This window comes from Streptomyces sp. NPDC005811 (assembly GCF_040630405.1).
Taxonomy (GTDB): domain Bacteria; phylum Actinomycetota; class Actinomycetes; order Streptomycetales; family Streptomycetaceae; genus Streptomyces.
The window spans coordinates 1-55,886 of sequence record NZ_JBEXXK010000062.1 but is presented as its reverse complement, the minus strand read 5'-3'; the positions used below and the strand labels follow the sequence as shown (position 1 = coordinate 55,886).

General features: G+C 70.9%; 51 protein-coding genes, 2 tRNA genes, 1 pseudogene and 1 riboswitch (1 of these 55 running past the window's edge). Of the genes and pseudogenes, 29 read left to right on the top strand and 25 right to left on the bottom strand.

Translation table 11 applies throughout. The features are described 5' to 3' along the window. The 3 genes from ABZ490_RS43575 to ABZ490_RS43565 all read left to right on the top strand — a co-directional run. Positions 1–121, top strand: partial view of a molybdenum cofactor biosynthesis protein MoaE gene (locus ABZ490_RS43575; RefSeq protein ID WP_359003455.1) — the 3' end only. Its footprint begins 341 nt before the window's first position; only the last 121 of its 462 coding nucleotides appear in the window; its start codon lies beyond the left edge, outside the window; the stop codon is at positions 119–121. A 111-nt stretch (positions 122–232) separates the two neighbouring features. Next, positions 233–415 carry a hypothetical protein gene (locus tag ABZ490_RS43570; RefSeq protein ID WP_055631568.1) on the top strand — a complete coding sequence of 61 codons (183 nt, stop codon included), beginning with the start codon at positions 233–235 and terminating at the stop codon, positions 413–415. Positions 416–490: 75 nt separating this feature from the next. Beyond that, positions 491–1,582, top strand: coding sequence for a PDZ domain-containing protein (locus ABZ490_RS43565; RefSeq protein ID WP_359003452.1), 1,092 nt, complete (start codon positions 491–493; stop codon positions 1,580–1,582). 12 nt (positions 1,583–1,594) lie between these two features. Here the strand turns inward: ABZ490_RS43565 and ABZ490_RS43560 are convergent, their stop codons facing one another. Further along, positions 1,595–2,137, bottom strand: coding sequence for a PPA1309 family protein (locus ABZ490_RS43560; RefSeq protein ID WP_359003450.1), 543 nt, complete (start codon positions 2,135–2,137; stop codon positions 1,595–1,597). Positions 2,138–2,301: 164 nt separating this feature from the next. Here ABZ490_RS43560 and ABZ490_RS43555 point away from each other — a divergent pair, with 164 nt between their 5' ends. The 4 genes from ABZ490_RS43555 to ABZ490_RS43540 all read left to right on the top strand — a co-directional run bounded on the left by ABZ490_RS43555 (position 2,302) and on the right by ABZ490_RS43540 (position 7,711). After that, the gene (locus ABZ490_RS43555) at positions 2,302–5,274 is read left to right on the top strand and encodes a UPF0182 family protein (RefSeq protein ID WP_359003499.1); all 2,973 of its coding nucleotides are present in this window, start codon (positions 2,302–2,304) and stop codon (positions 5,272–5,274) included. Between the two features lie 40 nt (positions 5,275–5,314). Next, positions 5,315–5,388 (top strand) — tRNA-Met (locus ABZ490_RS43550). 208 nt (positions 5,389–5,596) lie between these two features. Continuing rightward, positions 5,597–7,540 (top strand): sel1 repeat family protein, encoded by a 1,944-nt coding sequence (locus tag ABZ490_RS43545; protein ID WP_359003448.1) that lies wholly within the window; start codon positions 5,597–5,599, stop codon positions 7,538–7,540. A 97-nt stretch (positions 7,541–7,637) separates the two neighbouring features. Then, positions 7,638–7,711: transfer RNA gene (locus tag ABZ490_RS43540), tRNA-Met, on the top strand. 39 nt (positions 7,712–7,750) lie between these two features. Here ABZ490_RS43540 and ABZ490_RS43535 read toward each other — a convergent pair. The 6 genes from ABZ490_RS43535 to hisN form a co-directional block, all read right to left on the bottom strand. Further along, entirely contained in the window at positions 7,751–8,884 is a 1,134-nt protein-coding gene (locus ABZ490_RS43535) for an ABC transporter substrate-binding protein (RefSeq protein ID WP_359003446.1), read from the bottom strand. Further along, entirely contained in the window at positions 8,881–9,756 is an 876-nt protein-coding gene (locus ABZ490_RS43530) for an ABC transporter permease (protein WP_359003444.1), read from the bottom strand. The genes ABZ490_RS43535 and ABZ490_RS43530 overlap by 4 nt, the downstream gene beginning before the upstream one ends. After that, a complete protein-coding gene (locus tag ABZ490_RS43525; protein WP_359003442.1) occupies positions 9,753–10,520 on the bottom strand; it encodes an ABC transporter ATP-binding protein in 768 nt (255 codons plus the stop codon). Before ABZ490_RS43525 ends, ABZ490_RS43530 begins: the two co-directional genes overlap by 4 nt. A 111-nt stretch (positions 10,521–10,631) precedes the next feature. After that, positions 10,632–11,048 (bottom strand): Fur family transcriptional regulator, encoded by a 417-nt coding sequence (locus tag ABZ490_RS43520; protein ID WP_359003440.1) that lies wholly within the window; start codon positions 11,046–11,048, stop codon positions 10,632–10,634. A gap of 135 nt (positions 11,049–11,183) precedes the next feature. Beyond that, positions 11,184–11,573 carry a CBS domain-containing protein gene (locus ABZ490_RS43515; protein WP_359003438.1) on the bottom strand — a complete coding sequence of 130 codons (390 nt, stop codon included), beginning with the start codon at positions 11,571–11,573 and terminating at the stop codon, positions 11,184–11,186. 184 nt (positions 11,574–11,757) lie between these two features. Beyond that, on the bottom strand, positions 11,758–12,558 hold the full coding sequence (gene hisN / locus ABZ490_RS43510) for a histidinol-phosphatase (protein ID WP_359003435.1): 801 nt from the start codon (positions 12,556–12,558) through the stop codon (positions 11,758–11,760). A 192-nt stretch (positions 12,559–12,750) separates the two neighbouring features. On the opposite strand from hisN, the gene ABZ490_RS43505 reads away from it, so the two are divergent. Then, positions 12,751–13,353 carry a TetR/AcrR family transcriptional regulator gene (locus ABZ490_RS43505; RefSeq protein ID WP_359003496.1) on the top strand — a complete coding sequence of 201 codons (603 nt, stop codon included), beginning with the start codon at positions 12,751–12,753 and terminating at the stop codon, positions 13,351–13,353. Positions 13,354–13,385: 32 nt separating this feature from the next. Here the strand turns inward: ABZ490_RS43505 and ABZ490_RS43500 are convergent, their stop codons facing one another. From ABZ490_RS43500 to ABZ490_RS43485, 4 genes are all read right to left on the bottom strand, one after another. Next, entirely contained in the window at positions 13,386–13,709 is a 324-nt protein-coding gene (locus tag ABZ490_RS43500) for a multidrug efflux SMR transporter (RefSeq protein ID WP_359003433.1), read from the bottom strand. A 97-nt stretch (positions 13,710–13,806) separates the two neighbouring features. Next, the gene (rsgA, locus tag ABZ490_RS43495) at positions 13,807–14,817 is read right to left on the bottom strand and encodes a ribosome small subunit-dependent GTPase A (RefSeq protein WP_359003431.1); all 1,011 of its coding nucleotides are present in this window, start codon (positions 14,815–14,817) and stop codon (positions 13,807–13,809) included. 17 nt (positions 14,818–14,834) lie between these two features. After that, positions 14,835–16,142 (bottom strand): 3-phosphoshikimate 1-carboxyvinyltransferase, encoded by a 1,308-nt coding sequence (gene aroA / locus ABZ490_RS43490; RefSeq protein WP_359003429.1) that lies wholly within the window; start codon positions 16,140–16,142, stop codon positions 14,835–14,837. Between the two features lie 149 nt (positions 16,143–16,291). After that, on the bottom strand, positions 16,292–17,014 hold the full coding sequence (locus tag ABZ490_RS43485) for a M50 family metallopeptidase (RefSeq protein WP_359003427.1): 723 nt from the start codon (positions 17,012–17,014) through the stop codon (positions 16,292–16,294). Between the two features lie 50 nt (positions 17,015–17,064). Between ABZ490_RS43485 and ABZ490_RS43480 the strand changes: the two genes are divergently transcribed. The 10 genes from ABZ490_RS43480 to ABZ490_RS43435 all read left to right on the top strand — a co-directional run bounded on the left by ABZ490_RS43480 (position 17,065) and on the right by ABZ490_RS43435 (position 27,081). Continuing rightward, positions 17,065–17,880 (top strand): SOS response-associated peptidase, encoded by an 816-nt coding sequence (locus ABZ490_RS43480; protein ID WP_359003424.1) that lies wholly within the window; start codon positions 17,065–17,067, stop codon positions 17,878–17,880. A gap of 1 nt (position 17,881) precedes the next feature. After that, positions 17,882–18,529, top strand: coding sequence for an alpha/beta family hydrolase (locus tag ABZ490_RS43475; RefSeq protein ID WP_359003422.1), 648 nt, complete (start codon positions 17,882–17,884; stop codon positions 18,527–18,529). Between the two features lie 257 nt (positions 18,530–18,786). Next, complete coding sequence (gene sigR / locus ABZ490_RS43470; RefSeq protein ID WP_359003420.1) at positions 18,787–19,470, top strand: RNA polymerase sigma factor SigR; 684 nt, start codon at positions 18,787–18,789, stop codon at positions 19,468–19,470. Then, positions 19,467–19,805 (top strand): mycothiol system anti-sigma-R factor, encoded by a 339-nt coding sequence (rsrA, locus tag ABZ490_RS43465; RefSeq protein ID WP_359003418.1) that lies wholly within the window; start codon positions 19,467–19,469, stop codon positions 19,803–19,805. The genes sigR and rsrA overlap by 4 nt, the downstream gene beginning before the upstream one ends. Positions 19,806–19,932: 127 nt before the next feature. Beyond that, positions 19,933–21,261 (top strand): HD-GYP domain-containing protein, encoded by a 1,329-nt coding sequence (locus tag ABZ490_RS43460; RefSeq protein ID WP_359003416.1) that lies wholly within the window; start codon positions 19,933–19,935, stop codon positions 21,259–21,261. Continuing rightward, on the top strand, positions 21,258–22,481 hold the full coding sequence (locus ABZ490_RS43455) for an HD domain-containing protein (protein WP_359003414.1): 1,224 nt from the start codon (positions 21,258–21,260) through the stop codon (positions 22,479–22,481). Before ABZ490_RS43460 ends, ABZ490_RS43455 begins: the two co-directional genes overlap by 4 nt. A 105-nt stretch (positions 22,482–22,586) precedes the next feature. Continuing rightward, positions 22,587–23,567, top strand: a complete 981-nt coding sequence (locus tag ABZ490_RS43450) for a hypothetical protein (RefSeq protein ID WP_359003412.1) — start codon at positions 22,587–22,589, stop codon at positions 23,565–23,567. Positions 23,568–23,690: 123 nt separating this feature from the next. Next, positions 23,691–24,341 (top strand): peptide deformylase, encoded by a 651-nt coding sequence (gene def / locus ABZ490_RS43445; protein ID WP_359003409.1) that lies wholly within the window; start codon positions 23,691–23,693, stop codon positions 24,339–24,341. 311 nt (positions 24,342–24,652) lie between these two features. After that, positions 24,653–25,714 (top strand): epi-isozizaene synthase, encoded by a 1,062-nt coding sequence (cyc1, locus tag ABZ490_RS43440; protein WP_359003493.1) that lies wholly within the window; start codon positions 24,653–24,655, stop codon positions 25,712–25,714. Continuing rightward, positions 25,711–27,081: a cytochrome P450 gene (locus tag ABZ490_RS43435; protein WP_359003407.1), complete on the top strand. Its 1,371-nt coding sequence runs from the start codon at positions 25,711–25,713 to the stop codon at positions 27,079–27,081. The genes cyc1 and ABZ490_RS43435 overlap by 4 nt, the downstream gene beginning before the upstream one ends. Before the next feature lie 34 nt (positions 27,082–27,115). Here the strand turns inward: ABZ490_RS43435 and ABZ490_RS43430 are convergent, their stop codons facing one another. Then, the gene (locus ABZ490_RS43430) at positions 27,116–28,084 is read right to left on the bottom strand and encodes a helix-turn-helix domain-containing protein (RefSeq protein ID WP_359003405.1); all 969 of its coding nucleotides are present in this window, start codon (positions 28,082–28,084) and stop codon (positions 27,116–27,118) included. Between the two features lie 93 nt (positions 28,085–28,177). Between ABZ490_RS43430 and ABZ490_RS43425 the strand changes: the two genes are divergently transcribed. Next, positions 28,178–28,333, top strand: coding sequence for a hypothetical protein (locus tag ABZ490_RS43425; RefSeq protein ID WP_359003403.1), 156 nt, complete (start codon positions 28,178–28,180; stop codon positions 28,331–28,333). Positions 28,334–28,339: 6 nt separating this feature from the next. On the opposite strand, the gene ABZ490_RS43420 is transcribed toward ABZ490_RS43425, so the two are convergent. The 3 genes from ABZ490_RS43420 to ABZ490_RS43410 all read right to left on the bottom strand — a co-directional run bounded on the left by ABZ490_RS43420 (position 28,340) and on the right by ABZ490_RS43410 (position 32,528). Then, positions 28,340–29,350: a ribonucleotide-diphosphate reductase subunit beta gene (locus ABZ490_RS43420; protein WP_359003401.1), complete on the bottom strand. Its 1,011-nt coding sequence runs from the start codon at positions 29,348–29,350 to the stop codon at positions 28,340–28,342. Beyond that, entirely contained in the window at positions 29,350–31,719 is a 2,370-nt protein-coding gene (locus tag ABZ490_RS43415) for a ribonucleoside-diphosphate reductase subunit alpha (RefSeq protein WP_359003399.1), read from the bottom strand. Before ABZ490_RS43415 ends, ABZ490_RS43420 begins: the two co-directional genes overlap by 1 nt. A gap of 124 nt (positions 31,720–31,843) precedes the next feature. Further along, a riboswitch (cobalamin riboswitch) is annotated at positions 31,844–31,976 on the bottom strand. A gap of 45 nt (positions 31,977–32,021) precedes the next feature. Continuing rightward, positions 32,022–32,528 carry a GNAT family N-acetyltransferase gene (locus tag ABZ490_RS43410; protein ID WP_359003397.1) on the bottom strand — a complete coding sequence of 169 codons (507 nt, stop codon included), beginning with the start codon at positions 32,526–32,528 and terminating at the stop codon, positions 32,022–32,024. Between the two features lie 154 nt (positions 32,529–32,682). Here ABZ490_RS43410 and ABZ490_RS43405 point away from each other — a divergent pair, with 154 nt between their 5' ends. Further along, the gene (locus ABZ490_RS43405; protein ID WP_359003395.1) at positions 32,683–36,300 is read left to right on the top strand and encodes an ATP-binding protein; all 3,618 of its coding nucleotides are present in this window, start codon (positions 32,683–32,685) and stop codon (positions 36,298–36,300) included. On the opposite strand, the gene mctP is transcribed toward ABZ490_RS43405, so the two are convergent. The 3 genes from mctP to ABZ490_RS43390 form a co-directional block, all read right to left on the bottom strand. After that, the gene (gene mctP / locus ABZ490_RS43400; protein WP_359003393.1) at positions 36,297–37,946 is read right to left on the bottom strand and encodes a monocarboxylate uptake permease MctP; all 1,650 of its coding nucleotides are present in this window, start codon (positions 37,944–37,946) and stop codon (positions 36,297–36,299) included. The genes ABZ490_RS43405 and mctP overlap by 4 nt on opposite strands. Next, entirely contained in the window at positions 37,943–38,200 is a 258-nt protein-coding gene (locus ABZ490_RS43395; protein ID WP_359003391.1) for a DUF3311 domain-containing protein, read from the bottom strand. The genes mctP and ABZ490_RS43395 overlap by 4 nt, the downstream gene beginning before the upstream one ends. A 122-nt stretch (positions 38,201–38,322) precedes the next feature. Beyond that, positions 38,323–39,087, bottom strand: coding sequence for a GntR family transcriptional regulator (locus ABZ490_RS43390; RefSeq protein WP_359003389.1), 765 nt, complete (start codon positions 39,085–39,087; stop codon positions 38,323–38,325). A 369-nt stretch (positions 39,088–39,456) separates the two neighbouring features. Between ABZ490_RS43390 and ABZ490_RS43385 the strand changes: the two genes are divergently transcribed. From ABZ490_RS43385 to ABZ490_RS43370, 4 genes are all read left to right on the top strand, one after another. After that, positions 39,457–40,737 (top strand): extracellular solute-binding protein, encoded by a 1,281-nt coding sequence (locus tag ABZ490_RS43385; protein ID WP_359003387.1) that lies wholly within the window; start codon positions 39,457–39,459, stop codon positions 40,735–40,737. Between the two features lie 102 nt (positions 40,738–40,839). Beyond that, positions 40,840–41,823, top strand: a complete 984-nt coding sequence (locus ABZ490_RS43380; protein WP_359003385.1) for a sugar ABC transporter permease — start codon at positions 40,840–40,842, stop codon at positions 41,821–41,823. Further along, positions 41,820–42,659 (top strand): carbohydrate ABC transporter permease, encoded by an 840-nt coding sequence (locus tag ABZ490_RS43375; protein ID WP_359003383.1) that lies wholly within the window; start codon positions 41,820–41,822, stop codon positions 42,657–42,659. Before ABZ490_RS43380 ends, ABZ490_RS43375 begins: the two co-directional genes overlap by 4 nt. Before the next feature lie 7 nt (positions 42,660–42,666). Next, positions 42,667–44,157, top strand: coding sequence for a glycoside hydrolase family 3 protein (locus ABZ490_RS43370; RefSeq protein WP_359003381.1), 1,491 nt, complete (start codon positions 42,667–42,669; stop codon positions 44,155–44,157). A 103-nt stretch (positions 44,158–44,260) separates the two neighbouring features. On the opposite strand, the gene nagB is transcribed toward ABZ490_RS43370, so the two are convergent. After that, entirely contained in the window at positions 44,261–45,046 is a 786-nt protein-coding gene (nagB, locus tag ABZ490_RS43365; protein WP_359003379.1) for a glucosamine-6-phosphate deaminase, read from the bottom strand. Positions 45,047–45,486: 440 nt separating this feature from the next. On the opposite strand from nagB, the gene ABZ490_RS43360 reads away from it, so the two are divergent. After that, positions 45,487–46,953: a PAS domain-containing sensor histidine kinase gene (locus ABZ490_RS43360; RefSeq protein ID WP_055634099.1), complete on the top strand. Its 1,467-nt coding sequence runs from the start codon at positions 45,487–45,489 to the stop codon at positions 46,951–46,953. Between the two features lie 181 nt (positions 46,954–47,134). Here ABZ490_RS43360 and ABZ490_RS43355 read toward each other — a convergent pair whose 3' ends face one another. Both ABZ490_RS43355 and ABZ490_RS43350 read right to left on the bottom strand, forming a co-directional pair. Beyond that, on the bottom strand, positions 47,135–47,392 hold the full coding sequence (locus ABZ490_RS43355; protein WP_010353616.1) for a WhiB family transcriptional regulator: 258 nt from the start codon (positions 47,390–47,392) through the stop codon (positions 47,135–47,137). Positions 47,393–47,713: 321 nt separating this feature from the next. Then, entirely contained in the window at positions 47,714–48,682 is a 969-nt protein-coding gene (locus tag ABZ490_RS43350; RefSeq protein WP_359003377.1) for a diacylglycerol kinase family protein, read from the bottom strand. 126 nt (positions 48,683–48,808) lie between these two features. Here ABZ490_RS43350 and ABZ490_RS43345 point away from each other — a divergent pair, with 126 nt between their 5' ends. Next, positions 48,809–49,264, top strand: coding sequence for a hypothetical protein (locus ABZ490_RS43345; protein WP_359003375.1), 456 nt, complete (start codon positions 48,809–48,811; stop codon positions 49,262–49,264). A gap of 3 nt (positions 49,265–49,267) precedes the next feature. Here ABZ490_RS43345 and ABZ490_RS43340 read toward each other — a convergent pair whose 3' ends face one another. From ABZ490_RS43340 to ABZ490_RS43330, 3 genes are all read right to left on the bottom strand, one after another. Next, positions 49,268–50,407, bottom strand: coding sequence for a SigB/SigF/SigG family RNA polymerase sigma factor (locus tag ABZ490_RS43340; RefSeq protein ID WP_359003373.1), 1,140 nt, complete (start codon positions 50,405–50,407; stop codon positions 49,268–49,270). After that, on the bottom strand, positions 50,404–50,817 hold the full coding sequence (locus ABZ490_RS43335; RefSeq protein WP_004925829.1) for an anti-sigma regulatory factor: 414 nt from the start codon (positions 50,815–50,817) through the stop codon (positions 50,404–50,406). The genes ABZ490_RS43340 and ABZ490_RS43335 overlap by 4 nt, the downstream gene beginning before the upstream one ends. A 268-nt stretch (positions 50,818–51,085) precedes the next feature. Further along, a complete protein-coding gene (locus tag ABZ490_RS43330; protein ID WP_067248037.1) occupies positions 51,086–51,346 on the bottom strand; it encodes a UBP-type zinc finger domain-containing protein in 261 nt (86 codons plus the stop codon). A gap of 59 nt (positions 51,347–51,405) precedes the next feature. Between ABZ490_RS43330 and ABZ490_RS43325 the strand changes: the two genes are divergently transcribed. After that, positions 51,406–53,001: a Na+/H+ antiporter gene (locus ABZ490_RS43325; RefSeq protein ID WP_359003370.1), complete on the top strand. Its 1,596-nt coding sequence runs from the start codon at positions 51,406–51,408 to the stop codon at positions 52,999–53,001. A gap of 3 nt (positions 53,002–53,004) precedes the next feature. Here ABZ490_RS43325 and ABZ490_RS43320 read toward each other — a convergent pair whose 3' ends face one another. Further along, complete coding sequence (locus ABZ490_RS43320; RefSeq protein WP_359003368.1) at positions 53,005–53,889, bottom strand: pyridoxal-phosphate dependent enzyme; 885 nt, start codon at positions 53,887–53,889, stop codon at positions 53,005–53,007. 173 nt (positions 53,890–54,062) lie between these two features. Here ABZ490_RS43320 and ABZ490_RS43315 point away from each other — a divergent pair, with 173 nt between their 5' ends. After that, complete coding sequence (locus ABZ490_RS43315; protein WP_359003366.1) at positions 54,063–55,469, top strand: family 2B encapsulin nanocompartment shell protein; 1,407 nt, start codon at positions 54,063–54,065, stop codon at positions 55,467–55,469. A 44-nt stretch (positions 55,470–55,513) separates the two neighbouring features. After that, positions 55,514–55,886: pseudogene (locus ABZ490_RS43310) on the top strand (polyprenyl synthetase family protein); the annotation flags it as partial.

Sequence of the window (55,886 nt, the reverse complement as noted above, 5' to 3'; positions counted from 1 at the left end):
GCACCGGGGCGAGGCCTTCGAGGCCTGCCGGAAGCTGATCGACGATCTCAAGCACGAGGTGCCGATCTGGAAGCACCAGACGTTCTCCGACGGCACCGAGGAGTGGGTCGGGGCCTGCTGAGCGGCCCGCCCCGCCTCCGGTTGCGTAACCCCACCCCTGCCGTGAGCGTTGTCAGTGCGGATGGTTAATCTGCTGATCAGTCAGTTGCGGTAATGGGGTTGGGAGGTCGGCATGGCGGTGCTCGCCTGGTTGCTGATTCCGCTTGTGGCTGCGATCGGGGCCGGACTCTGGGGGAGCTGGGCCAACCGCACCCGCAAGGCGCGCGGCGACGGTCCGGAGCTCGACGGGTACGCGCGGTTCCGTGCCGCCATGGAGAAGTCCGCCGCCGTGCCGAGGTCCTCCTCCGGGGGCTGAGGGGCGCCGAGGGGGCACTGACCCGGGTGGTGGCCCTGACGGTGCGCCGACAGACGCGTCCCGTACTGTCGAGGCATGCCACGCCGCACCGCGACGATGCTCGCCTCCACCCTGATGCTGATCGCGCTCCTGTGCGCCGGGGTGCTCATCCCCGTGCCGTACTCGGAGATGTCCCCGGGGCCGACGGTGAACACGCTCGGTGAGCACGACGGTGAGCCGGTGCTGCAGATCGCGGGGCACAAGACGTACGCGACGAGCGGTCATCTGAACATGACCACCGTGCGGGTCACCAGCGCCGACTACCGGATGAACCTCGTCGAGGCGGTCTACGGCTGGCTGGCGCACGACAACAAGGTCGTGCCGCACGACACGCTCTACCCGGACGGCAAGACCGAGGAGCAGTCCACCCAGGAGAACGCCGAGGAGTTCAGCCAGTCCCAGGAGAGCGCCAAGGTCGCGGCCCTGAAGGAGCTGGACGTCCCGGTGACGTCCTGGGTGATCGTCTCGACGGTGGTCAAGGACTCCCCGGCCGAGGGCAAGCTGCACGCCGGGGACGTGATCAAGGCCGTGGACGGCACCGCGGTGAAGGAGCCGGCCGACGTCGCGAAGCTGGTGACCAAGCACAAGCCCGGCCAGGACGTCGTGTTCACGATCATCCCGGCCAAGGAGCAGGCCGCCGCCGAGAAGGCGCACAAGACGGCGACGAAGACGCAGGACGTGACGATCACGACCGCCACCTCCGACGACGTCGGCGAGAAGCGGGCCATCGTCGGGATCTCGGCCGGGACCGATCACACGTTCCCGTTCACGATCGACATCAAGCTCGCCGACGTGGGCGGGCCCAGCGCCGGACTGATGTTCGCCCTCGGGATCTACGACAAGCTGACGCCCGGCAACCTCACCGGCGGCAAGTTCGTCGCCGGCACCGGGACCATCGACGACGACGGCAAGGTCGGGCCGATCGGCGGCATCGAGATGAAGACCGTGGGCGCGCGCAGCCAGGGGGCGCAGTACTTCCTGACGCCGGCCGACAACTGCGCGGCCGCCGCCAAGGACACCCCCTCGGGACTCAGGCTCGTCAAGGTCGACACCATCGACGACGCCCTCTCCGCCCTCAAGGACATCCGCAGCGGCGACACCGCAGATCTGCCGAAGTGCACCAAGTAGCGCCGCGGGCGGCTACTCCTCGAAGGTCGCCGACAGCGCCTCCGCCAGGCCGGGGACCAGGTTCCCGCCGGTGAGCACCTCGGTCGGCGCGTCCTTCTCGCGCAGCCGCAGCGCCGACTCACGGGTGCCGTCACGCAGCACCGCGACCGTCATCCGGACCTCCTGGCGGTCCGGGTGCTCGGCGACCCACTTCGTCAGCTTCGCCCCGCTCAGCCCCTGCGGGACCTGGGCCTCGGCGGACGGCGGCAGCATCAGCCGCTCCACGGTCAGGGCGCAGCCGGCCACCGCGTCGGGCCAGGCGATCGTGGCGAGGAACTCGTCGAGCGCCTTGTCCGTTGGCACTTCGTCCTGCTCGATCGGGGTGAGCCCCGTGGTCTCGGGCTCGTCCGTCAGGCCGAGCTGGGCGGCGAGCGAGGGTTCCTGAGCCCGCAGTCGTGCGGTGTCTACGAGGGCGAAGAGGCGGGCGGGCTGGTCCCAGCCGAGGCCGGAGGCGTACTCGTCGATCTCGAGTACGGCCCGGGTGAGCGGGTTCGCCGCCATGGGAGTGTTGGACATGGTCACAATCCTCTCTCGTTCTCGGGCGGAATCGGGAACCGAGTAAACGGTGAGTAAGTTGCATAGGTGTGGGCCCACGATCACGGGGGGCCACTGGGGGCCGGCGAACACGCGGGCCTGAGGGATCGACAGCGAACTTCGAGGTGCGCACCTTGGCTTTCCAGATGCCGGACCGCGGCGGAGGCCCGACAGGGCCGCGGATGAGAGTGGGCCGCCCGTCCCGGCGTGTCCGGACCCTGCTCATGACGCTGGGCGTCCTTGCCGTTCTCGGCATGGCGTTCACCATGTTCGCGGGGTTCTGGACGGACTGGCTCTGGTACCGGTCGGTGAACTACTCGTCCGTGTTCACCACCACCCTCTGGACCAAGATCGGCCTGTTCTCCGTCTTCGGTCTGCTGATGGCGCTCGCGGTCGGTCTCAACATCTGGCTCGCCCACCGGCTGCGGCCCCCGCTGAGCGCGATGTCGGTGGAGCAGCAGAGCCTCGACCGGTACCGCATGGGCATCGCGCCCTACAAGCGGTGGCTGCTGCTCGGCATCACCGCCCTGGTCGGGCTCATCGCCGGCGCCTCGGCGGCCGGCCAGTGGCGGACCTGGCTGATGTGGGTCAACGGCGTCTCCTTCGGACAGAAGGACCCGCAGTTCCACCTCGACGTGTCGTTCTTCGCCTTCGACCTGCCCTGGTACCGGTTCCTGCTCGGCTTCGGCTTCGCCGCCACGATCCTCTCCCTGATCGCCGCCGCGCTCACCCACTACCTGTACGGCGGGCTGCGCGTCACCAGCCCCGGCGCGCGCGCCACGGCCGCCGCCACCGGACATCTGTCGGTGCTGCTCGGGATCTTCGTCGCCCTGAAGGCGGTCGCCTACTGGCTCGACCGGTACGGCCTGGCCGTGAAGTCCAGCGACTTCAAGGCGACGGACAACTGGACCGGCCTGCGGTACGTCGACGCCAACGCCTACCTCCCGGCCAAGACGATCCTGTTCTGCATCGCCGTCATCTGCGCCCTGCTGTTCTTCGCGACCCTGTGGCGGCGCACCTGGCAGCTGCCGGTGATCGGCTTCGGCCTCATGGTGCTCTCGGCGATCCTGATCGGCGGGCTGTACCCGGCGATCGTCCAGAAGTTCCAGGTCCAGCCGAACGAGCAGGCCAAGGAAGCCCCGTACGTCGAGAAGAACCTCAAGGCGACGCGTGAGGCGTACGGCATCGACGGCGCGCAGGTCACCGAGTACTCGGGGACCAGCACCACCAAGGACAAGGCGCAGCTGCGCGACGACGTGGACGCCACCGCGAGCATCCGGGTCCTGGACCCGAACATCGTCTCGCCGACGTACCAGCAGCTCCAGCAGATGCGGAAGTACTACGCCTTCCCCACCAACCTGGACGTGGACCGCTACAACGTCAGCGGCTCCGACCAGGACACGGTCATCGGTCTGCGCGAGCTGAACCTCGCGGGTGTCGACAAGCAGAACTGGATCAACAACCACTTCCGCTACACCCACGGCTACGGCGTGGTGGCCGCCAAGGGCACCACCGCCGACTCCGAGGGCCGGCCCCTCTTCACCGAGTCCAACCTGCCGTCCGAGGGCGACCTCGGCACGTACCAGCAGCGGATCTACTACGGCGAGAAGACGACCACGTACTCGATCGTAGGCGGTCCCCAGAAGGAGATCGACTACTCCGACGACAACGGCGAGAAGACCACCAGCTACACCGCCAAGAGCGGGGTCAACCTCTCCAACCCGGTCAACCGGGCCGCGTACGCGGTGGCGTTCGGCGAGCCGCAGATCCTGTACTCCGGCGCGATCGGCGAGGGCTCGCGGATCCTCTACAACCGCACGCCCAAGGAGCGCGTCGAGGCGGTCGCCCCGTGGCTGACCATCGACGGTGACGCCTACCCGGCCGTCGTCGACGGGAAGATCCAGTGGATCGTCGACGCGTACACCACGACGAACGGCTACCCGTACGCCTCCCGTACGACCCTCGGCGACACCACCGCCGACTCGCTCACGGCGACCAACGACAACCGCGCGGTGGTGGCCCAGCAGAACCAGGTCAACTACATCCGCAACTCGGTGAAGGCGACCGTCGACGCGTACACCGGCGAGGTCAAGCTCTACCAGTGGGACACCGAGGACCCGGTCCTGAAGACCTGGATGAAGGCGTTCCCCGGCACGGTCGAGCCCAAGGGCGACATCTCGACCTCGCTGATGGCCCACCTGCGGTACCCGCAGGACCTGTTCAAGGTCCAGCGCGAACTGCTCACCCGCTACCACGTGAAGGACGCCACGACCTTCCTCAGCGGCAGCGAGGTCTGGCAAGTGCCGGACGACCCGTCCAACAAGTCGGGTGACGCGGTGCCGCCGTACTACCTGAGCATGAAGATGCCGGACCAGGCCGCGCAGGCGTTCTCGCTGACGACGACGTTCACGCCCAACGGGCGGGACAACCTGAGCGCGTTCATGGCGGTGGACTCCGAGGCGGGGACGCCCGGTTACGGCAAGATCAGAATCCTGAAACTGCCGACGAGCACCACCGTCGACGGACCGAAACAGGTCCAGAGCCAGTTCAACTCCGAGCAGGACATCGCCGAGTCGATCAGACTCCTCAAGGGCGGTGACTCCGACATCGAGTACGGCAACCTGCTGACCGTGCCGCTCGACGGAGGCCTGCTCTATGTCGAGCCGGTCTATGTGCGCGGTGGCGGACTCAAGTACCCGCTGCTGAAGAAGGTGTTGGTGACCTACGGCGGCAACACCGCCTTCGAGGACACCCTCGACGGGGCCCTCAACAAGGTCTTCGGCGCGGAGAGCACGACCCCGCCCGCGGACGACGGCGGTGACACCACCACCCCGCCGTCCTCCTCCAACCCGACGGTCCAGGAGGCGCTGAACGACGCGCAGAAGGCGTTCACCGCCGGCCAGGACGCCCTGAAGAAGGGCGACTGGGAGGCGTACGGCAAGGCACAGAAGGACCTCGAGGCCGCCCTGAAGCGGGCCGAGGACGCCCAGGCCGAGGCGGACAAGAGCGGCAACAAGGCGAGCAGCAGCCCGAGTCCGAGCGCGTCGCCGAGCAGTGGCGGCTCCGGCGGGGCCAAGGCGAGCGGCAGTCCCAGCCCGAGCGCCAGTCCCAGCGGCTGATCAAGCACGCCCCTCGTCGTGATACGGTTGTGGAACACGACGCGGGGTGGAGCAGCTCGGTAGCTCGCTGGGCTCATAACCCAGAGGTCGCAGGTTCAAATCCTGTCCCCGCTACTGAAGACGAAGGCCCGGATCCGGTACACGGATCCGGGCCTTCGTCATGTGCGAACGCATGTGCCGCGGTACGACACCGCCGCGCCGCTGTGGGGAGTTGGGCCGACTGTGTTTGACTTGTCTCTCTGTGGGCATGTCGACAAAACGCTGAAGTGACCTCACGGGCTGCGGTATACACAGGTGTACCCGGGTTGCAGGTGGTGCGACGATGGACGTTATGGGGGACAAGGCAACTCTGTTCGAGACAGGGCGGTTTGTGCAGCCTTCCGGTGCGGAAGCGACCCCGGACGAGAGCCGGGACGAGACGGCGCACGCCGTCGAGACGGTAGAGACGGACGAGACGGTAGAGACAGAAGAAACAGCCGAGACGGGGGTGACGGTCGAGACGGGGGAGGCCGTCGAGGAGATGAGGCTGCGGCTCGCCGCCGCGGCCGGCGACGCCGAGGCGACCAGCGTCCTCGGCGCCATGCTGCTGCGCCGCGGCGACCTGGACGGCGCCGAGCCGCATCTGCGCGCCGCCACCGCGGCCGGGGACCGGGCCGCCGCCAACAACCTGGGCGTCCTGCTGCATCAGCGCGGGTACGCCGACGAGGCCGCCGGATGGTGGCGGGTCGCCGCCGTCGCCGGCTCCGCCGCCGCCGCGCACGCGCTCGGGCGCCACTGCCGGGAGTGCGGCGACGAGCCCGCCGCCGAGTACTGGCTGCGCCAGTCCGCCGAGCAGGGCCACGCCCTCGGCGCGTACGCCCTCGCCGACCTGCTGGAACACCGCGCGGACAGCGGGGCCGAGCGGTGGATGCGGGCCGCCGCCGAGCGCGGTCACCGGGAGGCGGCGTACCGGCTGGCACGGGCCCTGGACCGCAGGGACCCGCGGTCCTTCGACGGCGACACGGGCGACGCGGGTCACGCCGGAGGCACCGGCAAGGACGGCGGCGCCGGTGTCGGCGTCCAGCCCGAGGCCGAGCAGTGGTACCGGCAGGCCGCCGCGCGCGGCCACCGGCGGGCCGCCCTGCACCTCGGGGCGATCCTGGAGCGCAAGGGCGAGCTGAAGGAGGCCGGGCGCTGGTACCTGACCGCCGCCAAGGACGGCGAGGCACGGGCCGCCTGCGCCCTCGGATTCCTGCTGCGGGACGCCGGCGACACCGAGAACGCCGCGATCTGGTGGCTGCGGGCCGCCCAGGACGGCGACGGCAACGCCGCCAACGCGCTGGGCGCCCTGCACGCCGAGCGGGGGCAGACCCAGACCGCCGAGCGCTGGTACCGGGCCGCCATGGACGCGGGCGACGACAACGGCGCCTACAACCTCGCCCTGCTCTGCGCCGAGCAGGGCCGCACCGCGCAGGCCGAGCAGTGGTACCGGCGCGCGGCCTACGCCGGGCACCGCGAGGCCGCCAACGCACTGGCCGTCCTGCTGCTCCGGGTCGGCGACACGGCCGGCTCCGAGCCCTGGTTCTCCAAGGCGGCGGAGGCGGGCAGCGTCGACGCCGCGTTCAACCTCGGGATCCTCTTCGCCGGGCGCGGCGAGGACACGGTCGCGCTGCGCTGGTACGAGCGGGCGGCCGCCGCCGGGCACACCGAGGCGGCGCTCCAGGTCGGCATCGCCCGGCTGCGCGAGGGCGACGAGCAGGAGGCCGAACGGCATCTGCGGTGCGCCGCGGGCGGGGGCAGCGCGGAGGCGGCGTACCGGCTGGCCGCCGTGCTGGACGCGCGCCGGCCGCCGCAGCCCGCGCACGAGCTCGGGGAGATCGCGCACGAGAAGACCGAGTGCGAGGAGTGGTACGAGCGGGCGGCCCAGCAGGGGCACCGGCGTGCCCAGGTCCGGGTCGGGATGCTCGCCGCGGCACGGGGGGACGTGTGCGAGGCGGCCCGCTGGTACCGGGAGGCCGCCGAGGCCGGATCGCGCAACGGGGCCTTCAACCTCGGGCTGCTGCTCGCGCGGGAGGGCAGCGAGCCGGAGGCGGTCGTGTGGTGGACGCGGGCGGCCGACGACGGGCACGGGCGGGCGGCGTTGCGGCTCGCCCTGGTCTACGCGCGTCGGGGTGAGCTGGCGGAAGGGCAGCGGTGGGCCGACCGTGCGGTGTCGCTCGGACCGGGGGAGGTCGCGCAGCGCGCGGCGCGGCTCCGCGACGCGCTGCGGCAGGAACTGTCGGCCTGAGGTCCACGTCCCAGGGGGGCTCGGTGGGATGAGAAGCAGCCCACACGGAACTGATTTGCCTCCGCGCTCCCCCTTCACGTAACGTTGCATTCAACGACGCGGGGTGGAGCAGCTCGGTAGCTCGCTGGGCTCATAACCCAGAGGTCGCAGGTTCAAATCCTGTCCCCGCTACTGAAGGCCGAGGGCCGGAATCCGAAAGGGTTCCGGCCCTCAGTCGTGTCCGACGGCCTCCTCGTAGAGCAGGCGGTCCACCGTCTGCGATTCCGGCAGCGGTGTGTCCGAGGTCACTCCCTGTGCCCGGTACGCGGACTGGAGCCGGTCCGTCGTCCCCGCGCGGATCTCCCAGTCCATGCGCAGGGAGGGCGTGGACGCGAGGATCTTCGGGTCGGTCCTCAGCAGCGCGGCGAGGTAGGAGACGAACTCCGCGTCCTTCTTGTAGTCCGCCGCGAAATAGGTGTTCACGGTCCGGATGTAGGCCCTGAGCAGGGCCACCCCCGCGTCGGTGTCCTCGGTCAGCAGGCTCGGCCCGTACAGGAAGCCGCCCAGGGGCTCGCCCTGCGGCTGGCCGCCGAGGAAGGCGTAGGAGGGGTCGCCGTCCACCGTGCGCCAGACCGGGTCGAGCAGCCAGGCCGAGTCGACGCCGCCGTTGCGCAGGGCGGTGAGGACGTCCGCCGAGCCCAGCTGCTGGTACCGGATCTTTGCCAGGTCCCCGCCGTGGCTGCGCAGCGCCTTCTCCATCGGGTACGCGATCACCGAGCCCTTGCCGATCATCGTGCCCAGGCTCCGGCCGGACAGGGAGACGTCCGCCGCCGTCCCGCTGTCGTCGAGCCTCGCCCACAGGCCGCTCTTCGAGGCCGGGTCGGGGGAGAAGTTGCCCGCGACCCAGCGGATGTCGAAGCCGCCCCGGACGCCGTTCATCACGGCCGCCTCCGGGGCCGCCCAGAGCGCGTCGATGTCGCCCTTGGCGAGCAGCGGCAGGGCGTCGGGGGTGGGCAGCACCTTGAGCTCGACGTCCAGGCCCTCCCGGGCGAACTCGCCCTTGTCCAGGGCCACCTCCAGCGGTGCCACGTACTCCGCGCTCAGCGTGCCCGTCGCGATCGTCAGCTTCCGGCGCTCGGCCAGGGGGACCGGCGCGGGGGCTCCCGGCTCGCAGCGGGCCGGGGCGCGGTCGGCGGACAGGTCCGAGGGGTCCGTCCAGGAGGCGGTACCGCAGCCCGCCACCGGGCTGACCGTGCGGGTGCCCGGCGCGGCCGTCGGCCCGCCGCCCGGGGGCGCCGAGGAACAGCCCGCCGACGTCAGCAGTGCGCCCAGGACGGCCGCGAGCACGGCCGACCGCCGGTTCACGACTGCCCCCGTCCGCGGTCCCGCGGCGCCCAGGGGGTGAGGAGCCGGCCGAGGAGTCGTACGGCCTCGGAGAAGACCACGCCCAGCACCGCCACGCACAGGATGCCGACGAACATCACGTCGTTCTGGAACAGCGCGCGCGAGTCGAAGATCAGGTGGCCGAGGCCGTCCGTCGCGGCGATCTGCTCGGAGGCGACGATCACCAGGACGGCCACGCCCGCCGCGATCCGCGCGCCCACCAGGACGGACGGGAGCGAGGCCGGCAGCAGGACATGGCGGAACATCTGCCAGGGCGAGGCGCCGAAGACCCGGCCCGCGTCACGGTGGCCGGAGGGGACGGCCAGCACCGCCGCCATGGTCGAGATCCACACGAAGAAGAAGACGGTGACCGCCACCAGCGCCACCTGCGGGCCCTCGCCGAGGCCGAACATGTTCAGGAAGATGGGCAGCAGGGCCAGTTTGGGGACCACGTACAGGGCGTCCAGGAGGGGTTCCAGGGCTGCCCTGACCAGCGACAGCGACCCCATCAGCAGGCCCAGCGCGTAGCCGGCGGCCGTGCCGAGCGCATAGCCCGCCAGGACGCGCCGGACGGTGGCCCGCACGTCCGGCCACAGCGCACCGGCCGCGGCCCGGTCCCAGCCGTCGGCGAGGATGGTGGAGGGGGCGGGGTAGACGCGGGCGTCGATCCAGGCGCGGGTCGCGGCGAGCTGCCACAGCAGGACCAGGAGCGCGGGGACGGCGACCGCCAGGGTCAGTTCCAGGGCTCTGCGGCGGCGATGGGTGCGCTCGGGGTGGAGTTCCTCGGGGCCCGGGCCGCGGACCAGGACCGTCGTCGCCTTCTTCCGCTCCTCGTTCGGGGCGAGCGCGGTCATGCCGGCACCGCCTCCTTCCTCAGCAGGTCCCACAGCGCGCTCTTCAGGGCCGTGAACTCGGGCGTCGTGCGGATGTCACCGGTGCGCGGGCGCGGGAACGGCGGGCGGTGCTCGGCGATGATCCGGCCGGGGCGCGCGGACATCACCAGGACGCGGTCGCCCAGGACGATCGCCTCCTCCAGGCTGTGGGTGATGAACAGGGTGGTGGTGCGGGTGGCCTGGGTGAGGTCGAGCAGCTCGTCCTGGAGGATCGTGCGGAGCTGGGCGTCGAGCGCGGCGAACGGCTCGTCCATGAGCAGGATCTCCGGCTCCACGGCCAGCGCCCGGGCGATCGCGACGCGCTGGCGCATCCCGCCGGACAGGGCCGCCGGGTAGGCGTCCGCGAAGTCGGCGAGACCCAGGCGGGTCAGCCAGTCGTCGGCGCGGGCGTTCGCCTCGTGGCGCCGGACGCGCTGGACGTCGAGGCCGAAGCGGACGTTCGCGCGGACCGTCTTCCAGTCGTGGATGCCGTAGTCCTGGAAGATCATGGCCGCCGGGCGGGGGCTGTGCGTACGGATCTCCAGGGTGCCGAAGCTGGGGCGCAGCAGACCGGCGGCGATGCGCAGGAGTGTGGACTTGCCGCAGCCGGAGGGGCCCACGACACAGACGAACTCGCCGGGCGCGACGGTCAGGCCGAGAGGGCCGAGGGCCTCGACGGCGGCCGGGCCGCGGCCGAAGGTTCGGGTCAGATCGCGTGCGCTGAGTTTCGGAGACGGCTCTGCCACGAGACGAAGATATGACGGTCCGTCAGATTCGGGAAGGTCGCCCGCGCGCAAAGCCGACCGCAGCGCGAAGCCCCGGCGTCCTCGGGGGACGCCGGGGCTTCGGGGGAGTGCCTACGCCGCCGCGCAGCTCGGGCAGATGCCGCGGTACGTCACCTCGACGTCCGAGACCGCGAAGCCGAAGCGCTCCGAGTCGGGGAGGTCGGACAGCGGGTTGCCGGTCGGGTGGACGTCGCGGATGGCGCCGCAGCGCGCGCAGACCAGGTGCTGGTGCGGGCGGTGGGCGTTGGGGTCGTACCGCTTGGCGCGCCGGTCGGTCGCGACCTCGAGCACCTCGCCGAGGGAGACCAGCTCACTGAGCGTGTTGTAGACGGTCGCCCGGGAGATCTCGGGCAGCTTGGCGACGGCTCTGGAGTGCACCTCGTCGGCCGTCAGATGGACGTGTTCGCCGTCGAGGACCTCGGCCACGACGCGTCGCTGCGCGGTCATCCGCCATCCGCGTCCACGCAGCCGTTCCAGAAGGTCACTCATGGACACCAGCCTAACAGCAGGAGGAACAGTTCCCGATCGGGTGTGACTTTGGAGCCAGGCCTGACTTAGACAGTGTCCATGATCGGATCGGGGCTGTCCATGGTGCGCCCCCTGGGCCCGGGTGCGGTGTGCCGCTCAGGCGGGGAGTGGCTGTCGGACCGGGACCCAGCAGCGGATGATGTCACGGACCGAGACGATCCCGGCCGGCTCGCCCGCGTCGAGGACTATCAGATGGCGGAAGCCGCCGTGGGCCATCGCCCGGGCCGCTTCCTCCAGGGTCCAGGTCGGGGCGGCGAAGACCACGTTGTTGGTGGTGTGGGCGTGGGTGCGTTCCGTGTCCGGGTCCTGGCCCAGGCCCACGGAGTTGAGGATGTCCCGTTCCGTGAGGATGCCCATGCCGGCGTCGGGGTCGAGGACCAGGGCGGCGCCGACGCGGCGGGCGGACATCAGGGCGGCGGCCTGGCGGAGGGTGTGGGCGGGGCCGATGGTGAGGACCACTGTGCTCATGGCGTCTCGGACGAGCATGGGATGGAGCCACCTCCTAGGGGAATCCGCGCCTGGCGTGCGGGTCTCCGCGGACGAGTACCCGCACGTGCGCCGATTCACAAGTTCACAAGTGGGGGAACCCTCAGAGTGGCAGGTAAAGCGGGAGTCAACAAGGGGGCGCGCGTAGTCAAATGAGGGCGTGCGCGCTCACATGTGGTGCCGCTCAGTAGCGGTCGCCGACGTACTCCAGCAGTTCGTCGTGGAGCAGACCGTTCGACGCGGCCCCGTTGCCGCTGTGCGGGCCCGGACGGCCGTCGAGGCCGGTGAAGGTGCCGCCCGCCTCCGTCACGACGATCGCGTTCGCCGCCATGTCCCACAGCGACAGCTCCGGCTCGGCGCACAGGTCGATCGAGCCCTCGGCGACCATCATGTAGGGCCAGAAGTCGCCGTACGCGCGCGTGCGCCACACCTCGCGGGTCAGGTCCAGGAAGCCGTTCAGCTTCCCGCGCTCCTCCCAGCCGGTGAGCGAGGAGTACGCGAAGGACGCGTCCGACAGCTTCGCGACCTTGGAGACGTGCAGCCGGGTCGCGGAGGAGAGACTGCGGCCGCTGAAGGCGCCGTGCCCCTTCGCGGCCCACCAGCGGCGGTTCAGCGCCGGTGCCGAGACGACACCGACCACCGGGTGGTAGCCGCCCTCGCCCGCCTCCATCAGCGAGATCAGGGTCGCCCACACCGGCACCCCGCGCACGTAGTTCTTGGTGCCGTCGATCGGGTCGATCACCCAGCGGCGCGGGCCCGTGCCCTCCAGGCCGTACTCCTCGCCGAGGATCGCGTCCCGCGGACGGGCGCGGTGGAGCTGGCCGCGGATCAGTTCCTCGGCGGCCTTGTCGGCCTCGCTCACCGGGGTCATGTCCGGTTTGGTCTCCACCTTGAGGTCGAGGGCCTTGAAACGGTCCATGGTGGCGGCGTCGGCGGCGTCCGCGAGGACGTGCGCGAGACGGAGATCGTCGAGGTAGTCCGGCATGGGACGAACGGTATCCGGCCGGATCGGGCGAGGCCACAGCGGACCGCGCGCCGGATGTGCGGGGATCGGCCGGGGACCCGGCGGGAGCCGTCGGGGAGCCCTCGGCCGGCTCCCGCCGCGCGCCCGCGAACCCTTGACAGTGCCCCCGTGCGCGTCAACCCTGGCAGCATCCGCTCGCCCCGGGAGGCGATGATGCCTGCAGCGCGGGAATCCCTGCTGGACGCCGCCTACGCGGCACTCGACCTGCGGCCCTGGTCCGCGGTGCGGATGGTGGACGTCGCGGCGACCGCCGCGGTGTCCCGGCAGACGCTGTACAACGAGTTCGGCAGCAAGGAAGGGCTGGCCAGAGCCCTGGTGCGGCGGGAGGCCGACACCTATCTCGCCGGGATCGACCGGGCGCTCGCCGGGCCCGGCGACGCCCGCGAACGGCTGGCCTCCGCCGCCGGGTGGACCTTCACCGCGGCCCGGGACGACCCTCTCCTGCGCGCCCTGCTCACCGGCTGCTGGAGCGAGCGGCTGCCCTCGCCGACGCTCTCGGCGGTGCCCTCCTCCTCCGCCGTCCCGGCGCAGCGGCGGGCGGACGGGCCGCTGCCCTCGCCCGGCGACCTCGTCGCCGCCGTACGGGACCGGGCCGTCGCCGTGCTCGGCGGCCCCGGCGCGGCCCGCGCGGACGCCGCCGACCTGGCCCGCGCCTGCGAGCTCGCCGTACGGCTCGCGCTGTCCTGTGTGGCGGCCCCGCCGGCCGGGGAGAACGGGGTGACCGAGCTGGTGCGGGCGGCGCTCCAGCGGGCGTAGCCGGGACAGCCGCCGGTCACCTCAGGGGCAGGTCAGTGCGCCGAGCCCGACAGCTGGAGCCCGATCACCCCGGCGATCACCAGGCTGATCGAGACGATCTTCAGGGTGGACACCAGGTCGCCGAGGAAGATCATGCCGTAGATCGCGGTGCCCGCCGCGCCGATGCCCGTCCACACCGCGTACGCCGGGCCGACGTCGAGCTTCTTCAGGGAGAGCGTCAGCAGACCGAAGCTGCCGAGGGCGAAGGCGCAGAAGGCGATCGTGGGCCAGAGCCGGGTGAATCCGTGGGACAGCTTCAGACAGACGGCGAAACCGGTCTCGAGCAGTCCCGCGACGATGACCAGCAGCCACGCCATGTGCTGTCCTCCCGTTTGTCCGCTCGTGCGCCCGCGCGGTCCGGCTCGGTGCGATTATGCACTTACCGGACTCACGTCCTGACAAACAACGCGGAGGTCAGTCGCCCTCCTTGCGCTCCCGGGTGGCCAGCAGCCGGCGCAGCGAGTAGAGCCGCGCGGGGTCCGCGTGGCCCTCGGCCACCCACGCGTCCAGCGCGCAGTCCGGCTCGTCGTGACTGCACGCGCGCGGGCAGCCCTCGGTGCCCGGTTCCAGATCGGGGAAGGCGTGGATCACACGGGACGGATCGACGTGGTGCAGGCCGAACGACCGGACGCCCGGAGTGTCGATCACCCAGTCGCCGGTGCCCGCCAGCGGCAGCGCCAGCGCCGAGGTCGTGGTGTGGCGGCCACGGCCGGTCACCGCGTTGACATGCCCGGTCACCCGGCGGCGCTCCTCGGGGACCAGCGCGTTGACGAGGGTGGTCTTGCCGACGCCCGAGTGCCCGACGAAGGCCGTGATCCGCCCCGCCAGCAGCTCGCGCACCCGGTCCGCGGCCCCGCCGTTCTCCAGCTCCTCACGGCTGGTTACCACGTACGGGATGTCCAGGTCGCCGTACAGCTCCAGCAGCTTGTCCGGCGGCGCCAGGTCCGACTTCGTCATCACCAGCAGCGGGGTGAGGCCGCCGTCGTAGGCCGCGACCAGACAGCGGTCGATCAGCCGGGGGCGGGGTTCGGGGTCGGCGAGGGCCGTGACGACGGCGAGCTGGTCGGCGTTGGCGACCACCACCCGCTCGAACGGGTCGTCGTCGTCCGCGGTACGGCGCAGCACCGAGTGGCGCTCCCCGATGCGGACGATCCGGGCGAGGGTGTCCTTCGTGCCGGACAGATCGCCGACCAGGGCGACCCGGTCACCCACGACCGCCGCCTTGCGGCCCAGCTCACGGGCCTTCATCGCGAGGACGATCCGGTCCTCGACCAGACAGGTCAGCCGGCCCCGGTCGACGGTGAGGACCATGCCCTCGGCGGCGTCCTCGTGCTTGGGCCTGATGTGCGTCCGAGGCCGGTTGCCCTTGCGGTTCGGGCGCGAGCGGATGTCGTCCTCGTCGGTGTGCTTGCCGTAGCGGCGCATGCTTTTTCCCGCCGTCCCTATACCCCGAGCATCCCGGTCCACAGCCCGGGGAAGTCCGGCAAGGTCTTCGCCGTCGTCGCGACGTTCTCGATCTGCACACCCGCCACGGCCAGGCCGATGATCGCACCGGCGGTCGCCATGCGGTGGTCGTCGTAGGTACGGAAGGTCCCGCCGTGCAGCGGGCGCGGGCGGATGTGCAGCCCGTCGGCCGTCTCGGCGACGTCCCCGCCCAGCTCGTTGATCTCCTTGGTGAGCGCGGCCAGCCGGTCCGTCTCGTGCAGCCGCAGATGGGCCACGCCCCGCAGCGTGGACGGGGAGTCCGCGAGCGCGGCGACCGCCGCGATGCCCGGGGTCAGCTCGCCCACGTCCCCCAGGTCCACGTCCACCCCGTGGATCGTGCCCGAACCGGTGAAGACCAGGCCGTAGTCCGTCAGCTCGCAGGAGCCGCCCATCTCGGTGAAGATCTCCCGCAGCCGGTCACCCGGCTGAGTGGTCCGCGCGGGCCAGTCCGGGATCAGCACCCGGCCGCCCGTCACCAGCGCCGCCGCCAGGAACGGCTGCGCGTTCGACAGGTCCGGCTCGATCGTCAGGTCCCGGCCCAGCAGCGCGCCCGGCGTGACCCGCCAGACGTTCGGCTCGCCGCCCGACTCCGGGGTGTCCACCTGGGCGCCGACCGCGCGCAGCATGTCCACCGTCATCCGGATGTGCGGCATCGAGGGGAGCGTCGAGCCGGTGTGCCGGACCTCGACGCCCTGGTTGAAGCGGGGGGCCGACAGCAGCAGCGCCGACACGAACTGCGAGGACGAGGACGCGTCGATCTCCACCGCGCCGCCGTCCAGCGCGCCCGAGCCGTGCACCGTCAGCGGCAGCGCGCCCCGGCCGTCGTCGTCGATCCGGGCGCCGAGGACGCGCAGCGCGTCGATGACGCCGTGCAGCGGGCGCTCGTACGCGCGCGGGTCGCCGTCGAAACGGACGGCGCCGTCGGCGAGGGCGGCGACCGGGGGCAGGAAGCGCATGACCGTGCCCGCGTTGCCGACGTCGACCGTGGCCGGGCCGCGCAGGCCCGCGGGGAGCACGCGCCAGGCCTCGCCCGTGCCGTCCGGGCCCACGCCCTCCTCGATCTCGATGCCCATCGCGCGCAGGGCCTCGGCCATCAGCAGCGTGTCGCGGGAGCGGAGGGGGCGGCGCAGCCAGCCGGGCTCCGAGGCGAGGGCGGCGAGGACGAGGGCACGGTTGGTGACGGACTTGGACCCCGGCACGTGGACCGTCGCGTCGACGGCTTCGCTCGCGGTGGGGGCGGGCCAGAGGGCCGGGGTTTTGGGCATGCGTTCACTTTAGTCGGCGGTTGTCGTTCGGGTGCGGCGCCGTTGGGGCCGGTCGCTCCCCCACTCTCGGCTTCGCTCGAGCGGGGGGACCCCCATCGCGGCGGAGCCGCATATCGACAGAGCCCCGCGCCCCTGAAGAACAGGTCGGCTCACATCTCGAGGAGCCAGCGGCCCCCGCCCATCAGCGCGCACAGCGACACCACGTGGAACAGGAACAGCCACAGGCCCGCCGGAACATGCGTCAGGCGCGACAGCTGGTCCGCGTCCGAGTCGCCCGCGCCGCCGCGCCGGCGCTTGACCTGGAGCTCGAACGCCGGGCGTACGCCGCCCAGCAGCAGGAACCACACCACCGCGTAGGCGAACGCCGCCTGCACCTGGGGGCCCGCCAGCCAGGAGACCAGGAGGAAGGTGCCGCCGGTCACGACGACCGTGAGGGCGCCGTACGCGTTGCGGATCATCACCAGCATCGCGACCAGGAGGGCCGTCGCCAGCCAGAGGAGGAGGGTGATGCGGCCGGCGCCGAGGAGCGCCGCGCCGCCGAGGCCGAGGAGCGGGGGAGCGGTGTAGCCGGCGGCGGCGGTGAGGATCATGCCCAGGCCGTGGGGCTTGCCGCGGCTCACCGTGAGGCCGCTGGTGTCGGAGTGCAGCCGGATCGCGGTGAGCTGGCGGCCCGTCAGCAGCGCGATCAGGCCGTGACCGCCCTCGTGGGCGATCGTGATCGCGTTGCGGGATATCCGCCACAGACTGTGCGGGACGACGACCGCGAGGGCCGCGACGGCCGTCGCGATCACCACCCACAGATCGGGGTCGGGCTGGGTGCCGACGAGACGGTCCCACAGGTCGGGCAGCGCTAGGGCGGCGGTGCTCTCCATGTTCGGCTGTGGCTCCCTCTCGTCGTGTCGAGTCTGGCAGTGTGGCACGTATGTGCGGACGGTATGCAGCGAGTCGCAGGCCCGAGGATCTCGCAGGAGTCTTTGAGATCGAGAACTGGGAGCCCGAGGAGACCCTCGGACCCGACTACAACGTGGCGCCGACCAAGGAGGTCTACGCCGTCCTCGACCGTCCGGTGAAGGACGCCGACGACCGGCGTCCGGTTCGGCAGCTGCGCAAGCTGAAGTGGGGGCTCGTGCCCTCCTGGGCCAAGTCGCCCGAGGGCAGCGCCCGGATGATCAACGCGCGCGCGGAGACGGTGCACGAGAAGCCGTCGTACCGCCGCGCCTTCACCGCGCGCCGCTGCATCCTGCCCGCCGACGGCTACTACGAGTGGGTCACCGCCAAGGAGGAGCGCGACCTGGAGGTCGAGGGGAAGAAGAAGCGGCCGCGCAAGCAGCCCTACTTCGTGCTCCCGGCCGACGGCTCGGTGTTCGCGATGGCCGGGCTGTACGAGTTCTGGCGGGACCGGACCCTGCCCGACGACCATCCGCAGGCCTGGTGGGTGACCTGCTCGGTGATCACCACCGAGGCCGAGACCACCCCGCTCGCCGTGGCCCCCGCCGACGGCCCCCACGCGCTCGCCGAGATCCACCCCCGGATGCCCCTGATGCTCACCCCGGACCGCTGGGACTCCTGGCTGGACCCGGCCCGCACCGACCCCGAGGACCTGCGCTCCCTGCTGGAGCCCCCGCCGCCCGGACTGATGCGGGCCTACCCGGTGTCCACGGCCGTGAGCAACGTCCGCAACAACAGCCCGGAGCTGCTGAAGGAGCTGGAGGGCCCCGAGGAGGGCACACTCTTCTGACGTGAGCACCGTGAGCGCAGTCACCACCGAACTCGTCCCCACCGACGCCGGCGACGCCCGCATCACCTGGCACCCGGCGCGGCGGCCCCGCCTCGTCCTCGCCGTCAGCCACGGCGCCGGCGGCGGCATCGACGCCCGCGACCTCAGGGCCCTCGCCGCCGCGCTCCCCGCGCACGGCGTCACCGTCGCCCTCGTCGAGCAGCCCTGGCGGGTGGCCGGCAAGAAGGTGGCGCCCGCGCCGAAGACCCTCGACACCGGCTGGCGCGGGATCTGGCCCGCCGTCGCGAAACCCGGCCTCCCGGTGGTCTCCGGCGGCCGCAGCGCCGGGGCGCGCGTGGCCTGCCGCACGGCGGTCGGGCTCGGGGCCCACGCGGTCCTCGCGCTCAGCTTCCCGCTCCACCCGCCGGGCAGGCCGGAGAAGTCCCGCGCCGCGGAACTGCTGGGGTCGGGGGTCCCCACGCTCGTCGTCCAGGGCGGCAACGACACGTTCGGGCGGCCCGAGGAGTTCCCCGAGGGGGCGTACGAGATCGTCGAGGTGCCGTACGCCGACCACGGCCTCGCCGTGCCCAAGCGGGCGGAGATCGGCCAGGAGGAGGCCGTGGGGATCGTCACGGACGCGGTCGTGCGGTGGACCGGGTCACTGGGGTAAAGCTTCGGGAATGTTGTGCGCGGGCGCGCTGTTGAGGCGGACAGAAGTGCTGAACACGCAGCACCGATGTCGTGGGAGAGGAAGTCCGCCGCATGGGTTCGACCATCTGCCCGAGCCGTTCCGGCCGCACCGACCTGGACTGGACGGTGCTGCACGCGGCCACCACCACTCCTTTTGGAGCGGCGGCAGGCACGGGTAGTCGTCTATCCTCCGATTCGAGTGGGACCGGATTCGGTCCCGTCCGGAATCTTGAGGAGGTGGGTCCGGTCACCGGTACCGACGCAGGGACCGACAACGGCCAGGCGGAGCTGCCCGAGGGCCAGGGCGCGAGCGACGAGTCGTCCGCGGAGCGCAGCGCGCGCTTCGAGCGGGACGCGCTCGACTACCTCGACCAGATGTACTCGGCGGCGCTGCGCATGACGCGCAATCCGGCGGACGCCGAGGACCTGGTGCAGGAGACGTACGCGAAGGCGTACGCGTCCTTCCACCAGTTCCGTGAGGGCACCAACCTCAAGGCCTGGCTGTACCGGATCCTCACCAACACCTTCATCAACTCGTACCGCAAGAAGCAGCGCGAGCCCCAGCGCAGTGCGGCCGAGGAGATCGAGGACTGGCAGCTCGCCCGCGCCGAGTCGCACATGTCGACCGGTCTGCGGTCCGCCGAGTCGCAGGCGCTGGACCACCTGCCCGACTCGGACGTGAAAGAGGCGCTCCAGGCCATTCCCGAGGAGTTCCGCATCGCCGTGTACCTCGCGGACGTCGAGGGCTTTGCGTACAAGGAGATCGCGGACATCATGGGGACACCCATCGGTACGGTGATGTCCCGGCTGCACCGGGGCCGGCGTCAACTGCGCGGCATGCTCGAGGACTACGCCCGTGAGCGCGGGCTGGTCCCGGCCGGTGCCGGGGACTCGAACGAAGCGAAAGGCTCGGGCTCATGAGCTGCGGAGAGCCGCACGAGACGGACTGCAGTGAGGTACTCGATCATCTCTACGAGTTCCTCGACAGCGAGATGCCGGACGTCGATCGCGACAAGTTCAAGCAGCACTTCACCGAGTGCTCGCCGTGCCTGGAGAAGTACGGACTCGAAGAGGCCGTGAAGAAGCTGGTCAAGCGGTGCTGCGGGCATGACGACGTACCGACCGACCTGCGCGCCAAGGTCCTGGGACGGCTCGATCTGATCCGTTCCGGGCAGGCCGTGCCCGAGCACGACGTGACGGCCACGCCGGTCACACAGGTCTCTCCGGTCTCCCCGGTTTCTCCGCAGGAGTCCTGACCGGGTCCGTCTTCACCCGAATGTGCTAATCCGCGGGTGATACGCCCGCAGAGCCACCCCACGCCACCCTAGGCTCCGAAGCCCGGACCGCTGACGGAGCCCGGACGGGCATGGCTGGGGAGGCGTCATGGAGGGAGTGCCGGCGCGGGCGCGCGCCTACGTCGCCGGTGCCGCCCTCGCCGCCCTGCTCTGTCTGTACCCGCTGCTCGGTCCGTCCCCGCTCACCACCGCCCCGGGCACGCCCTGGTGGGCCGTGGGACTGCTCGCCGCGCTGTACGCGGCGGGCGAGCAGATCGCCCGGCGCCGGTTCGCCGGGACCTTCTCCCCGGTCCTGCTCGCCGGGGCCTTCCTCCTGCCGGCGCCCGCCGCCGCGCTCGTCCCGCTCCCCGGGGCCCTGTGCTCGTACGTCGACAAGGGCCCCTTCCTGCTGCGCCGCGTCTGGCGGGCCGCCCAGTCGTCCCTCGCCGTGTGGGCCGCGGCCCACCTCCACGGGGCGCTGGGCGGGCCGGCGGCCGTGGCCGGCTCCGACGTGCCGTACGCACTGCTGCCCGCGGGCGCGGCCGTCCTCGTCCACTGCGCGGTGCTCGCCGCCCTCGACGGCGGGATGCTCGCGCTCGCCGAGGGCCTCCCGGCGCTCAAGGTCTGCCGGGGCCTGTTCCTGCGCGCGCTCGCGCCCCTCGCCGTGCACGGACTCGCCGGCCTGATGATGGCCGTGCTCTGGCGCAGCCCCTACGGGCCGGTGGCCGCGCTGCTGGTGCTGTTCCCGATGGCCGTGTCCTGGTGGGTGTTCGCCCAGTACCACCGCGAGCGCGCCGCGCACCGGGCGACGATCCGCGCACTCGTCCAGGCCGTCGACATCAAGGACGGCTACACCCGCGGCCACAGCGAACGCGTCGGACAGGCCTCCGTGATGATCGCGCGCGAGCTGGGGATGGACGAGAGCCGGATCGAGGTCATCCGGTTCGCCGGGATCCTGCACGACGTCGGCAAGCTCGGCGTGCCGACCCGGCTGCTGCGCAAGGACGGACCGCTGACACCCGAGGAACGGCGCGTGATCGAACTGCACCCGGAGTACGGCCATGAGATCACCCGGGGGATCTCCTTCCTCGGCGAGGCCCGCTCGGCGATCCTCCACCACCACGAGCGCATCGACGGCAGCGGCTACCCCTATGGGCTGGCGGGCCGTCAGATCCCGGAACCCGCACGGGTGGTGGCCGTCGCCGACGCCTTCGACGCGATGACCTCCACCCGCAGCTACAGCCGGGCCCGGCCGGTGGAGACGGCCCTGGCGGAGCTGGAGCGGTGCGCCGGGACGCAGTTCGACCCCCGTATGGTCACGGCCCTGGTGCGGGTCGTCGGCCGTGAGGGCTGGCACCCGAGGGTGACCGCGGACGAGCCCCGCCGCACGGTCCCCGAGCCCGCCGCCGCCCCGGAGCGTCCCGGAGTGACCCGATGACCCCGCGCCGCCCGCTGCACACCGTGGCCGCCCTGCTCACCGTCGGCTCGCTCCTCGTCACCTTCCGCACCGGCGTCGAGGAGGGGACCGTCGCCCTGGCCTTCGGGGCGCTGGTCGCCGTGGGGGAGGTGCTGAGCGGGCCCGGACTGCGGGAGGCCGCGCCGCTCGGCGCCGCCGGGGGACTGTCGTACGCCCTGCTCGGCGAGCACGCCGGACACCCCGGCCACCACGGGGTCGCCCAGGTCGTGTCGGTGGTCGCCGCCGCCTCCCTGCTGGGCAGCGTGCCCCATCTCGCCCGCGGGCAGGGACCCGTCCTCGACCACCTCGTCCGCCGGGTCCTGGCCGTCGGCTTCGCGGCCGTCTGCTTCCAACCGCTGTACAACAACGGGGCCTTCGACCGCTGGAGAGGCCCCCTCTACGCCCTCGTCCTGCTCGCCCTGCTCGTCCTGACCGTGCTCTGCGACGCCGTGGTCGCCGCCGCGCTCGCGCACTCCCGCACCGGCTGGCCGTTTCCCCCGCTGCTCCGCGACGAACTGCGGGCGGTGCCCGGGATCGGCTCGGCGGTGTGCGCGACCGGCGCGGTGATGGCGCTCGCGGTCGCCGTCGTCGGCCTGTGGGCGCTGCCCGTGTTCTCGGTGCCGCTGCTGCTCACGCAGCTCTCCCTGCGCCGGTACACCGCGGTCCGCGCCACCAACCGGCAGACCATCGTCTCCCTCGCCCGCGCCACCGAGATCGCCGGCTACACCCCGGCCGGGCACGCCCGCCGGGTCGCCGCCCTCAGCCAGGCCGTGGGCCGCGACCTCGGGCTGCCGGAGGCGGAGCTGACCGTCCTGGAGTACGCGGCGCTCATGCACGACATCGGCCAGCTCAGCCTGGTCGACCCGGTCCCGGCGGGCGCCACCTCCGGCCTCCCGGCGGCCGAGCAGCGCCGGATCGCCCTGCTCGGCGGTGCCGTCGTCCGCCAGACCGGGGCGAGCGCCCAGGTCGCGGCGGTCGTCGAGCGGCAGGCCGACCCCTATCGCGAGCAGCCGCCGGCCGCCCGCATCGTCCGGGTGGTGAACGCGTACGAGGAGAAGGTGCAGGGCACCGGCCCCGGCGGCCCCCTCACCGCGCTGGAGGAGCTGCGGCTCGGTACCGGCGGGGAGTACGCCCCGGAGGTCGTCGAGGCGCTGGCCAGGGTGCTCTGCCGTGGCTGTCTGACCCTGCCCGAGGGTGGGTAACCCATGGGTAATGAGCGCCCTCCCAGCCGCACGTGGTTGGATGCGAGGGAGAGAGTGTCCGGGGGCACTGGCCAGCCCACTGAACGGAACTGGCAGGCGGGAATCGTGAGGATCTTCGGCAAGGGACGGCACCGGCCCTCCGCCTCCTGGCGGCAGGCCACGGACCGCGCGTTCACGCTCATCGGCGACGGACGCTACGAGGACGCGGGCGCACTGCTGACACGTGCCGCCGATCTGGAGCCCTGGCTGTCGGAGTCCTGGTTCAACCTCGCCCTGCTGCACAAGTTCCGGCACGACTGGGAGCAGGCCCGCACCGCCGGCCTGCGCGCGGTCGCGCTGCTCGACCGGGAGACCGGCGCGCCCGACTGGTGGAACGTCGGCATCGCCGCCACCGCGCTCCAGGACTGGCCGCTGGCCCGCCGTGCCTGGCAGGCGTACGGGCTGCACGTGCCCGGCAGCGGCATCGGCTCCGGCGAGCCCGTCGGGATGGAGCTGGGCAGCGCCGCCGTACGGCTGTCCCCGGAGGGGGAGGCCGAGGTGGTGTGGGGGCGGCGGCTGGACCCCGCCCGGATGGAGGTGCTGTCGATCCCGCTGCCGTCGTCCGGGCGGCGCTGGGGCGAGGTCGTCCTGCACGACGGTGTGCCGCACGGCGAGCGGACCACGGCCGCCGGCCACTCCTACCCCGTCTTCGACGAGATCGAGCTGTGGGCGCCGTCCCCGGTGCCGACCTGGGTGGTCCTGCTGGAGGCGGCGACGGAGGCGGACCGGGACGCGCTGGAGCAGCTGGCCGCGGACGCCGGGTACGCCGCGGAGGACTGGTCGTCGTCGGTGCGGTTGCTGTGCCGGATGTGCTCGGAGTCGCGGATGCCGTCGGACGAGGGCGACGGGGAGCATCTCGATCCGCACGACCACAGTGAGCCGGGGCATCCGGGGCCGCTGGGGCATCGGACGGACGGGCAGCTGTGGGTACCGGAGCGGGAGTGCGGGGTGGCTGCGCCGGCCGGGCTGGTGCGGGGGTTGCTGGACGGGTGGGTCGCCGACAGCCCGGATTCCAGGGATTGGCGGGATCTGGAAGAGGTGTGTTGAGGTCGTAGTGTCGCTGCGGGCCGGGTGTGGCTGGTCGCGCAGTTCCCCGCGCCCCTGAAGGGCGCGTCCACGTACCCTGTATCCGCAGCATCACCCCTGGTTTTGAGGAAGGCATCGTCGGTCATGGCGCAGCAGGACACCGATCAGCAGCACGCGGGCGTGCTCCCCGTGGACGACGAGGGCTTCGTCATCGACGTCGAGGAGGCGGAGGAGCGGGAGCAGGCGTACCGGGAGCGCGGTACCTCGCGGCCCATCACGGTCGTCGGGAACCCGGTGCTGCACAAGGAGTGCAAGGACGTCACCGTGTTCGACGACGAGCTGCGCAAGCTGGTCGACGACATGTTCGCCTCGCAGCGCACCGCCGAGGGCGTGGGCCTGGCCGCCAACCAGATCGGTGTCGACCTGAAGGTCTTCGTCTACGACTGCCCCGACGACGAGGGCGCCCGGCACGTGGGGGTCGTCTGCAACCCCAAGCTGGTCGAACTGCCCGCCGACCGGCGCCGGCTGGACGACAGCAACGAGGGCTGTCTGTCCGTGCCCACCGCGTACGCGCCGCTCGCCCGGCCCGACTACGCCGAGGTGACCGGACAGGACGAGCACGGCAACCCGATCAAGGTGCGCGGCACCGGGTACTTCGCCCGGTGTTTGCAGCACGAGACCGATCACCTCTACGGGTACCTGTACATCGACCGGCTGTCCAAGCGCGAACGCAAGGACGCCCTGCGGCAGATGGCCGAGAACGAACCCCGTTACCCCGTGGTCGCCAACGACTGAACCACGCCACCTCGTACACGACGCCTGGCCGGGATCCCTCCCGGCCAGGCGTCGTTCGTATGTCCGACGCACGTTCGATCGCTTATGCACATCCGCTGATCGATAACCGGTCGGCGCGAGGGGGATTCTCAACCATGTTGAGGTAGTGAATGAAGCAAATCAGTTCCCAGGACGGTCAGCCGTGGTGCTGAATGGAAGTGCGGGGATACGCAACGGCGCGCGCCCGGCACGGCGGGAGGGGCGTGTTGCCCACTGGCGGCTGAGAGGGGTTGTTCGTGCCAGCTTTCCCATACAGCACCACATACCGCACCATGGTGACGGTGGCCGCACCAACGGTTCCGCCCTCGCTCTCTCTTCCGGTCATCGAGGCTGCCTTTCCCCGGCATCTGCATCCGTATTGGCCCCGGTTGCAGGAGAAGACCCGCTCCTGGCTGCTGGAAAAAGGTCTCATGCCGGCGGACAAGGTCGAAGAATATGCCGACGGACTGTGCTACACGGATCTGATGGCGGGCTACTACCTCGGCGCCTCCGAGGAGGTTCTCCAGGCCATAGCCGACTACAGCGCATGGTTCTTCGTCTGGGACGACCGGCACGACCGCGACGTCGTCCACGGACGCGCCGCGCAGTGGCGTCGGCTCAGGTTCCGGTTGCACGCGGCCCTGGACGCCCCGGCGGCCCACCTGCGCCATCCCGACCCGCTGGTGGCCGGGCTCGCGGACAGCGCGGGCCGGCTGTTCGCGTTCCTCCCCGGCGCCTGGAACGCGCGGTTCAGGCGCCACTTCCACACTGTGATCGACGCCTACGACCGGGAATTCCGCAATCGCCTCCAGGGGCGGGTACCCCCGGTCGACGAATATCTCGCGCTGCGCCGGCTCACCTTTGCACACTGGATCTGGACCGACCTCCTGGAACTGAGCGCGGGATACGAACTCCCGGACGCGGTGCGGAAACACCCGTCCTATCGGAAGGCGGCCCTGCTGAGCCAGGAATTCGCCGCCTGGTACAACGACCTCTGTTCGCTCCCCAAGGAAATAGCGGGCGACGAGGTGCACAATCTCGGAATCAGTCTCATCACCCATGAGGGACTGACTCTGGAAGAGGCGGTGGACGAAGTACGGTGGCGCGTCGAGGAATGCATATCCGGATTCCTCGACGTGGAGCAGGACGTCTTACGGCTGGCCGACCGGCTCGCCGACGGGACGGTCCGCGGAAAAGAACTCGGTGCCACCGTACGCGCCTGCCTCGCGAACATGCGGAACTGGTTCAGTTCCGTCTACTGGTTCCACCACGAGTCCGGCCGGTACACGGTGGACAGCTGGGACGACCGGTCCACGCCCCCGTACGTCAACAACGAAGCGGCAGGTGAGAAATGACCGTCGAATCGGTGAAACCCGGGTCCTCCAGGGCCATGGCACCGCAGGAACCGCCCCTGGCCGGCGGCCGGGTCCCGCTCCTCGGCCACGGCTGGAGGCTGGCCCGCGGCCCGCTGGCCTTCCTCGAACAGCTCCGCGACCACGGTGACGTGGTCCGCCTCCGGCTCGGCCCCAAGACGCTGTACGCCGTCACCGCGCCCGAACTCACCGGGGAACTCGCCCTCAGCCCCGACTACATCATCTCCGGCCCCCTGTGGGAGTCCCTGGAGAGCCTGCTCGGCAAGGAGGGCGTGGCCACCGCCAACGGCCCGCTCCACCGCCGCCAGCGACGCACCATCCAGCCCGCGTTCCGGCTCGACGCCATCCCCGCGTACGGGCCGATCATGGAGGAGGAGGCGTACGCGCTCGTCGAACGCTGGAGCCGCGGCGAGGTCCTCGACGCCACCGCCGAGGGCTTCCGGGTGTCCGTGCGCATCTCCGCCCGCTGTCTGATGCGCGGCACCTACATGGACGCCCGGTCCGAGCGCATCACCTCCGCGCTCGCCACGCTGTTCGCCGGTATGTACCAGCGCATGGTGCTCCCCCTCGGACCCCTTTATCGGGTACCGATTCCGGCCAACCGCGAATTCAACCGGGCACTGGCCGATCTGCACCGGCTGGTCGACGAGATCATCGCCGAGCGCCGGGCGTCCGGCCAAAAGCCGGACGATTTGCTGACGGCTTTGCTCGAGGCGACGGACGAGAATGGCGATCCCATCGGGGAACAGGAGATCCACGACCAGGTCGTCGCGATACTGACCCCGGGCAGCGAAACCGCCGGTTCCGTGGTCATGTCGCTGCTCCACGTCCTCACCGAGCATCCGGATCAAGTGGACAAGATCCGCGCAGAGGTGAAAAACGTTGTCGGTGACCGGCGGGTCGCATTCGACGACGTCCGAAAGCTCCGGCACACGGCCAATGTGGTGGTCGAGACCATGCGGCTGTATCCCGCCGTATGGATATTGACCCGGCGCGCGGTGACCGACACCGAGCTCGGCGGATACCGCATTCCGGCCGGTGCGGACATCGTCTACAGCCCGTACGCGGTCCAGCGCGATCCGCGTTCGTTCGAGCGGAACGAGGAGTTCGATCCCGACCGCTGGCTGCCCGGTCACTCCGCCCCGGCGCCGAAGTACGCCATGTCGCCGTTCGGCGTCGGCAACCGCAAGTGCCCGAGCGACCACTTCTCGATGGCCGAACTCACCCTGATCGCCGCGGTGGTCGCGAGCGCGTTCCGCTTCGAGCCCGCGCCCGGCTCCGACCACCGCACGCACATAGGCATCACGCTCCGGCCGCGCCGGCTGCGGCTGCGGGCGCTGCCGGGGTGAGAGCGCGCGGGGGCCCGCCGGGGGCCGCGGACGGTCAGGCGACCGCCTGCGGCCCCCGGAAGGTCCGCCGGTAGGCGTTCGGGGTCGTGCCCAGCGACCGTACGAACTGATGGCGCAGGGCGCCCGCCGTGCCGAAGCCGGTGCGCCAGGCGATCGCGTCCATCGTCTCGTCCGTGGCCTCCAGCAGCTGCTGGGCGAGCAGCACCCGCTGGCGCAGCAGCCAGCGGTAGGGGGTGGTGCCCGTCTCCTGCTGGAACCGCCGGGCGAAGGTGCGCGGCGCCATGTGCGCGCGGGCCGCGAGCTGCTCGACCGTGACCTCCTGGTCGAGGTGCGCCTCCATCCAGGCCAGCACCTCCCCGACCGTGTCGCAGGAGGAGCGGGGCAGCGGCCGCTCGATGTACTGCGCCTGCCCGCCGTCCCGGTGCGGCGGGACGACCATCCGCCGGGCGATCCGGTTCGCGACCTCGGGCCCCTGCTCCTTGCGCACGAGGTGCAGACAGGCGTCGATCCCGGCGGCGGTGCCGGCGGAGGTGATCACCGGGTCCTCGTCCACGTAGAGGACGTCCGGTTCGACGACGGCCCGCGGGTACTGGCGGGTCAGCGCGTCGGCGTGGTGCCAGTGCACCGCGCACCGCCGCCCGTCGAGCAGCCCGGCGGCGCCCAGTACGAAGACCCCGGAGCACACGCTGAGCACCCGCGTCCCGCGCGCCACGGCCCGGCGCAGGGCGTCGAGCAGCTCCGGCGGATACTCCCGCAGGTGGTAGCCGCTCCCGGCGGGCAGGGTGATCAGGTCGGCCTCCTCCAGCCGCTCCAGGCCGTAGGGCGTGGAGACGCTCAGCCCGCCGACATGGGTCCCCAGCGACGGGCCCTCGGCCGAGACCACCGCGAAGTCGTACACCGGCAGGCCCTCGTCACGGCGATCGATGCCGAAGACCTCGCAGACCACGCCGAGTTCGAAGGGATGCACACCGTCGAGCAGGACGGCGACCACGTTCCGCAACATGCCTCCAGTGTGCACCCGGAGTGGCAGCAATTTGAAGGTGTACGGCAGTCCTGCCACTCCCGGTAAGGAGTGTCCGGCGGGACAGTGGTGTCCATGAACACGAACCAGATCGAAGGCCTCGTCGGAATGCTCACCGTCCTCGTCATCCTGGCGTTCCTGGTCGCCCCCGCGGTGGCCGGCGCCGTCCGGGACCGCCGTATCGACCGCGAGATCAGAAACGCGGCGCGGTTGATCCGCACCCGTGTGTAGCGGGCGTCAGAAGTCCTCGTCCAGGTCGACGGTGCCCTCCACCGCCACCTGGTACGCCGACGGGCGGCGCTCGAAGAAGTTGGTCAGCTCCTGGACGCCCTGGAGCTCCATGAAGGAGAACGGGTTCTCCGAGCCGTACACCGGGGCGAAGCCCAGCCGCACCAGGCGCTGGTCGGCGACGCACTCCAGGTACTGCCGCATCGAATCGGTGTTCATGCCCGGCAGCCCCTCGCCGCACAGGTCCCGCGCGAACTGCAACTCCGCCTCGACGGCCTCCCGGAGCATGTCGGTGACCTCTTGCCGGAGCTGCTCGTCGAACAGCTCCGGCTCCTCCTTGCGGACCGTGTCGACCACGTCGAACGCGAAGCTCATGTGCATGGTCTCGTCCCGGAACACCCAGTTGGTGCCGGTGGCGAGACCGTGCAGCAGACCCCGGCTGCGGAACCAGTAGACGTACGCGAAGGCGCCGTAGAAGAACAGGCCCTCGATGCACGCGGCGAAGCAGATCAGGTTCAGCAGGAAGCGGCGGCGGTCGGCCGTGCTCTCCAGCCGGTCCAGCTTCTCCACCTCGTCGATCCACTTGAAGCAGAACTCCGCCTTCTCGCGGATGGAGGGGATGTTCTCCACGGCGGCGAACGCGGCCGCACGGTCCTCGGGGTCGGGCAGGTAGGTGTCCAGCAGGGTCAGATAGAACTGGACGTGGACGGCCTCCTCGAAGAGCTGCCGGCTCAGGTACAGGCGCGCCTCGGGGGAGTTGATGTGCTTGTACAGCGTCAGCACCAGGTTGTTCGCCACGATCGAGTCGCCCGTCGCGAAGAAGGCGACCAGCCGGCCGATCAGGTGCTGCTCCATCGGGGACAGCTTGGCGAGGTCGGCGACGTCCGAGTGGAGGTCGACCTCCTCCACGGTCCAGGTGTTCTTGATGGCGTCCCGGTAGCGCTCGTAGAAGTCCGGGTAGCGCATGGGACGCAGCGTCAGCTCGAAGCCGGGGTCGAGCAGGTTCTTGTTGCTGGGCATTACTGGCAGGCCTCGCAGGACTCGGGGTTCTCCAGGGAGCAGGCGACGGCGTCGGGGTCGGCCGTCTGCTGCACCGGAATGGTGGTCGGGGTCTGCGCCTGGGCGGCCCGGGCGATCCGGGTCGCCGGACGCGAGCGCAGGTAGTACGTCGTCTTCAGGCCCGACTTCCAGGCGTACGCGTACATCGAGGAGAGCTTGCCGATGGTCGGCGTCTCCAGGAACAGGTTGAGCGACTGGGACTGGTCCAGGTACGGGGTGCGGGCCGCGGCCATGTCGATCAGACCGCGCTGCGGGATCTCCCACGCCGTCCGGTACAGGGCCCGTACGTCCGCCGGGATCCACGCGAAGTCCTGCACCGAGCCGTTGGACTCGCGCAGCGCCTCCCGGGTGCGCGCGTCCCACACGCCCAGCTCCTTGAGGTCCTGCACCAGATACGAGTTGACCTGGAGGAACTCGCCGGACAGCGTCTCGCGCTTGAACAGGTTGGACACCTGCGGCTCGATGCACTCGTAGACGCCCGCGATGGAGGCGATGGTGGCGGTCGGCGCGATGGCGAGCAGCAGGCTGTTGCGCAGGCCCGTCCTCGCGATCCGCGCGCGCAGCGCCGCCCAGCGCTCCGGCCAGGTGAACTCGACGCCGTAGTGGTCGGGGTGCAGCACACCCTGCGCGGTACGGGTCTTCTCCCAGGCCGGCAGCGGGCCACCGCGCTCGGCGAGGTCGGCGGAGGCCTCGTACGCGGCGAGCATGATCCGCTCGGCGATCCGCGTCGACAGCGCGCGCGCCTCGGCGGAGTCGAAGGGCAGCCGCAGCTTGAAGAAGACGTCCTGGAGGCCCATCGCGCCCAGGCCCACCGGACGCCACTTGGCGTTGGACCGGCCCGCCTGCTCGGTCGGGTAGAAGTTGATGTCGACGACCCGGTCCAGGAAGGTGACGGCGGTGCGGACGGTGGCGTCCAGCCGCTCCCAGTCGAGATCGCCGCTCGTCGGGTCGACGAACGCGCCGAGGTTCACCGAACCCAGGTTGCAGACCGCCGTCTCGCCGTCGTTCGTGACCTCCAGGATCTCCGTGCAGAGGTTGGAGGAGTGGACGACATGGCCGGGCAGCGCCGTCTGGTTGGCGGTGCGGTTGGCCGCGTCCTTGAAGGTCATCCAGCCGTTGCCGGTCTGCGCGAGGGTCCGCATCATGCGGCCGTACAGATCACGGGCGGGGATGGTCTTCTTCGCGAGGCCCCTGTTCTCGGCCTCGCGGTACGCGGCGTCGAACTCCTCGCCCCACAGGTCGACCAGCTCGGGCACGTCGGCGGGGGAGAACAGCGACCACTGCCCGTCGGCGTTCACCCGCCGCATGAACTCGTCCGGGATCCAGTGCGCCAGGTTCAGGTTGTGCGTACGGCGGGCGTCCTCACCCGTGTTGTCGCGCAGCTCCAGGAACTCCTCGATGTCGGAGTGCCAGGTCTCCAGGTAGACCGCGGCCGCGCCCTTGCGCCGCCCGCCCTGGTTCACGGCGGCGACGGAGGCGTCCAGGGTCTTCAGGAACGGCACGATGCCGTTGGAGTGCCCGTTGGTGCCGCGGATCAGCGAACCGCGCGAGCGGATGCGGGAGTACGACAGCCCGATGCCGCCGGCGTGCTTGGAGAGCCGGGCGACCTGGTGGTAGCGGTCGTAGATCGAGTCCAGCTCGTCCAGCGGGGAGTCGAGGAGGTAGCAGGACGACATCTGGGGGTGCCGGGTGCCGGAGTTGAAGAGGGTGGGGGAGGACGGCAGGTAGTCGAGCCGGCTCATGAGCCCGTAGAGCGCGGCGACCTCGTCCACGGCGCGCGCCGTGTCGTCCTCGGCGAGACCGCTCGCGACGCGCAGCAGGAAGTGCTGGGGCGTCTCCACGACCTTCCGGGTGAGGGGGTGGCGCAGCAGATAGCGGCTGTGGAGGGTGCGGAGCCCGAAGTAGCCGAAGCGGTCGTCGGCGGACGGGTCGATCAGCGCGTCCAGCCGGGCCGCGTGCAGCCGTACGAAGTCGGCGGTGCGGTCGGCGACGAGCCCCTCGCGGTGGCCGACGGCGACGGACGAAGTGAAGGACGTGACCCCCTGGGAGGCGGCCTCCGCGGCGATGGAGACCGTCAGCAGCCGGGCGGCCAGCTTCGAGTAGGCGGGGTCCTCGGAGATCAGGCCGGCGGCCGCCTCCGTGGCCAGCTCGCGCAGCTCCGTCTCGTCCGCCCGCGCCGACCGGCCGCGCAGCGCGGCGGCGGCGACCCGCCCGGGGTCGGCGTCGGGGAGGTCGGCGGTCAGCTCGGTCAGGGTCCGCAGCAGCGCGGTACCGGGACCGTCGGTGTCCGGCTGGATGACTGAGGCCGGATCGACTGGCGCGATGGTCACGTGGGGCTCTCCCTCGCTCGGCAGGGGGCCTGGCGGAGGGCAGGGGGCAGCAACACGAGCGCGCGCGGCGTCGCGTCCACCGGCCCACTCCACGAGACCCGGACGTCAAGGCACCCGGACCGGGACGGCCGGGCGCGCTGTCGGCAGGTCCTCGGACTGACGCTCGTGCACAGACATGCACAAGTACACCGTTGCGGGACAGTTCCGGATTCGCACCGGATTCCCCTGCGGCGACAACGAGCATGAGCATACATCTTGTGCTCGCCTGTCACGCCACCCCCAGATGTTGTGTCGGGGTGGTGTCAGAGTGTCAACTCATAGGTGAGGAGAGTGACGTCGTCCAGATGCGGCACGGGATTCCAGTCCCGCCCGGGTGTACGGACGAAGCCGAGACGTTCGTAGATCCGGTGGGCGGTGTGCATGCTGCGCTGGGTCGACAGGACGACGGCCGTGCAGCCCTCGGTGGCCCGCGCCCGGTCGAGACAGGCCCGTACGAGAGCCTCCCCGGCACCCCGGCCCCGCGCGTCGTGCGCGACCGCGAGCGCACGGATCTCGGCCTCGCCGGGCCGCGCGATGTCGGCGACGGGGCCGGGGCCGGCGACGAAGGTGACACCGCCGAGGAGCCGGTCACCGTCCACGGCCACGAGCACCTCCGCGGCGGCCGCGCGCGCGGCGACGTCCTTCAGCACCGGCAGATACTCGTCCCCCTCGCCGTAGTCGAGGAGGCCGTCCTGGAGATAGGCCTGTGCGGTGATGTCGCCGAGCGGTTCGTACTCACCGGGCTCCGCCCGCCGTATCACGATGTCCATGACCCCGAGTCTGCCGGAGCCGCGCGCGCAGACCTCCCGATTTTCCCTGGAGGCGCCCGGGTTGCGGGGTGTGGCGGGAGTGATTCCATGGAAGGAGGTGCCGGTGCCCGCAGGTCCCCCGTCCCGAGGAAAGCTCTCGGAGGGAGAGCACAAGATGACCAGGGTCGTCCGTCACACCCGGGGCAAGCAGCGGCCCAGCAACGCGCCGATGGCGACGCTGCATCTCAGACGGGCCGGGCACGGCGTCAGACGCGTACTCCTCGCCCGCTGGCACCGCCTGACGATCCGTCTGGAAGCCCGCCGTGGCGTCACCCGCCCCAAGACCTGGCACCGGTGGTTCTCCTACGGCAACCTCACCAGACTCATCTGGCTGATCGCCTTCCTGGCGATCCTCGCCTGGTGCGGGGACGACGTGTACACCGCCGTCACGGGCGACACGACCGGCTTCGGCGATGCGCGCGAGGGGAACAAGGGGCTCAAGGACCTTCTGAACCTCCTCGGCCCGGTCCTGACCGCTTCGATCGCAGCCGCGCTGTTCCTGTTCTTCTGGTACAGCTGGACCAAACGCCGCTACCTCACCAAGGTTCGCAGGGATCCCCGCCGGCTGGTGCTCACCGCCGGCCAGGACGTCGCAGGGATCGTGGGCCGTGAGGCGATCGCCGAGGTCATCGCCCAACGGCTGCGGGACCGCGGCACGCGCAGACCCTATCTGCTCGTCGGCGGTGTGGGTGCGGGCAAGACCGCGGTCCTGGTGCGGCTCTGCGAACTGCTCGCCCGGGAGCACGCCGTGCCCGTGCCGATCCGGCTGCGGGACGTGGACGGCGATGCCGACCTGGACTTCCAGAGCCTGGCCCGGCAGCGCTTCGCCGAGGAGGCACCCCAGGGCGTCCTGGCCCGCGGCAAGAACGACCGGGTCTGGAAGCAACTGCTCGCCGATGACAAGCCGGTGGTGATAGCCGACGGTCTGGAGGAGGCCCTCCTCGACGAGCGCCTCCAGCAGAACCGGGACAACATCATCCGCAAGGCCATCGAGCGCGCGCACAAGGAGAGACTGCCGCTCGTCATCGCCTCGCGGCCGCACAGTCCCCTGGAGAGCACCGCCGCCGCGATCGTGGAGCTGGAACCACTGAGCGAGGAGGAGGCCCTGCGCTTCGTCCAGGCGCACGTTCCCGACTCGGACGAGCGGCGCGTGGACTGGATCGTGGAGACGGCGGAGGTGACCGAGTCGCCCGTCTACCTTCAGATCGCCCGTGAACTGCACCGGCACGGCGCCCTGGACGATCCCAAGCGGCTGAACACCCGCAGCAGGGACCGCGGCACGCTACGGCTGTGGCTGCTGCAGCGGTGGAACGACACCCTGTGCGAGCGCCTGCTGCGCGAGGAGGTGGCGCTCAATGAGCGGGAGCGCCGTGACACGGTCGAGGTGGTGTCCGCCCTGGCGTGCATCGGGCTGCTCCAGGACAAGCTGGAGGTGGGCCTCACCGAGCTGCTCGCCGACGACGCCCACCCGGGCGGCGAACGGAGCGCGACGCCTCGGACAGGCCCGCGGACGGGTGGACCGCGCCAGGACCGCAACGGCAGACAGGGCCATGCCTTCTCGGAGTGGCACCGGCAGAAGATCTGGAACTCGCTCCGCAGGAACCTCGGGGAGGAGGCGCAGCGGCTCCTGACCGAGAGCAGCACGGACCAGGCCCAGGCGGTCCTCGCCCGCTTCGCCGGCAACGCGGACAAGCTCGGGCTGGTGGAGGGGTTCGAGAAGAGGGTCCGCTTCCCGCACAGCATCATCCAGGCCTACTTCGGCTTCCGCGTGCTGCACCACCTGGGGCAGCGAGCTGCCGGAGAACTGGTCGATCAGGCGCTGCAACCGCCGGGCCCCAGCCGTGAGCTGCTCATCGCCCTGGTGCTGCTGTCCCGTCGGCGTGCGGCGGAGTCCGCGGACCGGGAGCGCCGTTCCGGTGCCGAGCGGAAGCAGGCGAACGGCGGGCCGCTGCGACCGGCCGGCATGCGAAGGAACATGCCGAGGCAGCGGCCACGCACCCTGGGTGAACGGCTCTATGAGGCCGCGAGCCACCGCACGGACGATCCGAAGGCGCTCGATCTCTTCACCGCGGTCCTGGAAACCCTGTGTGTGGAGCGGGACCGCGCACTGCTGAGCGACGTCATCAGCGACATACGCAACCGCTGGCCGCGCGCCAAGGGGGATCGGCGCACCCTGGTGGACGCGAAGGCGCGGCTGCTCCGACAGATCGGCGCGGTGCTGCGGACGCTGCCCGAGGAGACGGCCACCACCCAGATGTACTGGCAGCTCTATCAGATGGGCATCAAGGAGCCCGACTACTCGATACGCCTGGCGGCGGCCCAGGAGTGCGGCGCCGGAGGCAACGCCGCGTTCGCCCTGATCCGGGAGCGGGTCGGTCTGCACACCGATCCCGTGAAGCAGTACAACGGCCTCGTCAGGAAGCTGAAAGGCGACAGGAGGCGGAAGTACGAGGCGTGGGCGGAGAAGATGGAGGAGGAGAGCGCCGCCCGTCCGACCGCCCCGGCGGGGCCGTACGAATCCGGCGCAGCGGAGCACGACGAGCGGAAGGCGATCGACGAGGAGTATCTCGAACAGCGGGTGGACCTGTTCCGGGAGTTCGTGATGCGCGCCTGGATCCTTCCCATGCTCCTGGGCTCGGTCAGCGCGTCCCACCGCGACGAAGCCCGGGAACGCCTCGCCAAGTGGCTGGGCCACCTCGACCCCCGGCTCACCCGGGGCACCCCCGATCTGCCGCTCGTCCTGGAGGCGGCGCTGGCCCAGGGGTTCAAGTACGCGGCCAACCGGCGCAGACTCCATCCGCACGCGGACCCGGGCAACCGTGCCGACCTGATCCGGCTGGCGGAGACCGTGCTGCAGCAGTCCCGGTGCTGGTACGCGCAGGTCAGCCTGCTCCAGGCGCTGTGCCTGTGGGAACTCCCGGACACCTCGGTCCGTCAGGAGCGGGAGAAGGGCACGGTGCCGGAGCCGGGCCACGAGCACTACGGGCAGCGGGATCCGTCCCGGGCGATCGGTGAGACGGACGCCGTGCAGACCGTGCAGCGGTGGCTGTCGATGGCCGGCACCGTGAACACGCCCGATGTCCCCGGTGCCGGCGGCGACGCGCCCAGGACGCTGTTGCATCCGTTCGTCGCCGAGGCGGGCGACCTGGTGGCCCTCGCCCTGGAGACCGGCCAGCCCGAGCGCTTCCTCTGGATCGACGAGATGGGCGTCGCCGGCACCATCGGCTCGCGTACCCGCCATCGGAGCGGCTACCGCAAGCACAACCTGTGGATTCCGCCCTCGTCCGGGTGGAGCACGCTCGACGGCCGTGCCCAGCGCCTGGTCGCCGACATCCTGGTCATGCTGAACCTCATCGAACGCGACGGGCATCCCGACGAGGTCGAGGAGCGGCTGGCCCGTGCGGAGCAGCCCGGTATGCCGCTCCCGCCCTGCATCCGTACCAACCGTGAGCCGCTGCGGCCCGGTACCGCCGCCGGCAGCTCCCCTCCCGTCCCGGGCTCGAACTGTCTGCCCGACTGCAAGTTCCAGCTCTGTCCCTACCCTCCCCGGGGCGAGGTGCCCCGGGGGGAGATACGCGAGCCGTTCTGCCGGCAGCAGCAGGCCCTGCTGCCCGGCCGCATCCGCCGCTGTTTCCCACGGCTCCTGCGTCGGAAGACACCGCACTGGGTCGGCATGCGCGTCCGCGAACTGGACCGGTTCTGGGACGCGATGGCCCGGCGCACGCGGGACTAGGATCCGGGGACCGGCGGCTGGGGAGAGGTCCCCGCGGTGGCCGGTGGCAGTTCCACCTGCACGCCCGGGTCGCCCGCGTCCGCCGTGTAGTCCTCGGGCCTGGTCTCGTCGATGCCCTCGGGGGCCTTCAGGGCCTTGAGGGCGAACGTCAGGACCACGGTCACCACCACGTTCAGGACGAACGCCGTGAGGCCGATGTAGCCGATCTCGCCGATGCCGGGGATCTCCTTGGCCGAGCCGCCGAAGTGCTTCTGGGTGGGGGAGGCGACCCCGTACGCGGCGAACGTGCCGTAGGCCATGCCGACCGCCCAGCCGGCGAGCAGGGCCCAGCGGTGGAACCAGCGGGTGAACAGGCCGCCGACCAGGGCCGGGAAGGTCTGGAGGATCCAGATGCCGCCCAGCAGCTGGAAGTTGATGGCGACCGTCTTGTCCATGGTGAGGACGAAGACCAGGGCGCCGACCTTGACCAGGAGCGAGACCAGCTTGGAGACCTGGGTCTCCTGCCGGGGCGTGGCGTCCGGCTTGATGAAGTCCTTGTAGATGTTGCGGGTGAACAGGTTCGCGGCCGCGATCGACATGATGGCCGCCGGGACGAGCGCCCCGATGCCGATCGCCGCGAACGCCACGCCCGCGAACCACGACGGGAACATGTCCTCGAAGAGCTGCGGGATGGCCAGCTGGCCGTTGGTGACCTTGACGCCGGCCGCGATCGCCATGAAGCCCAGCAGGGCCAGCAGCCCGAGCATCAAGGAGTACAGCGGCAGGATCGTGGTGTTGCGGCGGATCACGTCACGGCTCCTGGAGGACAGGGTCGCGGTGATCGAGTGCGGGTACATGAAGAGCGCGAGCGCGGAGCCCAGGGCGAGTGTCGCGTACGTCCACTGGCCCGGTTCCGCCGGGGTCAGCGCGCCGCGCGGCTTGCCCGTCGCAGGGTTGGTCTGGCTGAACGCCTCGCCGGCCTTGGCGAAGATGTCGTCGAAGCCGCCCAGCTTGATCGGGATGTAGATGATCGCCACCGCGATGACGAGGTAGATCAGCGTGTCCTTCACGAACGCGATCAGCGCGGGCGCGCGCAGGCCCGAGGAGTAGGTGTACGCCGCGAGCACACCGAAGGCGATCAGCAGGGGCAGGTCCTTCACGAACCAGTGGGTGCTCTCGCCGCCGCCGACGCCCATCACGTCGAGCACCGCCTGGATGCCGACGAGCTGGAGCGCGATGTAGGGCATCGTCGCCAGGATGCCGGTCAGCGCCACCGCCAGCGACAGGCCCTTCGAGCCCCAGCGCCCGCGCACGAAGTCCGAGGTGGTCACGTACCCGTGCTTGTGGGAGACCGACCACAGCCGGGGGAGGAAGATGAAGATCAGCGGGTAGACGAGGATCGTGTAGGGCACGGCGAAGAAGCCGGCCGCGCCCGCCGCGTAGATCGCCGCCGGTACGGCGACGAAGGTGTACGCCGTGTACAGGTCGCCGCCGAGCAGGAACCAGGTGATCCAGGTGCCGAACGACCGGCCGCCCAGGCCCCATTCGTCGAGGCTGTGCTCGTTGTCGGCGCGGCGCCAGCGGGCCGCCAGGAAGCCCATGACCGTGACGGCCAGGAAGAAGAGGATGAAGACGGCGAGGGCCACGCCGTTCACGCCGTCCTTCATCGGCCGGCACCTCCCCCGCGCGCCCGCTGGTCACGCTGCCAGAGCTTGTACGCCACCATCGTGAGCGCGGTCGAGATCAGCACCCACAGCATCTGGTACCAGTAGAAGAAGGGGATCCCGATGAACTGCGGATCCACCTTCGCGTAGGAACCCACCCAGAGCATCGCCACGAAGGGCGCGATCAGACAGAGGGCGATGACGACGCGTACGGGCGTCACCACCGGCCCTCCGGTCACTTCCGGGGTCTCTGACATCGGCGCTCTCCGTCCCCTCACTGATCACCTTGATCACGGATGTAATGCGCAGGCAATGTAAGTGACGGATAAGCCGAGCGGAAGACCCTCTACAGACCCTCCACGCGCACGAGTGGCCCGTTCTATTCGGTGGGCCGCTTCAGTCGGGCCACGAACTTGTAGCGGTCCCCCCGGTACACCGACCGCACCCATTCCACCGGCTGCCCGTCCTGGTCCAGCGAGTGCCGGGAGAGCATCAGCATCGGCAGGCCGACGTCGGTGCCGAGCAGGCCGGCCTCGCGCGGGGTGGCCAGGGAGGTCTCGATGGTCTCCTCGGCCTCGGCGAGCCGGACGTCGTAGACCTCGGCGAGCGCGGTGTACAGCGAGGTGTACTTGACCAGCGAGCGGCGCAGGGCCGGGAAGCGCTTGGCGCTCAGATGGGTGGTCTCGATGGCCATCGGCTCGCCGTTGGCCATGCGCAGCCGCTCGACGCGCAGCACCCGGCTGCCGGCGGTGACGTCCAGCAGCCCGGCGAGGGTGTCATCGGCGGTGATGTAGCCGACGTCCAGCAGCTGCGAGGTGGGTTCGAGGCCCTGGGCGCGCATGTCCTCGGTGTAGGAGGTGAGTTGCAGCGCCTGGGAGACCTTCGGCTTGGCGACGAAGGTGCCCTTGCCCTGGATGCGCTCCAGGCGCCCCTCGACGACCAGTTCCTGGAGGGCCTGGCGGACGGTGGTGCGCGAGGTGTCGAACTCGGCGGCCAGGGTCCGCTCCGGCGGGACCGGGGTGCCCGGCGTCTGGGTCTCCGTCATGTCGAGCAGGTGCTTCTTCAAGCGGTAGTACTTGGGCACGCGCGCGGTACGGACGGTCGCCCCACCCTCGTTCTCCGCACTGCTGACGTCGGTGCTCATGGCCTGCCTTCCCGGCTCCGGGAGCCGAAGGGCCGACACACCGTCGGCCGCGGCTTCACATCGTGGCACGGCGGCGGCAGCGCGTGCCCCGCCGTTCCGTGATCCCCTCTGTATACCGTCGCACCCTTCGCTGGTCTAGTCCAGAAGGGCAAGTGGTCTACCGGACTCCGGCCCTCCGGGGCCGATGTTTTCAACGGCTTCTTACTTAAAGGTTCCTGTATATCTAGAACCCATAACGGCTGGTCAAAGCCGTTTCGGCCACCCTTGACAGCCGAAATGGTCTGCGCCAAGCTCACCGCACTGGTCTACACCATTGGTCCAGGTCCCGGCATGTGGGCGGGGGGTGTGGGCATCCCTGAGGAGGGTGGCGTGAAGCGCAAGCTGATAGCCGCGATCGGTATCGCGGGCATGATGGTCTCCATCGCGGCGTGCGGCGGCGACAAGGACGGCGGGGACGCGAAGGGCTCCGAGGCCAAGGAACTGACGGTCTGGCTGACGGTCGACGCCCAGAACAACTGGCCCGCGCTGGTCAAGGCGGCCGACGCCGCCGTGCTGAAGAAGCACCCGGGCCTCAAGATCAACCACGAGTACTACGGCTGGCCGGACAAGAACGCCAAGCTCGACGCGGTCCTCGCCACCGACAAGGCCCCCGACGTGGTCGAGATGGGCAACACCGAGATGCTCAGCTACATGGTCAAGGGCGCCTTCGCCCCCCTCGACGCCGCCAAGTTCGACAACTCCTCCGCCTGGCTCGACGGCCTGAAGGCCTCCGTCACCTACGACGGCAAGACCTATGGCGTCCCGTACTACGCCGGCGGCCGCGTCGCCAACTGGCGCAAGGACGTCTTCGCCTCGGTCGGCGTGAAGTCCACCCCGAAGACCTACGCCGAGCTGACCGCCGCCCTCGACAAGGTCCAGAAGAAGGAGGGCGACAAGTTCTCCGCCTGGTACCAGCCCACCCGCGACTGGTACGCCGCCATGTCCTTCGTGTACGACGCCGGCGGCTCCATCGCCGTCGAGTCGGGCGGCCAGTGGAAGGCCAACCTCTCCTCGCCGGAGTCCATCAAGGGCCTCAACGAGTTCAAGGATGTCGTCGACAAGTACATGCACGGCGACAAGACCAAGGACGAGTCCGACCGGTACATCGTCTACGGCCAGGGCAAGTCCGGCATGATCTTCGCCCCCGCCTGGGAGGGCGCGACCGCCGCGGCCAAGGAGAACGACAAGACCGGCAAGCTCGCCGGCAACGTCGAGAACTTCGTGATGCCCGGCCCGTCCGGCAAGAACCTCCCGGTCTTCCTCGGCGGCTCCGACCTCGCCGTCCCGGTCAAGTCCGACGCCCAGGCCCTCGCCGCCGAGTGGATCAACGCCTTCACCGGCCCCTCCGGCCAGAAGGGCCTGATGGCCAAGGGCAACCTGCCCAACAACAAGACCGACCTCGCCACCCTCAAGAACGACCCGGCGACGGCCGTGCCGGCCACCGCGGCCGAGTCCAACTGGTTCGTCCCGATGGCCCCCGGCTGGGGCCAGGTCGAGAAGGCCCAGGTCCTGCAGAACATGCTGCAGTCCATCGGCACCGGCAAGAAGAGCGTCGAGGACGCCGCCAAGGAGGCCGACGCCGCGATCGACAAGGTCATCAACAACTCATGACCTGACGGCGGCGCCCGGCTCCCGGGCCGGGCGCCGCCTCCCGTACGACCCGTACGGGGCTTCGCCTTCGTACGACCCGAGGGACCGCTGAGGAGCGCGCGGATGAGTGCCGCAGACACGACCACCCCTGCCAAGGCGCCGCCGACGCGGCCGTCACCCCCACCGCCCGTCCCACCGGGCAGACCGCGGCCGAAGCGGACCTCCGCCGGCACCCCTTGGCTGCTGCTCGCGCCCTGTCTGCTCATCCTCCTGCTGGTGATGGGCTATCCGCTGGTCCGCCTGGTCACCCTCTCCTTCCAGAAGTTCGGCCAGTCCCAGCTCTGGGGTTTCCAGCCCGCCGAGAACATCGGCCTCGACAACTTCACCGGCGTCCTCGACGACGGCGAGTTCTGGCAGGTCGTCGTCCGCACGATCGTCTTCGCCGCGGGCTGCGTGATCCTCACGATGGTCCTCGGCATGCTGATCGCCCTGCTGCTCCAGCGGGTCTCCGGCTGGGTGAAGACCCTCGTCAACATCGCGCTCGTGGCCAGCTGGGGCATGCCCGTCATCGTCGCCACCACCGTCTTCAAGTGGCTCTTCGACTCCGACTACGGCATCCTCAACGCGGTCCTCAGCAAGCTCCCCGGCGTCGACCTCATCGGCCACAACTGGTTCGCCAGCGGACCGCAGGGCCTGGCCGTCATCATGCTGCTGGTGATCTGGGGCGCGGTCCCCTTCGTGGTCATCACCCTCAGCGCCGGCCTCACCCAGGTCCCCGCCGAGCTGGAGGAGGCCGCCCGCCTCGACGGCGCCGGCTCCTGGGGCGTCTTCCGGTACGTCACCCTGCCCATCCTCAAGCCGATCATCGTGATGCTCACGACCCTGTCGGTCATCTGGGACATGGGCGTCTTCCCGCAGGTCTTCGTGATGCGCAACGGCCATCCGGAGCCCGAGTTCCAGCTCCTGACCACGTACTCGTACGACCGCGCCTTCGTCGTCAACGACTACGGCCAGGGCTCGGCGATCGCCCTGATCACCGTGCTCCTCCTGCTCGGGGTGGTCGCCGTGTACATGCGCCAGATGCTGAAGATCGGAGAGGTCGAATGAGCAGCACGAGTGCCGTCGGCGCACGGGGGCGATTCGGCTGGAACCTCCTCGGCCTCCTCGTCTTCGCCGTCGCCGGCTTCCCCGTCTACTGGATGCTCAACACCGCGATCAAGCCCGCCAAGGACGCGATCGACCCGGACCCGAGCCTGCTGCCGACCGGCTTCACCCTCGCCAACTTCAGCCGCGCGCTGCACATCGCCGACTTCTGGGGCCCCGTCGGGCGCAGCCTGATCGTCTCCCTCGCGGTCGTCGTGATCGGCATCGTCGTCGGCATGCTGGCCGCGCTCGCCATCTCCCGGTTCGCCTTCCGCGGCCGCAAGATCGTGATCGTCGGCATCCTCGCGGTCCAGATGGTCCCGCTGGTCGCCATGATCATCCCGGTCTTCCTGCTGCTGAACGACCTGGACCAGTACGACAAGCTGTCGGGCCTGATCATCACCTATCTGACCTTCATCCTCCCGTTCACGGTGTGGACCCTGCGCGGCTTCATCGTCAACATCCCCAGGGAGCTGGAGGAGGCAGCGATGGTCGACGGCTGCTCCCGCACCGGCGCCTTCGTCCGGGTGGTCTTCCCCCTCCTCGCCCCCGGCATGGTCGCCACCTCGGTCTACGGCTTCATCCAGGCCTGGAACGAGTACCTGTACGCCCTGATGCTGCTCAGCCAGAAGAACCAGACCGCGACCGTCTGGCTCGGCAACTTCACCACCAAGCACGGCACCGAGTACGCCCCGATGATGGCCGGCGCCACCCTGATGGCCGTCCCCATCGTCGCCCTCTTCCTCCTCGTCCAGCGCAAGATGGCCGCGGGCCTGACCGCGGGCGCCGTGAAGGGATGACGCCCCGATGACCACACTCGCCCGCGACACGGACACCCTCACCCGTGACGCGCTCACCGTCCTCCAGCCGGGCTTCCCCGGCACCACCGCCCCCGACTGGCTGCTCCGCCGCCTCGGCGAGGGCCTGGCCTCGGTCGGCCTGTTCGGCCGCAACATCGCCTCCCCGGAACAACTGGCCGCCCTGACCGCCCAGTTGCGCGCGGAACGCGAAGACGTCCTGGTCGCCGTCGACGAGGAGGGCGGGGACGTCACCCGCCTGGAGGTGCGCACCGGCTCCTCCTTCCCCGGCAACTACGCGCTGGGCGCGGTGGACGACGTCGACCTGACCCGCAGGGTGGCCCACGAACTGGGCCGCCGGCTCGCGGAGTGCGGGGTCGACCTCAACTGGGCCCCGTCCGCCGACGTCAACTCCAACCCGGCGAACCCGGTCATCGGGGTGCGCTCCTTCGGCGCCGACCCCGCCCTGGTCGCCCGGCACACCGCCGCCTATGTCACCGGCCTCCAGTCCGCGGGCGTGGCGGCCTGCACCAAGCACTTCCCGGGCCACGGCGACACGGCCGTCGACTCCCACCACGCGCTCCCACGCATCGACATCCCGGCCGAGGCCCTCGCCGAACGCGAACTGATCCCCTTCCTCGCGGCCATCGGCGCCGGCACGAAGGCGATCATGAGCGCCCACATCCTGGTCCCGGCCCTGGACCCCGTCCGCCCGGCAACGTTGTCCCGCCCGATCCTCACCGACCTGCTCCGCCGCGAACTCGGCTACGAGGGACTGATCGTCACCGACGGCATGGAGATGCAGGCGGTGGCCGCGACCTACGGCATCGAACGCGGCAGCGTCCTCGCGATCGCCGCCGGCGCCGACGCGATCTGCGTGGGCGGCGGGCTCCAGGACGACGCGACGGTACGGCGTCTGCGCGACGCCCTGGTCACCGCCGTACGCACCGGGGAACTCCCGGAGGAACGCCTGGCGGACGCGGCGGAACGGGTGCGGTCGCTGGCCCGCTGGACGGGTGCGGCGCCCACGAGCACCGCCGGGACCGAACCGGACGTCGGCCTCCTGGCCGCCCGCCGCGCCCTCCGCGTCACCGGCGGCGACACCTTCCACCCCCTCGCCGAGGCCCCGTTCGTCGCCGCCTTCACCCCGGTGGCGAACATCGCCGTGGGCGACGAGACCCCGTGGGGCGTGGCGGCGGAACTGACCCGCCTGCTCCCCGGTACGACGACGGGAACCTTCCGGGGCGAGAACGGCGAACAGGCCGCGCAGGCGGCCCTGTCCGCGGCGGGGGACCGACCCATCGTGGCCGTGGTCCGTGACGAACACCGCCACCCGTGGATGACGAGGGCCCTGGACATCCTTCTTCTGTCCCGCCCCGACACGATCGTGGTGGAGATGGGCGTCCCCCAGTCCCCGCCCCGGGGCATCCCGCACATCGCGACCCACGGCGCGGCCCGGGTGTGCGGCAGGGCGGCGGCGGAGGTGATTGCGGGGGCGTAGCCCCGCCAGGGGCGCGGGGAACTGCGCGACCAGCCCCCGATCACCCGCAGTCCGAAGACAGCGGGACCCGGCAGATGCATCCGATCTGCCGGGTCCGCTCTTTTCAAATGCCCTGCCACTCCGGCTTGTTGACAAACGTGTGCCGAAAGTAATCCGCCAGCTTCAGCTTGGACGCCGCCCCCTCGTCCACCACCACCGTCGCATGCGGATGCAACTGAAGCGCCGACGCAGGACACACCGCGGCAAGCGGCCCCTCCACCGTCGCCGCCACCGCGTCCGCCTTGTTCTCCCCGGTCGCCAGCAGCACCAGATGCCGGGCCTCCAGGATCGTCCCGATCCCCTGGGTGATCACATGGTGCGGCACCTGCGCGATGTCCCCGCCGAAGAAGCGCGCGTTGTCCACCCGCGTCTGCTCGGTCAGCGTCTTGATCCGGGTCCGCGAGGCCAGCGAGGAGCACGGCTCGTTGAACCCGATGTGCCCGTCGGTCCCGATCCCCAGCAGCTGGAGGTCCACCCCGCCGGCCGCGGCGAGTGCCGCGTCGTACGCCTGGGAGGCCGCCCGTATGTCCTCGGCCGTGCCGTCGGGCCCGAGGAACGCCTCCATACCGATGCCCAGCGGCTCCAGCACCTCGCGCCGCAGCACCGAGCGGTAGGACTCGGGGTGGTCGGCGGGCAGCCCCACATACTCGTCGAGCTGGGCGATCCGCGCCCGGGAGATGTCCGCCTCCTTGGCGGCCACCTTGGCCGCCAGCGCCTGGTAGACGGGCAGCGGGGTGGAGCCGGTGGCCACGCCCAGCAGGGCGTCCGGCTTGCGCCGCAGCAGCTCCGCCATGGCCTCGGCGATCAGCTCGCCACCCGACCTGGCGTCCGGAACGATGACAACTTCCACGCTGACCTGCCGTTCTGAGCTGAGTGGTTTAGACCAATCCTGGGGTCAATTTATCAGAGGCAGGTGAAATTGCTCCCCGCATCTCAGTCCGTGGAGGAACCCGCACAGGCTAGGCTGCGTTGTGAACGGTGGGGCATGGACACACCTAGTGGTCTAGTCCACAATGAAACCGACTTCCGTTCTCCCCGCACAGGAGGGCGGACCGAGGGTCCGGAGCTCTCTGCCCTGACTGCCCCGGCTCCTCACCTTCGGCCGACGGGACCGCACACCCCGTGGCCGATATTGCTCCGGGCTGCGGTGCCGGGAGGGCTGAGGGTCCCTCCCAGGCGCCGCGGCCCGCGGGTGTTTCCAGGACCGGCGATTCCCGGACCGGTCTTTTCCGGAACCGCCGTTTTTAGGCCAGAGACAGACCCGCGGGTACGCTCGCACACGTGCCCTCCATGAACGAACTCGTACGCCAGCACACCGCCCTCGACGACTCCGACCTCGAGTGGCTCCACCTGCTGGTCTCGGAGTGGCAGCTGCTCTCCGACCTCTCCTTCGCCGACCTGGTGCTGTGGGTGCCCACCAGCGACGGCACCCGCTATGTCTCCGTGGCCCAGATGCGCCCCAACACCGGGCCCACCTCCTACCAGGACGACATGGTCGGCCACCTCGTCCCGCGCGGCAGGCGTCCCCTCCTCGACGCCGCCCTGGACGAGGGCCGGATCGTGCGCGAGGGCGACCCGGAGTGGCGCGAAGAGGTCCCCGTACGGGTCGAGTCCATCCCCGTACGGCGCGAGGGACGCGTCCTCGGCGTCATCGCCCGCAACACCAACCTGCTCACCGTGCGCACCCCGAGCCGGCTGGAACTGACCTACCTCCAGTCCGCCTCCGACCTCGCGCAGATGATCGCGGCCGGCTCCTTCCCCTTCGCGGGCCAGCAGATGGACATGGACGCCGCCCCGCGCGTCGGTGACGGCCTGATCCGCGTCGACGGCGACGGCATCGTCCAGTACGCCTCCCCGAACGCGCTCTCCGCCTATCACCGCATGGGCCTGGCCTCCGACCTCCTCGGCCACCACCTCGGCCAGACCACCGCCGAACTCGCCCCCACCCGGGGCCCGGTGGACGAGGCACTGGCCAAGGTCGCCAGCGGCTGGGCGCCCCGCGAGTTCGAGATCGAGGCCAACGACGGCGTCATCCAGTTCCGTACGATCCCGCTCAAGCCCAAGGGCACCCGCATCGGTTCGCTCGTGCTGCTCCGGGACGTCACCGAACTGCGCCGCCGTGAACGCGAGTTGATCACCAAGGACGCCACCATCCGGGAGATCCACCACCGGGTGAAGAACAATCTCCAGACGGTCGCCGCGCTGCTGCGGCTCCAGGCCCGCCGGATCGAGTCCGAGCGCGGCCGGGAGGCGCTGGAGGAGGCCGTGCGCCGGGTCGGCTCGATCGCGATCGTGCATGAGACGCTGTCCCAGAACCTGGACGAGCGGGTGGAGTTCGATGAGATCGCCGACCGGGTGCTGGCGATGGTCGCGGAGATCTCCCCGGGCAAGGTCATGGGCCGGCGCACCGGACGCTTCGGCATCCTGGACGCGGAGGTCGCCACCCCGCTGTCCATGGTCCTCACCGAGATCCTCCAGAACGCCCTGGAACACGGCTTTCGCGAGGGCGACACCGGCACGGTCGAGGTCTCGGCGGTCCGCGGCGGCACGGCGAAGGAGGCCCGCCTCCTGGTCACCGTCCAGGACGACGGCGTGGGTCTGCCCGAGGGCTTCGACCCGCACACCTCGGGCAACCTCGGTCTGCAGATCGTACGGACGCTGGTGGAGGGCGAGTTGGGCGGGACGTTCGACATGGTCCCGGCCCCGGACCGCGGCACCCAGGTGATCCTGGACCTTCCGGTACGGGCGCAGAAGTAAGCCCCGGGTAAGAACAGATGGGCACAGCACGAAGCCCCGGACCGTTCAGGGGTCCGGGGCTCGAATGCTCGTTGCCAGCGATTAGCTGCGCATCGGGGGTACTGCGCGCTGCGGCTCGGGGGCGGGAGAAGCGTACTCGCTGTACGCGCCGCCAAGCTCAGGCTGTGCGGGGCGGGTGTTGTCAGGCGGTGGCCTGACGGGCCCGGTTGCGGGCGGCGCGACGCTTCATGGCACGGCGCTCGTCCTCGCTGAGACCACCCCAGACGCCGGAGTCCTGGCCGGACTCGAGCGCCCACTGCAGACACTGATCCATGACGGGGCAGCGACGGCAGACGGCCTTGGCTTCCTCGATCTGCAGCAGCGCAGGACCGGTGTTGCCGATGGGGAAGAAGAGCTCGGGGTCTTCCTCGCGGCAAACGGCGTTGTGACGCCAGTCCATGGCTGCTACCTCTCCTTGGTATTACGTGCAAGTTGCTTGTGAATGTGAACGCTTTCACGAATCCCTCAACAAGGGAAGGGCCAACCCGTCGGTAGGTACCGACGTGGTCCTGTGAGTTGAAGAGGGGTTCTGGTGATCAGTGGAGGCTGGTGTTGCGGGCCGTCCCGATCGCCACGTAGAGACTCGCAAACCTCAGCGGCGGATACAACCCCTTCTGGAAAGTTTTTTTTGATTCCTCGGTGTCGACTACATCACAGCCGTACTTCCATGGGGTGGATCCTGGCCTAAACGTTCGAGTGAAAGGACTTCAGCCCTTTCTGCTCACACAATCACACGCAGTGCACGGCGTACGCCTGTGAACGTCACGCTCGTGCGCAGCCCGAGGTGGTCGCCGTCCATCTGCAGGGGTAGGGGCGCCTTCGAATGCAAGGTGAACCGGTCCAGGTCATGGAAGGAGTGGGCATGCTTCCCCTGCGGGCCACGCTCGGGGGACGAAGTGAGCAACTGGGTGCCATACCGGGCAACCGCGGCGGTGGACAGACGGCTGAGACCGAGTACGTCGAGCCCGGTATCGAACGAGGCCTTAGGCGACGCGTACACCGGGCGATTGCCCAGATAGGTCCACGGAGCCGTGTTGCAGACTATGGACAGCACCAAATCGGTCACCGGGTCGGCGCCCGGCGTCTCCAACGTGATCGATCCGCGCCGGCGGTCCGGCTCGCCCAGGAGCTGCCGCACGGCCTGCATCAGATAGAGGGCGTGCGTCGACCTCCGGCCCCGCTCCCGCTGCTGCTCGACCCGGCCGACGACCCCCGCGTCGAAGCCGAGCCCGGCGTTGAAGGTGAACCAGCGCGAGGGCACCGCCTCGTCCTCCGTGCCCGGCGTGCCCGCGGCGAGCCCCAGGCCGACCGTGCGCTCGCGCTCCTCGCGCAGGGCGTCCAGCAGCGCGCCGGTCGCCTCCACCGGATCGTTGGGCAGGCCCAGGGCGCGGGCGAAGACATTGGTGGAACCGCCGGGGACCACCGCGAGGCCGGGCAGCCGCTCCGGCTCGGGGCCGTGGTGCAGCAGGCCGTTGACCACCTCGTTGACCGTGCCGTCGCCGCCGAGCGCCACCACCAGATCGGTGTTCCCGCTCTCCGCCGCCTGCCGGGCCAGATTGCGCGCATGCCCGCGGTACTCGGTGGTGACCGCCTCCAGCTTCATCTCGCTGGCGAGCGCGTGAAGGAGAACGTCACGCGTCCGTGCACTGGTAGTGGTTGCTGCCGGATTGACCACGAGAAGTGCACGCATGGGGTGCAGCGTACCTACTGGGTGGTACCCGGGCACAGGCCGAGGTAGGGAAGCGGTAAGAGATCGGACGTGAGCCTCGACACGGGTCTCCGGGGGCGCGGGAGGGGGCCGGGCTACCCTTCAGGGGTGAGCAGTGAGCAGACTCCCCTCGCCCCCGAGACCGCCCCGGACAGCACCGGACCGCGCCCGCGCCGGCTGACGTACGCCGCCGCGCTGGCCGCTCTGGAAGGGCTGGCGCTTCTCGTCGGCGGGGTGTGGATCATGATCCTCGGGATCACCGGCGACCCGGACGGCCGGGGGCAGGCCGTCACCGGGGGGCTGACCCTCATGGTGCTCGCGCTGCTGCCGCTGCTCGCCGCCCGCGGACTGCTCGGCCGGCGCGGCTGGAGCCGGGGGCCCGCCGTCATCACCCAGATCATCGCGCTGCCGGTGGCCTACAACCTGCTCCAGGCCGACAGCATGGCGATCCCGGCGGGCATCGCCCTCGCGGTCGTCGCCGTGACGGCGCTGGTCCTGCTCGTCAACGCGGAGACCACCCGGGCCCTCGGGATCCGGGGGCCCGGCAGGGGACAGGGCGAGTAGCCCTCACTCCTCCACGAGCAGCTTCTCCCGCAGTTGCGCCAGCGTGCGCGCCAGCAGCCGGGAGACGTGCATCTGCGAGATGCCGACCTCCTGCGCGATCTGCGACTGGGTCATGTTGCCGAAGAAGCGGAGGAGAAGGATCCGCTTCTCCCGGGGCGGGAGATCCTCCAGCAGCGGCTTGAGCGACTCCCGGTACTCGACGCCCTCCAGCGCCTCGTCCTCCGCGCCGAGCGTGTCGGCGACCGCCGGGGACTCGTCGTCGGTGTCGGGGACGTCCAGCGACAGCGTGGAGTACGCGTTGGCGGACTCCAGGCCCTCCAGGACCTCCTCCTCCGAGATGGCCAGCTTCTCGGCCAGCTCATGGACCGTGGGGGAGCGGCCGTGCTGCTGCGAGAGCTCCGCCGTCGCCGTGGTGAGCGCGAGCCGCAGCTCCTGGAGCCGGCGCGGGACGCGCACCGCCCAGCCCTTGTCGCGGAAGTGCCGCTTGATCTCGCCGACGACCGTCGGGGTCGCGTACGTCGAGAACTCCACGCCGCGGTCCGGGTCGAAACGGTCGACCGACTTGATCAGGCCGATGGTGGCGACCTGGGTGAGGTCGTCCAGCGGCTCGCCGCGATTGCGGAAGCGACGCGCCAGATGCTCCACGAGCGGCAGATGCATCCGGACCAGCTGGTTGCGCAGCTCCGCATACTCCGGGCTGCCGTCCTGCAGTCCGCGCAGCTCGACGAACATCGCGCGCGCCCCGCTGCGGTCGCCGTGGTCCCTGGGCTCACGCCGGTCCCGGGGCTCGGGCTGGGCATGGGGCTCGGGCTGGGCACGGGGTTCGTGCTGCGTGCCCGGCACGCCCTGTTCGTCGTCTCGCTCGTGCTCGCTCATCGTCCCGCCCGTCGCCCTCTGTCGAGCCCTGTCCTCAGCCCGGCCGGGGGAGCCCCCGATCCGCCCCTTGCGGGGCGAGCCCTGCGCGGCATCCAGGTCCCCGCGTCCGGTGTCGTCCTCCGGATGCGGCCTGGCCTGCTCGGGAATGCCGTCGATACCGTCCGCGGTCATGCGTCGGGAACCGCCCGGAGAGACTGAATCGTTCTCGGCCGGCAGCTCCCGTGTGCCGCGCTCCTCGTCCCGCACCGGCCCGTCCCCGTTCCTCACGCCGGCCCGGGTCCCGCGCCGCGCTGTTTGTAGAGGCTGATCGAGACGGTCTTGTCCTCGTCGACGGCGGAGGAGACCTTCCCCGCCAGGGCGGACAGCACGGTCCAGGCGAAGGTGTCCCGCGAGGGGGCGTGGCCGTCGGTGGTCGGTGCCGAGACGGTGACCTCGAGCGAGTCGTCGACGAGCCGGAACACACAGCTGAGCACCGAGCCCGGCACGGCCTGCTGAAGCAGGATCGCGCAGGCCTCGTCCACCGCGATGCGCAGGTCCTCGATCTCGTCCAGGGTGAAGTCCAAACGGGCCGCGAGGCCGGCCGTGGCCGTCCGCAGCACCGACAGGTAGGCACCCGCAGCCGGCAGCCGGACTTCCACGAAGTCCTGGGTCGCGGGCTCGCCTGCGATCTGGGACACCCTCACCTCCAAGGTGGTACAAGCTTTTCGGGGCCGAGGGTCGCCCCCCGGGGTAACGCGTGGGTGGTGCAGCGGTGACGCTATCGCGCTCTCACGTGTCCTGTCCCGGGACCCCAACCCCCTGGCGTCACTCACAGTAAAGCTGTGAACACGCTCCGTGTCTAGGGGTCTGCGGGCCCAAAAGGGAAGAGGGCGCGCCGGGTTGACGTACCCAGGCGTCAGATGGTCGAACCGTACCCGCCGGACACCGGGGCCGTCTCTCCGACGCTCATACGAGGACATGATCGACGAAGCACCAGCGCCAGTTCTCCCCGGGCTCGAAGGTCCGCATCACGGGATGCCCGGTCTCGTCGTGATGCCCTGTGGCGTGCCGGCTGGGCGAGGAGTCGCAGCAGCCGACATGGCCGCACGTCAGGCACAGCCGCAACTGCACCGGGTGGGTGCCGTCCCGCAGACACTCCGGACACGTCTCACCGAGCGGGACGGGTTCGGGGTCGGGCAGCGCTTCGGCGTGCGTGCACTGTTTCATGATTGCCAGATTACGACGGTCGCGCGGAGGACCGCGCGGAAAAACGAGGCGGTCGAGACATGGACGTGATGCCACTGCTGTTGCTGGTGGCGGGCAGCGCGGCGATCGCGGCCGCGGCGCGGCGCACCCCGGTGCCGGCGCCGCTGCTGCTGGTCGCCGCCGGCCTGGTGGTGTCGTACGTGCCCGGAGTCCCGGACTACACCCTGGACCCGGACGTCGTCCTGCCCCTGCTGCTGCCGCCGCTGCTCTACACCTCGGCGACCGACAGCTCCTACCTCGACCTGCGCGCCCAGCTGCGGCCGGTGGCCCTGCTCTCGGTCGGATACGTGCTGTTCGCGACGGTCGCCGTCGGCTGGGCCGCCTATCTGCTCGTCCCCGGGCTGCCGCTGACCGCCGCGCTGGTGCTGGGCGCGGTGGTGGCGCCGCCGGACGCCGTCGCGGCCACGGCGGTGGCCCGCCGGGTCGGCCTGCCGTCGAGGATCACCACGATCCTCCAGGGCGAGTCCCTGCTGAACGACGCCACCGCCATCACCGCCTACAAGGTGGCCCTCGCCGTCGTGGTCGGCGAGGGCGCGTCCTGGGCGGGCGGCATCGAGGAGTTCCTGGTCGCGGCGGTCGGCGGGGTCGCCGCGGGCCTGATCCTGATGGCCCCCCTGCACTGGCTGCGCACCCACCTCAAGGAGCCCCTCCTCCAGAACACGCTCTCCCTGCTCATCCCGTTCGTCGCCTACGCCTCCGCCGAACAGTTCCACGCCTCCGGCGTCCTCGCCGTGGTCGTCGTCGCCCTCTACCTCGGCCACCGCGCGTGGGAGGTCGACTTCGCCACCCGCCTCCAGGAGGAGGCCGTGTGGAAGATGGTCGCCTTCGTCCTGGAGTCGGCGGTCTTCGCGCTGATCGGCCTGCAGCTGCCGGTGGTCCTCAGGGGCCTCGGTTCGTACGAGGGCCTGGACGCCGCCTGGTACGCCGTCGCCCTCTTCCTGGTGGTCGTCGCGGCCCGCTTCCTGTGGGTCTACCCGGCGACCTTCCTGCCGCGGGCCCTGTCGGCACGCATCCGCGCGCGGGAGGACAACCCCACCTGGCGGGGGCCCTTCGTGATCGGCTGGGCCGGCATGCGGGGCGTGGTCTCGCTGGCCATCGCCTTCTCCATCCCGCTCACCGTCGAGCACGGCGAGCCCTTCCCGCACCGCAACCTGATCCTCTTCCTGACGTTCACCACGGTCATCGGCACCCTGGTCGTGCAGGGCCTCAGCCTGCCCCCGCTGATCCGCATGCTGAAGTTCCCCGCCCCCGACGCCCAGGCCGCCACCCTCGCCGAGGCCAACGCCCAGGCCCAGGCCTCCCGGGTCGCCGAGGAGCGCCTCGACGCGCTGCTGGCCGACGAGCGCAACGCCCTGCCCCCACCCCTCGCCAACCGGCTCCGCGACGTCCTGGAACGCCGCCGCAACGCCGTCTGGGAGCGCCTCGGCCAGACCAACCCGGTCACCGGCGAGACCGTCGACGACACCTACCGCAGGCTCTCCCGCGAGATGATCAGCGCCGAGCGCGCGGTGTTCGTCCGGCTGCGCGACGGCCGCTACATCGACGACGAGATGCTCCGCACCCTGCTGCGCCGACTGGACCTGGAGGAGGCGGCGGCCTACCGCGAGGCGGGCTGAGACTCAGCCGAACGGCCGCCCGGTGACGACCGCCGCCACGGTCGTCCCGCGCGGGAACGCGCCCTCCTCCACGAGGGCGACAAGTCCGTAGAGCAACTTGGCGACATAGAGACGTTCGACCGGGACCACGTGCCGGCGGGCGAAGTCCTCCGCGAAGGCCTCCAGCCCTGCGGGCACGCGCGCGTAGCCGCCGAAGTGGAACCGGTCGTCGAGCCGCCAGTCGCCCCGCCGACCCCCGAACGCCGCCTCCTGCAAGGCCTGTATCTCGTCCTCAAGGAAACCCCCCTTGAGAACCGGAATGCCCAGGGCCCGCTGCCCGGGGCCGAGCCCGGCGGCCAGCCCCGCGAGCGTGCCCCCGGTCCCGCAGGCCACCGCGACCACGTCGGCCCGCCCGCGCAGCTCCTCGCCGAGCACCCGGCAGCCGCCGACCGCGAGCGCGTTGCTGCCGCCCTCGGGGACGACGTACGCGCGCTCGGCGCCGGCCGCCCGCAGCACGGACGCGAGGGTCTCCGGATCGGTCTTGCGGCGATACGTCGCGCGGTCCACGAAGTGCAGCCGCATGCCGTCGGCGGCGCACCGGGCCAGGGAGGGGTTGAGCGGCCGGTCCGCCAGTTCGTCACCGCGCACCACACCCACCGTGCGCAGCCCGAGGAGCCGCCCGGCCGCGGCGGTGGCACGCAGATGGTTGGACCAGGCGCCGCCGAAGGTGAGCACGGTCCGCCCGTCCGCCGCGGTCAGATTGGGCACGAGCTTGCGCCACTTGTTGCCGATCAGCTCCGGGTGGATCAGGTCGTCCCGCTTCAGCAGCAGCCGCACCCCGTGCCGTGCGAACCGGTCGTCGGCCACCTCCTGGAGCGGGGAGGGCAGCCGGGGGCGCAGGTCGGTCATCCGCACATTGTCGAACACCGTTCGCCGAAACGTCCCTCTGCCCAGCTCCGCGATGATCCATTCCCGCTCTTTCGTGTAATACCACGACCACACACCGTGATGGAAGGCTTGTCCGCGTACCAGTGCACCGGCGCAGTTCGGCGCCCGTGCGTGATTCGGGAGGGCATTTCTTCATGTCGGTAGGCGAAGAGGTCCGCACGGACTCGGGCAAGCCGCAGCAGAGTCTCGGCACCGCGGCCGCGCGGAACCTGGCCACCACGACCAAGTCCGCACCGCAGATGCAGGAGATCAGCTCCCGCTGGCTGCTGCGGACCCTGCCCTGGGTGGACGTGCAGGGCGGCACGTACCGGGTCAACAGGCGGCTGACGTACGCGGTCGGGGACGGCCGCATCACGTTCGTCAAGACCGGCGACCGCGTCGAGGTGATCCCGGCCGAGCTGGGCGAACTGCCGGCGCTGCGCGACTACGAGGACGACGAGGTGCTGGCGGAGCTGGCCCAGCGCTGCCGGCAGCGGGAGTTCGGCCCCGGCGAGGTCATCGCCTCCTTCGGCAACCAGTCCGACGAGGTCTATCTGCTGGCGCACGGCCGCGTCGAGAAGGTCGGCACCGGCCCCTACGGCGACGACCAGGTGCTCGGCGTCCTGGCCGACGGCGCCTACTTCGGCGACCAGGCGCTGCTCGACGCCGACGCCATCTGGGAGTACACCGCCCGCGCCGACACCGCGTGCACGGTGCTGATCCTGGCCCGCCAGGACGTCGAGCAGGTCGCGGAGCGCTCCGACTCCCTGCGCGCGCACCTGCACCAGCTGCGCGCCATTCCCGAGCAGCGCACCAACAAGTACGGCGAGAAGGCCGTCGACCTGGCCGCGGGCCACGCCGGCGAGCCGGAGATCCCGCACACGTTCGTGGACTACGACGCCCGCCCCCGCGAGTACGAGCTGAGCATCGCCCAGACCGTCCTGCGCATCCACACGCGCGTGGCCGACCTCTACAACCAGCCCATGAACCAGACCGAGCAGCAGTTGCGGCTCACGGTCGAGGCGATCAAGGAGCGCCAGGAGCACGAGCTGGTCAACAACCGTGAGTTCGGTCTGCTCCACAACTGCGAGTACGACCAGCGGCTCCAGCCGCACGACGGCGTGCCGAGCCCGGACGACCTGGACGAGCTGCTCAGCAGGCGCCGCGGCACCAAGATGCTGCTCGCCCACCCGCGCGCGATCTCCGCGATCGGCCGGGAGCTCAACAAGCGCGGACTGGTGCCCGAGACGATCGACATGGGCGGCAACCGCATCCCCACCTGGCGCGGGGTGCCGATCTACCCGTGCAACAAGATCCCGGTCACCGAGGCCCGTACCAGCTCGATCATCGCGCTGCGCCTGGGCGAGCAGGACCAGGGCGTCATCGGTCTGCGGCAGTCCGGGATCCCGGACGAGATCGAGCCGAGCCTGTCCGTGCGGTTCATGGGCATCAACGAGCAGTCGATCATCAACTACCTGGTGACGGCCTACTACTCGGCGGCGGTGCTGGTGCCGGACGCCCTGGGCGTCCTGGAGAACGTCGAGATCGGCCGCTGGCGGTGACCTCCGCCACCAGGCCGTACGGGACACGGGAAAGGCGTAGGTCCATCGGGAGCCAGGGGGAGAGCCGGGGCGGCGGCGAGGAGCGGACCGGCCCGGCGGCGTCCGACGGACAGGAGGCGACCGCGATCCTGGAGCGTGCCAGGGCGGAGGTCGACCCCGCGCTGCGCGCCGCCGTCGACTCGTTACCCCGCCGGATGCGGCGGGTCGCCCGCCACCACTTCGGCTGGGAGCAGGCCGACGGCACCCCGGCCGCGGGGAACGCGGGCAAGGCGATCCGGCCCGCGCTGGTCCTCGCGGCGGCCGGCGCGCTCGGCGGCCCGGCGGCCCGGGCGGCCGCCGGCCGGGCCGCCCCCGCGGGCGCACATGGCCACAACATCACCCAGCAGCACGGCCACGTGATTGAACGCGACACCACCC

Coding starts and splice junctions, on each gene's coding strand:
- ABZ490_RS43570 (WP_055631568.1), top strand. CDS start 233: ATGGCGGTGCTCGCCTGGTTGCTGATTCCGCTTGTGGCTGCGATCGGG.
- ABZ490_RS43565 (WP_359003452.1), top strand. CDS start 491: ATGCCACGCCGCACCGCGACGATGCTCGCCTCCACCCTGATGCTGATC.
- ABZ490_RS43560 (WP_359003450.1), bottom strand. CDS start 2,137: ATGTCCAACACTCCCATGGCGGCGAACCCGCTCACCCGGGCCGTACTC.
- ABZ490_RS43555 (WP_359003499.1), top strand. CDS start 2,302: ATGCCGGACCGCGGCGGAGGCCCGACAGGGCCGCGGATGAGAGTGGGC.
- ABZ490_RS43545 (WP_359003448.1), top strand. CDS start 5,597: ATGGACGTTATGGGGGACAAGGCAACTCTGTTCGAGACAGGGCGGTTT.
- ABZ490_RS43530 (WP_359003444.1), bottom strand. CDS start 9,756: ATGACCGCGCTCGCCCCGAACGAGGAGCGGAAGAAGGCGACGACGGTC.
- ABZ490_RS43520 (WP_359003440.1), bottom strand. CDS start 11,048: ATGAGTGACCTTCTGGAACGGCTGCGTGGACGCGGATGGCGGATGACC.
- ABZ490_RS43515 (WP_359003438.1), bottom strand. CDS start 11,573: ATGCTCGTCCGAGACGCCATGAGCACAGTGGTCCTCACCATCGGCCCC.
- hisN (WP_359003435.1), bottom strand. CDS start 12,558: ATGCCGGACTACCTCGACGATCTCCGTCTCGCGCACGTCCTCGCGGAC.
- ABZ490_RS43505 (WP_359003496.1), top strand. CDS start 12,751: ATGCCTGCAGCGCGGGAATCCCTGCTGGACGCCGCCTACGCGGCACTC.
- ABZ490_RS43500 (WP_359003433.1), bottom strand. CDS start 13,709: ATGGCGTGGCTGCTGGTCATCGTCGCGGGACTGCTCGAGACCGGTTTC.
- rsgA (WP_359003431.1), bottom strand. CDS start 14,817: ATGCGCCGCTACGGCAAGCACACCGACGAGGACGACATCCGCTCGCGC.
- aroA (WP_359003429.1), bottom strand. CDS start 16,142: ATGCCCAAAACCCCGGCCCTCTGGCCCGCCCCCACCGCGAGCGAAGCC.
- ABZ490_RS43485 (WP_359003427.1), bottom strand. CDS start 17,014: ATGGAGAGCACCGCCGCCCTAGCGCTGCCCGACCTGTGGGACCGTCTC.
- ABZ490_RS43480 (WP_359003424.1), top strand. CDS start 17,065: ATGTGCGGACGGTATGCAGCGAGTCGCAGGCCCGAGGATCTCGCAGGA.
- rsrA (WP_359003418.1), top strand. CDS start 19,467: ATGAGCTGCGGAGAGCCGCACGAGACGGACTGCAGTGAGGTACTCGAT.
- ABZ490_RS43460 (WP_359003416.1), top strand. CDS start 19,933: ATGGAGGGAGTGCCGGCGCGGGCGCGCGCCTACGTCGCCGGTGCCGCC.
- ABZ490_RS43455 (WP_359003414.1), top strand. CDS start 21,258: ATGACCCCGCGCCGCCCGCTGCACACCGTGGCCGCCCTGCTCACCGTC.
- def (WP_359003409.1), top strand. CDS start 23,691: ATGGCGCAGCAGGACACCGATCAGCAGCACGCGGGCGTGCTCCCCGTG.
- cyc1 (WP_359003493.1), top strand. CDS start 24,653: ATGGTGACGGTGGCCGCACCAACGGTTCCGCCCTCGCTCTCTCTTCCG.
- ABZ490_RS43435 (WP_359003407.1), top strand. CDS start 25,711: ATGACCGTCGAATCGGTGAAACCCGGGTCCTCCAGGGCCATGGCACCG.
- ABZ490_RS43430 (WP_359003405.1), bottom strand. CDS start 28,084: ATGTTGCGGAACGTGGTCGCCGTCCTGCTCGACGGTGTGCATCCCTTC.
- ABZ490_RS43425 (WP_359003403.1), top strand. CDS start 28,178: ATGAACACGAACCAGATCGAAGGCCTCGTCGGAATGCTCACCGTCCTC.
- ABZ490_RS43420 (WP_359003401.1), bottom strand. CDS start 29,350: ATGCCCAGCAACAAGAACCTGCTCGACCCCGGCTTCGAGCTGACGCTG.
- ABZ490_RS43410 (WP_359003397.1), bottom strand. CDS start 32,528: ATGGACATCGTGATACGGCGGGCGGAGCCCGGTGAGTACGAACCGCTC.
- ABZ490_RS43405 (WP_359003395.1), top strand. CDS start 32,683: ATGACCAGGGTCGTCCGTCACACCCGGGGCAAGCAGCGGCCCAGCAAC.
- mctP (WP_359003393.1), bottom strand. CDS start 37,946: ATGAAGGACGGCGTGAACGGCGTGGCCCTCGCCGTCTTCATCCTCTTC.
- ABZ490_RS43395 (WP_359003391.1), bottom strand. CDS start 38,200: ATGTCAGAGACCCCGGAAGTGACCGGAGGGCCGGTGGTGACGCCCGTA.
- ABZ490_RS43390 (WP_359003389.1), bottom strand. CDS start 39,087: ATGAGCACCGACGTCAGCAGTGCGGAGAACGAGGGTGGGGCGACCGTC.
- ABZ490_RS43380 (WP_359003385.1), top strand. CDS start 40,840: ATGAGTGCCGCAGACACGACCACCCCTGCCAAGGCGCCGCCGACGCGG.
- ABZ490_RS43375 (WP_359003383.1), top strand. CDS start 41,820: ATGAGCAGCACGAGTGCCGTCGGCGCACGGGGGCGATTCGGCTGGAAC.
- ABZ490_RS43370 (WP_359003381.1), top strand. CDS start 42,667: ATGACCACACTCGCCCGCGACACGGACACCCTCACCCGTGACGCGCTC.
- ABZ490_RS43360 (WP_055634099.1), top strand. CDS start 45,487: ATGAACGAACTCGTACGCCAGCACACCGCCCTCGACGACTCCGACCTC.
- ABZ490_RS43355 (WP_010353616.1), bottom strand. CDS start 47,392: ATGGACTGGCGTCACAACGCCGTTTGCCGCGAGGAAGACCCCGAGCTC.
- ABZ490_RS43350 (WP_359003377.1), bottom strand. CDS start 48,682: ATGCGTGCACTTCTCGTGGTCAATCCGGCAGCAACCACTACCAGTGCA.
- ABZ490_RS43330 (WP_067248037.1), bottom strand. CDS start 51,346: ATGAAACAGTGCACGCACGCCGAAGCGCTGCCCGACCCCGAACCCGTC.
- ABZ490_RS43325 (WP_359003370.1), top strand. CDS start 51,406: ATGGACGTGATGCCACTGCTGTTGCTGGTGGCGGGCAGCGCGGCGATC.
- ABZ490_RS43320 (WP_359003368.1), bottom strand. CDS start 53,889: ATGACCGACCTGCGCCCCCGGCTGCCCTCCCCGCTCCAGGAGGTGGCC.
- ABZ490_RS43315 (WP_359003366.1), top strand. CDS start 54,063: ATGTCGGTAGGCGAAGAGGTCCGCACGGACTCGGGCAAGCCGCAGCAG.